At 51.9% G+C, this 57,671-nt stretch carries 53 protein-coding genes and 1 tRNA gene (2 of these 54 cut by a window edge); 36 read left to right on the top strand and 18 right to left on the bottom strand.

Annotated elements, in window-relative coordinates; all coding sequences use genetic code 11:
- Positions 1-372 carry the 3' end of a potassium channel family protein gene (locus ACFQ1T_RS03090; RefSeq protein ID WP_379073897.1) on the top strand. Its footprint begins 1,320 nt before the window's first position, so 372 of the gene's 1,692 nt are visible here — the last part of the coding sequence; its start codon lies beyond the left edge, outside the window; its stop codon occupies positions 370-372.
- Positions 373-412: 40 nt separating this feature from the next.
- On the opposite strand, the gene ACFQ1T_RS03085 is transcribed toward ACFQ1T_RS03090, so the two are convergent.
- From ACFQ1T_RS03085 to argS, 3 genes are all read right to left on the bottom strand, one after another.
- Entirely contained in the window at positions 413-1,057 is a 645-nt protein-coding gene (locus tag ACFQ1T_RS03085) for a thiol:disulfide interchange protein DsbA/DsbL (protein WP_194749682.1), read from the bottom strand.
- A gap of 66 nt (positions 1,058-1,123) precedes the next feature.
- Entirely contained in the window at positions 1,124-1,717 is a 594-nt protein-coding gene (locus tag ACFQ1T_RS03080; RefSeq protein ID WP_275357522.1) for an SPOR domain-containing protein, read from the bottom strand.
- Between the two features lie 40 nt (positions 1,718-1,757).
- Positions 1,758-3,416 (bottom strand): arginine--tRNA ligase, encoded by a 1,659-nt coding sequence (argS, locus tag ACFQ1T_RS03075; protein WP_379073894.1) that lies wholly within the window; start codon positions 3,414-3,416, stop codon positions 1,758-1,760.
- Between the two features lie 59 nt (positions 3,417-3,475).
- On the opposite strand from argS, the gene ACFQ1T_RS03070 reads away from it, so the two are divergent.
- The 12 genes from ACFQ1T_RS03070 (at position 3,476) to ACFQ1T_RS03015 (ending at position 18,248) form a co-directional block, all read left to right on the top strand.
- A complete protein-coding gene (locus ACFQ1T_RS03070) occupies positions 3,476-5,743 on the top strand; it encodes a primosomal protein N' (protein ID WP_379073892.1) in 2,268 nt (755 codons plus the stop codon).
- 138 nt (positions 5,744-5,881) lie between these two features.
- A complete protein-coding gene (locus ACFQ1T_RS03065) occupies positions 5,882-7,591 on the top strand; it encodes a ShlB/FhaC/HecB family hemolysin secretion/activation protein (RefSeq protein WP_379073890.1) in 1,710 nt (569 codons plus the stop codon).
- Positions 7,592-7,791: 200 nt separating this feature from the next.
- On the top strand, positions 7,792-10,845 hold the full coding sequence (locus ACFQ1T_RS03060; RefSeq protein WP_379073888.1) for a two-partner secretion domain-containing protein: 3,054 nt from the start codon (positions 7,792-7,794) through the stop codon (positions 10,843-10,845).
- 104 nt (positions 10,846-10,949) lie between these two features.
- Positions 10,950-11,023: transfer RNA gene (locus ACFQ1T_RS03055), tRNA-Gly, on the top strand.
- Positions 11,024-11,034: 11 nt separating this feature from the next.
- On the top strand, positions 11,035-11,892 hold the full coding sequence (thiD, locus tag ACFQ1T_RS03050) for a bifunctional hydroxymethylpyrimidine kinase/phosphomethylpyrimidine kinase (protein WP_313984730.1): 858 nt from the start codon (positions 11,035-11,037) through the stop codon (positions 11,890-11,892).
- The gene (thiE, locus tag ACFQ1T_RS03045; protein ID WP_379073886.1) at positions 11,876-12,502 is read left to right on the top strand and encodes a thiamine phosphate synthase; all 627 of its coding nucleotides are present in this window, start codon (positions 11,876-11,878) and stop codon (positions 12,500-12,502) included. Before thiD ends, thiE begins: the two co-directional genes overlap by 17 nt.
- A 70-nt stretch (positions 12,503-12,572) precedes the next feature.
- On the top strand, positions 12,573-13,943 hold the full coding sequence (gene mpl / locus ACFQ1T_RS03040) for a UDP-N-acetylmuramate:L-alanyl-gamma-D-glutamyl-meso-diaminopimelate ligase (RefSeq protein WP_379073884.1): 1,371 nt from the start codon (positions 12,573-12,575) through the stop codon (positions 13,941-13,943).
- A 15-nt stretch (positions 13,944-13,958) separates the two neighbouring features.
- Complete coding sequence (locus ACFQ1T_RS03035; RefSeq protein ID WP_275357535.1) at positions 13,959-14,912, top strand: energy transducer TonB; 954 nt, start codon at positions 13,959-13,961, stop codon at positions 14,910-14,912.
- A 31-nt stretch (positions 14,913-14,943) separates the two neighbouring features.
- Positions 14,944-15,258 carry a (2Fe-2S) ferredoxin domain-containing protein gene (locus ACFQ1T_RS03030; protein WP_194749691.1) on the top strand — a complete coding sequence of 105 codons (315 nt, stop codon included), beginning with the start codon at positions 14,944-14,946 and terminating at the stop codon, positions 15,256-15,258.
- Positions 15,259-15,270: 12 nt separating this feature from the next.
- Positions 15,271-16,557 carry a biosynthetic peptidoglycan transglycosylase gene (locus ACFQ1T_RS03025; RefSeq protein ID WP_379073881.1) on the top strand — a complete coding sequence of 429 codons (1,287 nt, stop codon included), beginning with the start codon at positions 15,271-15,273 and terminating at the stop codon, positions 16,555-16,557.
- A 44-nt stretch (positions 16,558-16,601) separates the two neighbouring features.
- A complete protein-coding gene (locus tag ACFQ1T_RS03020; protein WP_379073879.1) occupies positions 16,602-17,687 on the top strand; it encodes a pseudouridine synthase in 1,086 nt (361 codons plus the stop codon).
- Between the two features lie 171 nt (positions 17,688-17,858).
- Positions 17,859-18,248: a YidB family protein gene (locus ACFQ1T_RS03015; RefSeq protein ID WP_379073877.1), complete on the top strand. Its 390-nt coding sequence runs from the start codon at positions 17,859-17,861 to the stop codon at positions 18,246-18,248.
- A gap of 42 nt (positions 18,249-18,290) precedes the next feature.
- Here the strand turns inward: ACFQ1T_RS03015 and pyrE are convergent, their stop codons facing one another.
- Positions 18,291-18,938, bottom strand: a complete 648-nt coding sequence (gene pyrE / locus ACFQ1T_RS03010) for an orotate phosphoribosyltransferase (RefSeq protein WP_379073875.1) — start codon at positions 18,936-18,938, stop codon at positions 18,291-18,293.
- A 27-nt stretch (positions 18,939-18,965) separates the two neighbouring features.
- On the opposite strand from pyrE, the gene ACFQ1T_RS03005 reads away from it, so the two are divergent.
- A complete protein-coding gene (locus tag ACFQ1T_RS03005) occupies positions 18,966-19,739 on the top strand; it encodes an exodeoxyribonuclease III (RefSeq protein WP_379073873.1) in 774 nt (257 codons plus the stop codon).
- A gap of 851 nt (positions 19,740-20,590) precedes the next feature.
- On the opposite strand, the gene ACFQ1T_RS03000 is transcribed toward ACFQ1T_RS03005, so the two are convergent.
- From ACFQ1T_RS03000 to ACFQ1T_RS02990, 3 genes are all read right to left on the bottom strand, one after another.
- A complete protein-coding gene (locus ACFQ1T_RS03000; RefSeq protein ID WP_338655868.1) occupies positions 20,591-21,835 on the bottom strand; it encodes an AmpG family muropeptide MFS transporter in 1,245 nt (414 codons plus the stop codon).
- A 172-nt stretch (positions 21,836-22,007) separates the two neighbouring features.
- Positions 22,008-22,328: a c-type cytochrome gene (locus ACFQ1T_RS02995; RefSeq protein WP_194749612.1), complete on the bottom strand. Its 321-nt coding sequence runs from the start codon at positions 22,326-22,328 to the stop codon at positions 22,008-22,010.
- Positions 22,329-22,341: 13 nt separating this feature from the next.
- Positions 22,342-24,210 carry a methanol/ethanol family PQQ-dependent dehydrogenase gene (locus tag ACFQ1T_RS02990; RefSeq protein WP_194749611.1) on the bottom strand — a complete coding sequence of 623 codons (1,869 nt, stop codon included), beginning with the start codon at positions 24,208-24,210 and terminating at the stop codon, positions 22,342-22,344.
- Between the two features lie 270 nt (positions 24,211-24,480).
- On the opposite strand from ACFQ1T_RS02990, the gene ACFQ1T_RS02985 reads away from it, so the two are divergent.
- Positions 24,481-26,394: a sigma-54-dependent Fis family transcriptional regulator gene (locus tag ACFQ1T_RS02985; protein WP_379076841.1), complete on the top strand. Its 1,914-nt coding sequence runs from the start codon at positions 24,481-24,483 to the stop codon at positions 26,392-26,394.
- A 19-nt stretch (positions 26,395-26,413) separates the two neighbouring features.
- Here ACFQ1T_RS02985 and metW read toward each other — a convergent pair whose 3' ends face one another.
- The 8 genes from metW to hemA are packed head-to-tail and all read right to left on the bottom strand — an operon-like array spanning position 26,414 to position 33,601.
- Positions 26,414-27,019, bottom strand: a complete 606-nt coding sequence (gene metW, locus ACFQ1T_RS02980) for a methionine biosynthesis protein MetW (protein ID WP_194749610.1) — start codon at positions 27,017-27,019, stop codon at positions 26,414-26,416.
- The gene (gene metX / locus ACFQ1T_RS02975) at positions 27,016-28,143 is read right to left on the bottom strand and encodes a homoserine O-succinyltransferase MetX (RefSeq protein WP_313984758.1); all 1,128 of its coding nucleotides are present in this window, start codon (positions 28,141-28,143) and stop codon (positions 27,016-27,018) included. The genes metW and metX overlap by 4 nt, the downstream gene beginning before the upstream one ends.
- 52 nt (positions 28,144-28,195) lie before the next feature.
- Positions 28,196-28,999 carry a TIGR01458 family HAD-type hydrolase gene (locus ACFQ1T_RS02970; protein ID WP_194749608.1) on the bottom strand — a complete coding sequence of 268 codons (804 nt, stop codon included), beginning with the start codon at positions 28,997-28,999 and terminating at the stop codon, positions 28,196-28,198.
- Positions 29,000-29,042: 43 nt separating this feature from the next.
- Positions 29,043-29,915, bottom strand: coding sequence for a peptide chain release factor N(5)-glutamine methyltransferase (prmC, locus tag ACFQ1T_RS02965; RefSeq protein ID WP_379073869.1), 873 nt, complete (start codon positions 29,913-29,915; stop codon positions 29,043-29,045).
- Positions 29,916-30,764 carry a DNA alkylation repair protein gene (locus tag ACFQ1T_RS02960; RefSeq protein ID WP_275357556.1) on the bottom strand — a complete coding sequence of 283 codons (849 nt, stop codon included), beginning with the start codon at positions 30,762-30,764 and terminating at the stop codon, positions 29,916-29,918.
- Positions 30,765-30,781: 17 nt separating this feature from the next.
- A complete protein-coding gene (locus ACFQ1T_RS02955) occupies positions 30,782-31,198 on the bottom strand; it encodes a GFA family protein (protein WP_313984763.1) in 417 nt (138 codons plus the stop codon).
- A gap of 9 nt (positions 31,199-31,207) precedes the next feature.
- The gene (gene prfA / locus ACFQ1T_RS02950; RefSeq protein WP_194749604.1) at positions 31,208-32,290 is read right to left on the bottom strand and encodes a peptide chain release factor 1; all 1,083 of its coding nucleotides are present in this window, start codon (positions 32,288-32,290) and stop codon (positions 31,208-31,210) included.
- A 51-nt stretch (positions 32,291-32,341) separates the two neighbouring features.
- Complete coding sequence (gene hemA, locus ACFQ1T_RS02945; RefSeq protein ID WP_275357559.1) at positions 32,342-33,601, bottom strand: glutamyl-tRNA reductase; 1,260 nt, start codon at positions 33,599-33,601, stop codon at positions 32,342-32,344.
- 215 nt (positions 33,602-33,816) lie between these two features.
- On the opposite strand from hemA, the gene rpe reads away from it, so the two are divergent.
- The 9 genes from rpe to ACFQ1T_RS02900 all read left to right on the top strand — a co-directional run bounded on the left by rpe (position 33,817) and on the right by ACFQ1T_RS02900 (position 41,314).
- Positions 33,817-34,524, top strand: coding sequence for a ribulose-phosphate 3-epimerase (rpe, locus tag ACFQ1T_RS02940; protein ID WP_379073866.1), 708 nt, complete (start codon positions 33,817-33,819; stop codon positions 34,522-34,524).
- A gap of 19 nt (positions 34,525-34,543) precedes the next feature.
- Positions 34,544-35,236: a phosphoglycolate phosphatase gene (locus tag ACFQ1T_RS02935; RefSeq protein WP_338655848.1), complete on the top strand. Its 693-nt coding sequence runs from the start codon at positions 34,544-34,546 to the stop codon at positions 35,234-35,236.
- A gap of 178 nt (positions 35,237-35,414) precedes the next feature.
- Entirely contained in the window at positions 35,415-36,932 is a 1,518-nt protein-coding gene (trpE, locus tag ACFQ1T_RS02930; RefSeq protein WP_379073864.1) for an anthranilate synthase component I, read from the top strand.
- Position 36,933: 1 nt separating this feature from the next.
- Entirely contained in the window at positions 36,934-37,500 is a 567-nt protein-coding gene (locus ACFQ1T_RS02925; RefSeq protein ID WP_026295541.1) for an aminodeoxychorismate/anthranilate synthase component II, read from the top strand.
- A complete protein-coding gene (trpD, locus tag ACFQ1T_RS02920) occupies positions 37,500-38,525 on the top strand; it encodes an anthranilate phosphoribosyltransferase (RefSeq protein WP_338655842.1) in 1,026 nt (341 codons plus the stop codon). The genes ACFQ1T_RS02925 and trpD overlap by 1 nt, the downstream gene beginning before the upstream one ends.
- On the top strand, positions 38,522-39,010 hold the full coding sequence (locus ACFQ1T_RS02915) for a DUF3465 domain-containing protein (protein WP_379073861.1): 489 nt from the start codon (positions 38,522-38,524) through the stop codon (positions 39,008-39,010). The genes trpD and ACFQ1T_RS02915 overlap by 4 nt, the downstream gene beginning before the upstream one ends.
- Before the next feature lie 16 nt (positions 39,011-39,026).
- Positions 39,027-39,815, top strand: coding sequence for an indole-3-glycerol phosphate synthase TrpC (gene trpC, locus ACFQ1T_RS02910; RefSeq protein ID WP_313984784.1), 789 nt, complete (start codon positions 39,027-39,029; stop codon positions 39,813-39,815).
- Positions 39,816-39,934: 119 nt separating this feature from the next.
- Positions 39,935-40,930, top strand: a complete 996-nt coding sequence (hemB, locus tag ACFQ1T_RS02905) for a porphobilinogen synthase (protein ID WP_194749595.1) — start codon at positions 39,935-39,937, stop codon at positions 40,928-40,930.
- A 177-nt stretch (positions 40,931-41,107) separates the two neighbouring features.
- Entirely contained in the window at positions 41,108-41,314 is a 207-nt protein-coding gene (locus ACFQ1T_RS02900) for a hypothetical protein (RefSeq protein WP_194749594.1), read from the top strand.
- A 113-nt stretch (positions 41,315-41,427) separates the two neighbouring features.
- On the opposite strand, the gene ACFQ1T_RS02895 is transcribed toward ACFQ1T_RS02900, so the two are convergent.
- Complete coding sequence (locus ACFQ1T_RS02895) at positions 41,428-42,438, bottom strand: CDP-6-deoxy-delta-3,4-glucoseen reductase (RefSeq protein ID WP_379073858.1); 1,011 nt, start codon at positions 42,436-42,438, stop codon at positions 41,428-41,430.
- A 20-nt stretch (positions 42,439-42,458) separates the two neighbouring features.
- A complete protein-coding gene (locus ACFQ1T_RS02890) occupies positions 42,459-42,914 on the bottom strand; it encodes an FxsA family protein (protein ID WP_379073856.1) in 456 nt (151 codons plus the stop codon).
- A gap of 30 nt (positions 42,915-42,944) precedes the next feature.
- Between ACFQ1T_RS02890 and cutA the strand changes: the two genes are divergently transcribed.
- The 8 genes from cutA (at position 42,945) to ACFQ1T_RS02850 (ending at position 49,941) form a co-directional block, all read left to right on the top strand.
- Positions 42,945-43,280: a divalent-cation tolerance protein CutA gene (gene cutA / locus ACFQ1T_RS02885; RefSeq protein ID WP_379073854.1), complete on the top strand. Its 336-nt coding sequence runs from the start codon at positions 42,945-42,947 to the stop codon at positions 43,278-43,280.
- A 4-nt stretch (positions 43,281-43,284) separates the two neighbouring features.
- Positions 43,285-45,096, top strand: a complete 1,812-nt coding sequence (gene dsbD / locus ACFQ1T_RS02880; RefSeq protein ID WP_449288982.1) for a protein-disulfide reductase DsbD — start codon at positions 43,285-43,287, stop codon at positions 45,094-45,096.
- Positions 45,089-45,625, top strand: coding sequence for a TlpA family protein disulfide reductase (locus ACFQ1T_RS02875; protein ID WP_379073852.1), 537 nt, complete (start codon positions 45,089-45,091; stop codon positions 45,623-45,625). The genes dsbD and ACFQ1T_RS02875 overlap by 8 nt, the downstream gene beginning before the upstream one ends.
- Before the next feature lie 190 nt (positions 45,626-45,815).
- Complete coding sequence (aroQ, locus tag ACFQ1T_RS02870) at positions 45,816-46,253, top strand: type II 3-dehydroquinate dehydratase (protein WP_275357328.1); 438 nt, start codon at positions 45,816-45,818, stop codon at positions 46,251-46,253.
- 32 nt (positions 46,254-46,285) lie between these two features.
- Positions 46,286-46,738, top strand: a complete 453-nt coding sequence (gene accB / locus ACFQ1T_RS02865; protein ID WP_379073850.1) for an acetyl-CoA carboxylase biotin carboxyl carrier protein — start codon at positions 46,286-46,288, stop codon at positions 46,736-46,738.
- Positions 46,739-46,850: 112 nt separating this feature from the next.
- A complete protein-coding gene (accC, locus tag ACFQ1T_RS02860; protein ID WP_194749586.1) occupies positions 46,851-48,200 on the top strand; it encodes an acetyl-CoA carboxylase biotin carboxylase subunit in 1,350 nt (449 codons plus the stop codon).
- 2 nt (positions 48,201-48,202) lie between these two features.
- The gene (prmA, locus tag ACFQ1T_RS02855; RefSeq protein WP_194749585.1) at positions 48,203-49,105 is read left to right on the top strand and encodes a 50S ribosomal protein L11 methyltransferase; all 903 of its coding nucleotides are present in this window, start codon (positions 48,203-48,205) and stop codon (positions 49,103-49,105) included.
- Entirely contained in the window at positions 49,096-49,941 is an 846-nt protein-coding gene (locus ACFQ1T_RS02850; RefSeq protein WP_194749584.1) for a DUF3426 domain-containing protein, read from the top strand. Before prmA ends, ACFQ1T_RS02850 begins: the two co-directional genes overlap by 10 nt.
- Positions 49,942-49,952: 11 nt before the next feature.
- On the opposite strand, the gene ACFQ1T_RS02845 is transcribed toward ACFQ1T_RS02850, so the two are convergent.
- Complete coding sequence (locus ACFQ1T_RS02845) at positions 49,953-50,858, bottom strand: hydrogen peroxide-inducible genes activator (RefSeq protein WP_379073847.1); 906 nt, start codon at positions 50,856-50,858, stop codon at positions 49,953-49,955.
- A gap of 321 nt (positions 50,859-51,179) precedes the next feature.
- On the opposite strand from ACFQ1T_RS02845, the gene katG reads away from it, so the two are divergent.
- From katG to mutY, 4 genes are all read left to right on the top strand, one after another.
- Entirely contained in the window at positions 51,180-53,360 is a 2,181-nt protein-coding gene (gene katG / locus ACFQ1T_RS02840) for a catalase/peroxidase HPI (protein WP_313984416.1), read from the top strand.
- A gap of 208 nt (positions 53,361-53,568) precedes the next feature.
- The gene (locus ACFQ1T_RS02835) at positions 53,569-54,372 is read left to right on the top strand and encodes an undecaprenyl-diphosphate phosphatase (protein ID WP_194749581.1); all 804 of its coding nucleotides are present in this window, start codon (positions 53,569-53,571) and stop codon (positions 54,370-54,372) included.
- A gap of 19 nt (positions 54,373-54,391) precedes the next feature.
- Positions 54,392-57,079 (top strand): AsmA family protein, encoded by a 2,688-nt coding sequence (locus ACFQ1T_RS02830; RefSeq protein ID WP_379073844.1) that lies wholly within the window; start codon positions 54,392-54,394, stop codon positions 57,077-57,079.
- A gap of 23 nt (positions 57,080-57,102) precedes the next feature.
- Positions 57,103-57,671, top strand: the 5' portion of a protein-coding gene (gene mutY, locus ACFQ1T_RS02825; protein ID WP_379073842.1) for an A/G-specific adenine glycosylase. Its footprint extends 475 nt past the window's final position; 569 of the gene's 1,044 nt are visible here — the first part of the coding sequence; the start codon lies at positions 57,103-57,105; its stop codon lies off the right edge, out of view.

Genomic DNA, 57,671 nt, shown 5'->3' with positions numbered 1-57,671 from the left:
CTGGTTTCCAAGCTCGGTGAGCAAGTGCCAGATACCTGGGATATTACGATTGCGGATGACATGGCCGTGGCGGTGTGTGGCCTCATGCAGCAAGGCATGCGGCCAGCGCTCAAGCATTTACTCATGAATCCTGCCGGTCAACAGCGGCATGAAATGCCGGTGGTGCCGTTAATGTTGCTGCGCGCGGGTGAAAAAATGTTATTACCGGACCTGGCGACGCCGCTGGAGATGGGCGATAAAATTTTATTCTGTGGTTTGGATCAGGCCAAATCGATCCAGCGCTATCTGCTGCACGACCTGAAAACCTTGCATTATCTGGTGACAGGGAATGAGATGCCTGAAACCTGGATTGGCCGCTGGCTGAAACAATAAAAAACCCTGCCTAAGCAGGGTTTTTTATTGTCATTGGTGCTTATTTTTTACCCGCTGCGCGGTCCTTGCGCACGTTCTGGATAATAAAGTCCGCTGTTTGCAAGGCAGCTTCATTGCCTCCGGCCATGGAGCTGCCGGTGATGTATTTGCCATCAACAATCAAGGCAGGTACGCCTGTAGCGCCGGAAGCGCGGAACACCTGCATGGCTTTGTTCATTTGCATGTTCAGCGCAAACGACTTAAAAGCTTTTTCAACTTTAATCTTGTCCAGGCCACCTTGTTTGGTCACCCAGTCAATGGCTGCAGCTTCGTCCGCCGGGTTCAAGCTTTTTGTTTTATGAATGGCGTCAAACAATGGGGTATGCAGTTTATCCAGTACGCCCAGTTCTTGCATGGCAAAATAGGTTTTGGCCATGGGCGCCCAGCTGGCATTGGGTAAGGCTGGCATGCGTTTGAAATACACATCCGCAGGTAATTTTTTCACCCAGGCTTCCAGCGGATGCTCCATGTGATAGCAGTGCGGACAGCCGTACCAGAATAACTCCATCACTTCGATTTTGGCAGGTTGATCGGTCGTTATTTGCTGTGCAACCTGATCAAATTGCTCACCCATTTGCGGCTCAGCCAAGGCAGCAGTGGCGGTGAAGCCTGCCCAGAGCATCAAACTTAACAACATTTTTTTCATGATATTCGTTTCCTTATGTGTGGAAAGTAATGGTTTAACGTGACAGTTGGCGATACGATGACAGCATTAATGCGATGCTGAAGATTCGATATTGACCTTGATCAGATTAGGCTGAAAGCCATTGGTTTCCAGGTCATGGCTGATTTTTGTAATTTTTGCCAGATCGTTGAGCGGTCCAATGCGTACACGGTGCATGGTGCCCTTGTTCGGAATTTCTGCCGTTTGTACAACGGCCTCAAAGCCTACCAGTGCCAGTCGGGTTTTGAGATTGTTGGCATCATCCTCTTTGGCAAACGCGCCCACCTGAATAAAGTAGCTTTCTTGTTTGATAGTCGGGTTCTTTTTCACTTGCTCTTCACTGATTTTGCTCTCGGTATCCGGCAAAATGGTGTAGAAGTCAAATTTGTTAGGGTCCTCAATCGAGGTGCTCCCAGGTTTGACTTCTTCTTCGGTGACGGTGCTTTTGATCGGCAGCTCTTGCGAGCCGCTGTCATTCTTGAAGGCGCTGGAGAACGGGCTGTGGTCACCTTTGATATAAATGATGAGCGCGACCGTCAAGGCGACGCCCAAAAACAAGCCGACCAGCAGGCCGTTAAAGAAGGTGCTGCCGCTGCTCTTGCTTTTTGCTTTGGCTTGTGAGGGTTTGTAGTCGCGACTCATAGATAATTTGAACCAATCAATTCGGGCACTTTTCAGGTGCTTACATTTTATCCGGGGCGCTTACCCCCAGCAAAGACAAGCCATTGCGAAGGACGACGCGGGTTGCGGTAATCAGCGACAGGCGTGCCAGTTTGACTTGTGCATCATCCACCAAAAATTTGGTGTCATTGTAATAACTATGCAGGGCACTGGCTAGCTCCTTGAGATAGTTGGCCACCATGTGCGGTGCCAGTGCCTGGCAGGCGCTGCTGACCACTTCAGGGTATTGCCCCAAGGCTTGCATCAGGGTTGTTTCTGCTGCGCTGTTGAGTGGTGACAGGTCGGTGGTGGTGAGGCTGCCAACATCGCCGCCCCATTGAGTCAATACGCTGCAAATGCGCGCATGCGCGTATTGGATATAGTAAACCGGGTTGTCATTGGTTTGCGCACGTGCCAGATCGATGTCGAACACCAATTGCGAATCCGGGCTACGCGCCGCCAAAAAGTAACGCGTGGCATCACAGCCAACTTCTTCAATCAGGTCGCGCAAAGTCACATAGCTCCCTGCACGTTTGGAGAGCTTGACCTCTTCACCGCCGCGCATCACCGTGACCATTTGGTGCAGCACGTATTCGGGCCAGCCTTGCGGAATGCCAACATTGAGGGCTTGTAGCCCGGCGCGCACGCGCGTAATGGTGCTGTGGTGGTCTGCGCCCTGCTCGTTGATCACACGTTTGAAACCGCGCTGCCACTTTTCACGATGGTAAGCGACATCCGGCACAAAATAGGTGTAGCCACCTTCTTTTTTGCGCATGACGCGGTCTTTGTCATCACCAAAATCCGTTGTGCGCAGCCATAAGGCGTCGTCTTGTTCATAGGTGTGACCACTGGCGATCAGCGATTGCACGGTGTTGTCTACCTTGCCTTCGGTGTATAGCGCGCTTTCGAGTGAGAACACATCAAATTTGATCTGGAATGCCTGCAAGTCGAGATCTTGCTCATGGCGCAAATAAGCCACCGCAAACTTGCGTATGGATTCCGTATCATTGACATCACCGCTGGCAGTCACCTGCATGTCGTCAGCAGTCACCGTCGCTTTGGCTAAAAAGGCCTCTGCAATTTCGAGGATATAGTCCCCACGGTAACCATCTTCAGGGAAGCTTGCATCGTCTGGCGTTATCCCTTGCGCGCGCGCCAGCACCGATTTGGTCAGGTTATCGATTTGTGCGCCTGCATCATTGTAATAAAACTCACGCGTCACCTCCCAGCCATTGGCGGCCAGTAATCGGCATAAACAGTCGCCGACTGCAGCACCGCGGCCATGGCCCACATGTAACGGGCCAGTGGGGTTGGCAGAGACAAACTCCACCTGGACTTTTTCGCCTTGCCCTGCCGGGTTGCGGCCAAACTGGTCGGTTTGTTTCAAAATATCGTGCACGATGGCCTGTTTGCTATCTGCCGACAAAAAGAAATTGATAAAGCCTGCACCCGCAATCTCCACCTTGCTGATCACCTGGTTGGCGGGCAAGCCGTCGATAATCTGCTGGGCAATCATGCGCGGATTTTGCTTGAGCGGTTTAGCCAGTTGCATGGCGATATTGGTCGCGAAATCCCCATGCTCGGCAGATTTTGGCCGCTCAAGGATGATATGGAGACTGGAGGTGTCTGCCACCAGCGGCGTCACCGCTTGCAGAATCAGTTCTGTGATCGTTTGTTTCAAGGTTAAAATGATGCGTTATCGTCAAACCGCCATTTTAACCTAATTAAGCCTTTTCACCCATGTGTTCAACATCCGCCGCTCCTCAGGTCACCACGTCCGCCAGCATTGTGCGCGTCGTGCTTGATGTGCCGCTGGACCGTGAGTTTGATTACCTGAATCCTGGCCTGGTGATCAAAGTGGGTAACCGCGTGGTGGTGCCATTTGCCGGACGGCAACTGGTGGGGATCGTGATGGCTCTGGTCAATGAGACCGATATCCCCTTGCCCAAGCTCAAAGCGGTATTGCAAGTGTTTGACGACGTGCCGCTGGATGCTGCCAGCTTCAAATTGTTGCGCTTTTGTGCAGACTATTATCACTATCCGTTTGGGCAAACCGTATTATCCAGCCTGCCATTGCGCTTGCGGCAAATCAAGCCGGCGGTGTCGCGCAAAATGTGGCTTTATCATCTGGCACAAGCGGTGCCAGATGCGTTGATCGGCAAGCGGCAACAAGTCTTAGCGAGGTTGCTGGCCTTGCTGCAGCAGCACGCGGAATGCAGTGAGGCCATGCTCGCCGCGGTTTCTGCCACCTGGCGCAAAGCGTTACAGCCCTTGCTGGATGGTGGTTATGTGAGCAGGCGAGAGGTCATCGCGACCCGGCCCTCCATGCCTGCTTCCGCGCAGGTCCCCGAACTCAATGACGAGCAGGCCGCGGCCGTTGAGGCGATTCTGGGCCGCCTGCATGGTTTTCAGCCCTGGCTACTATTTGGGATCACGGGCTCGGGTAAAACCGAGGTGTATATTCGCTTGCTGGAAAAAGTGTTGGCTGATCCACAGTCGCAAGTGCTGATTATGGTGCCCGAAATCAACCTGACACCGCAGCTGGAAAGCCGTTTTCGTAGCCGGCTCAGTGAGTACGCATTGGTTACCTTGCATAGCCATTTGAGTGAGAGTGAGCGCTTGCAAAACTGGCAAGCGGCACAGTCTGGCGCCGCACGCATTGTGATCGGGACGCGCTTGAGTGTGTTTACGCCGATGCCGCACCTCAAGCTGATGATTCTGGACGAAGAGCATGACAGCTCTTACAAGCAACAAGATGGCATGCGTTATCATGCGCGCGATGTTGCGCTGGTACGTGCGAAGCAGCATGGTGTGCCCGTGGTGCTTGGCAGTGCCACGCCTTCGCTGGAAAGCTGGTACAACGCAACGGGCGATCAGGAGCACGCAGGCGGCAGAAAGCCGATTTATCGTTTGCTCACATTAAACAAGCGGGCGGTGGCGCAAGCCACATTGCCACGTATTTTTTGTATAGATACTGCGCATCCGCCGCCAGAAGCAGGATTGACGCCCTTGTTAAAGCAGGCGATAGAGCAGCGTTTGCAGCGTGGCGAACAAAGCTTGTTGTTTATTAATCGCCGTGGCTATGCCCCGGTGCTGCATTGCTCGGCCTGCCAGTGGCTGGCCGATTGCCGCCGGTGCTCTGCCAAAGCGGTGCTGCACTTGCGGCAGCGTGTGCTACGTTGTCACCACTGTGGCGATGAGCAGCCTATTCCGCTGCAATGCCCAAGTTGCGGCAATCCGGATTTGCGCCCGGTTGGTCAGGCGACGCAACGCATCGAGGAAACGCTGCAGCAGGTGTTTCCGCAGGCGCGTGTGGCGCGCGTGGACAGAGATACCATTCAGGCCAAAGATGCTTTAACCACCTTGCTTTCCGAGGTGCATGCCGGTGAAATCGATATTTTGGTGGGCACCCAAATGCTGGCCAAAGGCCATGATTTTGCTAATCTGACCTTGGTGGGTGTGCTCGATACCGACAGTGCATTGTATAGCCCGGATTACCGCGCCAGCGAGCGCTTGTTTGCCCAATTAATGCAGGTGGCCGGTCGTGCAGGCCGTGGTGAAAAACCGGGTGAGGTATTAATACAAACGGCCTTCCCGCAGCACCCATTATTTACCGCCTTGCGCGAGCAGAATTACGCCGAGTTTGCACAGGCTTTGTTGCAAGAGCGAATGGCGATGCAGTTCCCGCCTGCTACCTATATTGCCGTGATGAAAGCAGAAGCCACTGAGTATGCCCTGGTAAACCAGTTTCTGACGGAGTTTAGTTTGGCCGCCAGAGCCTATGTCGATCAGCATGCTGCAACTTTGCCTGATCAGCCGCTAATTTATGATCCTGTCAGACCAGGGCTTGCACGCCTGAACCGTATGGAGCGCGGTTATGTGATGATGCAATCTGCACATCGCAACGCCTTGCAGCAGCTACTGCAAGTCGCCGTCGCCTGGGTAAGAGCACATCCATTACAGGCGAAAATTCGCTGGGTATTGGATGTCGATGCCCTGGAATACTAGCAAATTTGCAAAAGTGGTCTTCAATGACAGGGTGTTTTGTAAAAAAGGGTTAGTGTTTGATTGTTTTTTAAGGTAAATTTAAGGGTTGCGATATTATTTGTAGCATATTGATTTTAATAAAAGTTTTGGGGAGTCATCTTGAAAAAACACACGACAGGTATGCGCCTGATTCCTTGGCTGGTCATGGGATATTGCTCGCAGGTTTTGGCAGGGGGCGTTTCGTTCCCTGAGCCCTTGCAGCCCAATATCCCTAGACCGATTATTCCAGAGCCACGGCCCATTATTCAGGTGCCACAAGAAACGCCACAGCCAGAAAAAAAACAAAAGAAATCCAGTCTGAAGATTGTGGTAAAGGCGTTCAAATTTTCTGGCAACAAACAGTTTTCAGATGAGGTTCTTGCAGCACAAGTCGCCTCGCTGACTGGCCATGAAGTGGGTATGCGCGAGCTGAATGAAGCGGTGGGTACCATTCGGAACTATTACCGCCAACGTGGCTACTTGCTGACACAAGTCTATTTGCCTACGCAAGATTTGCAAAAAACTACTGAAGCAGAAGCTGTGGTTGAGTTGGCGATTCTGGAAGGTACTTTGGGCGAGGTGAAAGCCGAAACCGGTGAAGGGCTGGATCAGTCGTATTTCCAGTCTGTTTCCGAGTACGGCTTGAACAAGGGGGATGTGCTTAATGAGCGCAACCTTGTGCGCAATATCATGGTGATGAACGGCTTGCCGGGCATTCAGGTCACCTCTCAGCTCAACCCCGGTGAGGCTGTGGGCAGTTCAGATGTGGCTGTGTCTGTTGAACCCAGAGCGCGTTACAGTGGGTATGTTGCGGCAAACACTTACGGCAACCGTTACACCGGTCGAGAAACATTAGGTTTTGGCGGTGCCGTCAACAACCTGAACGGTCGTGGAGATCAATTGGCGGTGGTGGGTAAAGTTTCCAGAGATGAAGGTCAGCGCTCATTGAGTGGATTGTATCTGACCCCTGTTGGCAGTGCAGGTAATATTTTAAATCTGGCTTACAGCTATGTAGATTATGAGCTTGGTCGCGATTTCAAACAGTTTGATGCGTCGGGCGATGCACATTATTTTTATGCGTCTTTAGAACATCCCTGGTTACGTGAAACCAAAAAAAGCATTTCATTCAAAGTGGGTAGCAACTACAAAATTCTGGATGACGATGTGAAGGCATTTTCTATTAACAACCGCCGTAACATTAGCAGCCTTGAGCTCGGCGTGTTAGGTGATTGGATCAATGAGACCGGTGACGTTGCTTATCAATGGAGTTTGGTGCTCACGCAAGGGAATGTTTCATTCAAGGATGCCTCAGCAAAGGATACGGATAGGTCTCAACTTGATACCCAGGGCAGTTTTACCAAATGGAACTGGACTTCCAGCCGTACGCAGGTATTCGACAATGGCGTTAACTGGATTGTGCGGGCAGATTACCAAGGCACAAATAGTAACCTTGATATCGCAGAGCGCTTTGGTATTGGGGCCATTAACCGCTGGCGTCAATTCTCTGATATCCCCAGCCAGGCAGACCAAGGCTGGATGGCTGGGACAGATTTGCGCCGTACTTTTGCGACCACGGGCGCTGACGTGACTCCCTACATCCAAGCTGTGACGCCGTTTGTTTTTTACGATGCGGGTCGTGGCAAGTTAAATCATGACCCGATTGGCAGCACTAACTATGTCCGCTCCCAACATGTGGGTATCGGTACTGATATCCAGATTCCAGGGCAGTGGGTATTAACGACCACCTACTCCCAGCAAAAGCGTGATCTGGATGGTTCGGGTAGTAATACTGAATACCAGTTGTGGGGGCAGCTAAGAAAGAGTTTCTAGTATTTCTAGCAGTCAATAAACAGGCTTTGAACCTGACATAAATCATAAGTAGCCCAGATGAATAGCGTTAGTCATACTGGGCTACATACAAAAAAAAATTCCTGAATCAAAATTACATCCATATCAGGAATATGAGAGAAGTGATGGTAACCCACTGGTCATGAGATCAGTGGCGTTTATTATTAACAAGGAGAAGTGTCATGAAAGCAGCATCCTTAAACCACGTCTACAGATTGGTGTGGAGTCATGTGCAAAATGCATGGGCTGTAGTTGCAGAGACAGCGCGTAGCAAAGGCAAAAAATCGTTGTCCGTAAGTAGCAGAATACAGAGTCAAAGCCTTACTTTTAGTGCTCGATTAAGTAAGTCAGCTAAGCTTGGATTAAGAGTGAGTTTAGGAGTCGCCGCGCTCACAGCCTCAGGCGTTTCTTATGCGCTCCCTTCTGATGCAAAGCTGGACATTGGGCATGCAACTTTTGATGTGAGTAACAATGGCACCACGCTTGACATCAATCAGACAACCTCCGCTCTCAAGGCTTCTTGGCATAGCTTTAATATTGGGTCAAACGAAACAGTTAACTTGAATCAGCATGCTGGCGACCGAGCAATGTTTATGATTACCGGGCCTGATGCTTCGCAAATTGAAGGCAAGTTTAATGTTAGCAATATGCTTTTATTTGTGAATCCCAACGGCATTTATTTTGCCAAAGGTTCTGAAGTTAATGTTGGAAATATTATCCTCTCCACATTAAAAATTACCGATGATGATTTTCTGGCCGGACGTTATAAATTTACAGGCACTGACAATATGGGGTCTATTGTCAATCATGGTGTTATTAAAGCTAAAAATGAAGGTTATATCGTTCTGCTTGGTAAATCAGTAGAAAATACCGGTACGTTGGTCGCAAATAATGGCAGTGTTGTGCTCGGATCGGCACAAGAGGCAACACTGGATTTCTTCGGTAATGGTCTTATAAAGGCGAAGCTCTCGGGGGATGCTCTCGAGGCCAATATCAAAAACAGCGGCGCTATCTATGCCGATGGCGGCTTTGTACAAATGGCTACCAATGCCCGTGCTTCTGCAATCAATATCTCCGGGATTGTTGAGGCTAATCAATTGGTCGAACGTAATGGCGTCATCCGTCTGGAGGGTGGAGATAATGCCAAGGTTGAAGTGTCTGGTCGCCTGATTGCGAAAGGTCTGAACACTACTGGCGGCAGCATTGAGGTCACAGGTGAGCAAGTGGCTTTGATGAACGGCGCTGTGCTGGATGCTTCTGGTGATAAAGGCGGCGGCAAAGTATTGGTAGGGGGTGATTACCAAGGTAAAAATGACGCGGTTTACAACGCAAGAACCACTTATGTCGCCAGCGGTGCAACGATCAAAGCGGATGCCATTGAAGAAGGTAATGGCGGCAAAGTGGTGGTCTGGGCAGATGATTTGACCCGTTACTATGGGGATATTTTTGCACAAGGTGGTGCGTCAAAAGGTAACGGTGGGTTTGTTGAGGTTTCTGGCAAGCAGTATCTCGCCATGCTTGGGGATGTCAATGTTGGTGCAGCCAATGGTATTGGCGGCTCGGTTTTATTTGATCCCACGAATATCGTTTTAGGTAGTAACTCGACTAAGGTGCCAGCAGATGTAGCAGGGCCTGACGTTGCGTTTGCTGATAATACTGGGGGTGTTGATACTTTTATAGACGTTAAAGATGTAATCGGCTTTAGCGAACTATTTTTGCAGGCAACTAATGATATTACTGTTAGTAGCGCTTTGAATATGACTCAAGCAACTGGCAGTGTTCGAATGGAAGCAAATAACAATATTAATGTAAATGCAAATGCAAATATTCAATCAGGGCCAATTGGCTCGATTAGTTTGACAGCAGATAAAGATGGTCAAAATGGCGGCGATATCAATATCAACGCAAATATCACGAGCGGGAGTGGAGGGGTATTTCTTTCCGCAGCGAACATAGCCGTAAACCAGCCCGGTGTGAATATCAACACGACAGGCAATATATTCAATGGTATTGCTGGGAGTGTAAAAATGGAGGCTACAGGGGATATAAACCTTGGCAATGCCAATATTAATGCTGCTGGTGCAGGAGTTGGTCCTGGTACTGGTGCCAATGGTGGCAATGTTGAGATTAAGGCCAACAGTCTGACCATGACGGGTAATATCAATACAAGTGGTTCAGTTTCTAATCAAACATTAGGCAGCGGTGGACAAGGTGGAGTGGTTACTATCAATACAGTAAATAATATTACTGTTGGCAGTATTACTACCAGTGCTGGAGATGCTGGCTCAACATCGGCGAGTTCAACGCTATCTGGAGATGTAACCCTGGCTAGCTCAGCAGGCAACATAACTACGGGCAATGTTAACGCCAATGGTGGAATTAATAATATCGGTGCTAAAGTCACCATGAATGCAGCAGGAGAAATTAAAACGGGTGATATCAATACCAGTGCTGGTGCTGGGAGAAGTGATACTGATGGTAAGAGCGCGGGGGGTATAAATATTACCGCGGGCACTAACCTCACAGTTGGAAAGATCACTGCATCTGGTGCAGACGGGAATGGTACGAATAAGTCTGGTGGCGTTGCGGGTGCCGTTAATTTAGTAGCAACCACTGGCGATGTCACTTTTGGTGGGATCACTAATAATGCGGGTGCTAAAACTGGTACTGGTGTGAATGGAAACTCTGCAAATATTTTTGTCCGTGCTGGTCAAGATGTGATTCAAAATGGGGATATCAACACAACAAGTACCTCTACTAATGCAGTAACACAGGTCGCTGGCCGTGATTACAGAAATAGCAGTAACTCTGATATTTCAACAGGCACTAATGGTCGGTGGTTGATCTATTCAACCTCGCCAGATAGGAGTCAACCTGGTTCTAATGTGTTGGCTAAAGTTAACTTTCAACAGTTTGGTACAAGTTATGATGCAGTTAAAAATAACATTCAACAACTAAACTCTTCTGGGAATGGCTTGATATATACGGCGCTACCAGTTACTCCTCCAACCACGCTGTTGAATATCTCTCCCCGTGACAACGCTGGTTTAGGTGGCCTGGTCGGAACTAACCCTGCTTTGAATACGATGACCATCGTTTCTCTGAACCCTGCTGCGGGTGATGACGATGATCCTGATGCAGTGGCTTGTCCAGTGAATGAAGATCACCTGGGTAGTACCCCTATCCTGAGTTCTGGGGTTAAATTGCCGGATGGCGTGAACTCAAATTGTATTTAATCACTTGAGTGCGAATAAAGCCGGACAGTTGTCCGGCTTTATTTTTATGCTGAATAATGTTTTGTATTCATGCTAACACCAAGTAAAATAGAGCCCGTTCATCTGCGGCTGTAGTTCAATGGTAGAACGCCAGCTTCCCAAGCTTGATACGCGGGTTCGATTCCCGTCAGCCGCTCCAAAGGATTTTTCATGGCAAATACCCCTCCCACCGTTTTAACGTTTGCGGCCACAGATCCCAGCAGTGGTGCAGGTGTGCAGGCCGATATTCTGGCGCTCTCCAGCATCGGGTGCTACCCCTTGTCAGTGATTACTGGCATTACCGCGCAAGACACAGTGGGGGTAGAGAGCGTGATGCCACTGGATGCAGACCTGATCAATGATCAGGCACGCACCATTCTGGAAGATGTCTCCGTCAGCGCGTTTAAATTGGGTTTGCTGGGGAGCGTTGAAAATGTGGCAGTGATTGCCGAGATTGTGGCTGATTACCCGGATGTGCCGCTCATCATCGATCCGATTCTCGCGTCTGGCCGCGGCGACGAGTTGTCGAATGAAGAAATGCAGGCCGCGATGTGCGAGCTCTTGTTCCCGCAAGCCACTCTGATTACGCCTAATAGCCTGGAGGCGCGTCGCCTGGCCTATTACGATGAAAGCGACGAGGTGAAGCATAGCTCGCTTGAAGAATGTGCGCTACGCCTGCTGGGCATGGGGGCTGAATATGTGATGATCACGGGCACGCACGAGCGTTCAAATGACGTCGTGAACAGTTTGTATGGTTTACAAAATGGCGTGCCTGGCCTGATCAAGGATTATCACTGGGAACGTTTGCCTGGCAGTTATCATGGCTCTGGCTGCACGCTCACCAGTGCCATCACCGCATGTTTGGCACATGGCTTGAGTATGGAAGAAGCCGTGCACGAAGCACAGGAATTTACCTGGCAAACCCTGCGTCACGCCTTTAGGCCGGGCATGGGGCAGTTTATTCCCGACCGTTTCTTCTGGGCACGTGAGTCCGAGGTACAGGAAAAGGCGAGTGAGCTTCAGCATTAAAGGTTTGTATCTGGTCACGCCAGATTGTGATGACACTGCACTGTTGTGCGAACAGGTGACGCAGGCCTTGCGTGGAGGCGTTGCCATTGTGCAATACCGTCATAAAACGGCCACCGAGGCCTTGCGTCTGGAGCAAGCGGCAGCCTTGTTGGCATTATGCCGTGGCGCTCAGATTCCCTTTTTGATTAATGACCATGTTGATCTGGCCGCTCATCTGGATGCAGATGGCGTGCATGTGGGTCAGCATGACCGTGCCATCACGCAGGCACGCGCCCTGCTCGGTAAACAAAAAATCATTGGCGCTTCTTGCTATAACCAGTTTTCGCTGGCGGAACACGCGCAAACTGCGGGGGCGGATTACGTGGCTTTTGGCGCCTGTTATCCTTCTTCTACCAAGCCGAATGCGCCGCGTGCCGAGACTGCGTTGTTTGCGCAAGCCAGGCAACAGTTGTCTGTGCCGGTGGTTGGCATTGGGGGGATAACGTTGGAGAATGCCCGTCCATTGATCACGGCTGGCGCGGATGCACTGGCCGTGATCAGCGATATTTTCCAGGCGCAAGATATCACTGCCCACTGCCGGGCATATCAGTCTTTATTTGCGTCAAATTGAATCACATCACTACCGTTTTGCCAGACGTTGTTTGGTAAAATGCATGCGTTAATCTGTTCTGGTAAATTCTATGCATATTCACATCCTTGGCATTTGTGGCACGTTTATGGGCGGCATCGCCGTGCTGGCCAAGGCGGCCGGGCATCGGGTCACTGGCTGTGATGCCAATGTGTACCCGCCTATGAGCACCCAACTCGAGGCTCAGGGCATTGAGTTGATCCAAGGCTTTGATCCTTCGCAAACCGGCTTGCAGCCTGACATTTACGTGATTGGCAACGTGGTGACGCGCGGCAATCCTTTAATGGAGGAAATCCTCAATCAGGGATTGCCTTATATTTCTGGACCACAGTGGCTGGCAGAGAATGTGCTGCAAGGTAAATGGGTACTGGCCGTGGCCGGGACACACGGCAAAACCACCACGTCTTCGATGCTGACCTGGGTGCTGGAGTACGCCGGGTTGGCGCCGGGCTTTTTGATTGGCGGCGTGCCTGAAAACTTTGGTGTTTCTGCGCGGTTGCCACAAACACCCAGGCAAGATCCGCAATCGGTCTCCCCTTTCTTTGTGATTGAGGCCGATGAATATGACACCGCTTTCTTCGACAAGCGCTCAAAGTTCGTGCATTACCGTCCGCGTACAGCCGTACTGAATAATCTGGAATTCGATCATGCAGATATCTTTGACGACCTTGCCGCCATTGAAAAGCAGTTCCATCACCTGGTGCGCACCGTGCCTCAGCAAGGTCTTGTGGTTGCGAACCAACAAGAAAGCCTGGACCGGGTACTTGCACGCGGGTGTTGGAGTGCTGTGGAGCGCATAGACAGCGCGAGTGGCTGGCAAGTGCAACATGTGGACGCCCAAGGTCGTTTTGATGTGTTTTTTAACGGTGAGCGCCAGGGCAATGTGAGCTGGAATCTGCTCGGCGAACATAACCGTAATAATGCGCTGGCTGTGATTGCTGCCGCCCGCCATGTCGGTGTTGCACCTTGCATAGCGATTGAGGCCTTGAGCGAATTCAAAAACGTCAAACGCCGCATGGAAGTCAAAGGCGTGGTTAACGATATCACGGTGTATGACGATTTTGCCCACCATCCTACCGCGATTGCCACCACGGTTGCAGGCTTGCGTGCCAAAGTGGGCGCAGCTCGCATTCTGGCCGTCCTCGAGCCGCGCTCTAACACCATGAAACTAGGTGTAATGAAAGAGGCCCTGCCCGAGAGCCTGCGTGATGCCGATGCCGTATTTTGTTACGCCAGCAACCTGGGCTGGGATGCTGCAGCGGCGCTGGCGCCGATTCAGCACAAAGCCCAAACCTTTGATGACCTGACACAGTTAGTGGCCGCTATCAGCGCCATGGCCAAACCTGGCGACCATGTGCTGGTGATGAGCAATGGCGGGTTCGGCGGCGTGCACCAGAAATTATTGCAGGCTTTGCAGGGATAAACAGGCAGACGCCGCATGGGCCTCGTGAAAGGTTTCAGCAAACAGTCACCACTGGTATGGGCCTTGTGGGCTTCTTTACTGGTGCACGCCGTATTGCTAACTCTCCATTTTCAGCCCGAACTCAAGGCGTTTAAAGACCAGATTCCCTCTTTGCAGGTGATGCTGGTCAACAGCAAAACCCGCAGTGCGCCAGAAAAAGCGGATGCGCTGGCACAAGCCAACCTTGATCGCGGCGGCAATACCGATGAAAAGCGGCAGATGAAAAGTCCGCTGCCCAGCGTGCAGCAATTACAAGCAGCCTTGCCCGCTACGCCACAGGCAAACACCGCCTCAGCAACGCCTGCCGCGGCCCCGCAAGAGTCTGAGCTGGTTCGAGAAAAACAGCGGGTGACCCAACTGGAGCAAGAAGCACAGGCACTACTGACGCAACTAAAAGCCAGTACATCGGTCACTAGTCTGCAGGCGCCGTCCACATTGCCGCATCCATCCAGCAAAGAGCAACCGCCGGCAAAATTGCTGCCAGAGCAATCACAGCCGCAATTGGCTGCCATGCAAGAAATGGCCAAGCTGGAAGCATTGATTGCCAAGCAGCAGGAGGCCTATGAAAATCGCCCCAAGCGACAATTTATCGGTGCCCGCACGCGTGAATATCGCTTTGCGAATTATGTGGAGCAATGGCGGCAAAAAATTGAGCGTGTGGGAAACCTGAATTATCCGCAGGCGGCCCGAACACAAAAGTTATATGGTCAATTGCAGATGACGGTGTCGATCAAGGCTGATGGGTCGATAGAAGATATTCGTATTCATCGCAGCTCCGGGCACAGGTTGCTCGATGAGTCCGCACGGCGCATTGTGCAATTGGCCGCGCCGTTTCCGGTATTCACTGAAGACATACGTCAGGATACCGATGTGCTGAGTATTACCCGTACCTGGAACTTTACCAGGGATGACCAACTTTCGACTGAGTAATGTGCAGTCCCTATTTACTGAGGCAATTTAGATGACTCCAAGCCACTTTCAATACCATGTCTTTTTCTGCCTGAACCAGCGTGAAAACGGTGAAGACTGTTGTATGAACAAAGGTGCCGAAGCGGCTTTTGATTACATGAAAAAGCAGGTCAAACAGCAAGGCTTGGCTGGGGCTGGCAAAGTGCGGATTAACCGTGCCGGTTGCCTGGACCGTTGTGGCGTTGGCCCGGTCATGGTCGTCTATCCAGATGCGGTCTGGTATACCTTTGTCGATGAAAGCGATATTGACGACATCATCGAAAGTCATCTGCAGCAAGGCAAGGTTGTGGAGCGCCTGGTGGTCTAAGCATTGCTCAACATGGTCAGACTCTGGTGCAAACGCCTGTTACTCACGCTCTTGGCAGCTTTCCTGCTGACAACGCTCGCCGTCACCGCCTGGATTTGGCAGCCCTATGATAAAACTGCCTGGCGAATAAAGCTGCCGATAGGCAGTGGCGTTCAGGTCCGTGTGTTGCCGCTGTTCATGCTGGCGACCTCGCCGGTTGGCCGCTGGTGGCTGGACCACAAGGCATTTAGCCTGCACCATGGCCAGATCCGCTTGTATGATGCAGACGGCTTGCGTGTCCACTGCCAGCAATGCTGGTTAATCGCTAAATCGGTGAGTGATAAGCCTCTGATGCTGGAAAGTGTCGAGTTATGGCTCAAGCTGAATGGCCAGCAACTTCACGGACACCTAGTTGCGCAGTCCTCAGCGCTCCCCAATACCCCTTCCGCAATGCCCCCCACGCCCGCCTTCAAAATCAACTTTGAAGGCAAAGTCACCATGCACGCCTTAAAGCTTAACTGGACGCTGCCTGCTACCCCCTTAGCACGCTTGCTGGCGCCTTTGGCCAGTCATTCCTCCAGCATCGCGCAGGCGCATGTCTCAGGCATTCTTAGCGCCAGCGGCACCCTGCGCTGGCCCAAGCAGAGCTGGAGTGCACAACCTCAGCTTGAACAGCTGCAAGTGACAGGGCTTGATCTCAGCAAGGTCACAGCGTCGACGGTGCAGTATGATTGCCCCTTGCTTGATGAGCAAAAACATCCTGAAAAAGTCCACTGGCTCAGTTATGAAAACATGGGACATTGGCTGCCGATGGCGGTGATCATTGCCGAGGATGCCGAGTTCAGGCACCATCCCGGCTATGTGCTCACGCAAATGCGTCAGCTATTAGGTAAGGAAAGCACGGATAAAGCGGTAGGCGGCAGCACCATCACCCAGCAGGTCGTGAAATACATGTTCACCAATGGTGAACGGACCTGGAGGCGTAAAATCGAAGAATTGCTCTACGCGGTGCAGCTCGAACATACTTTAAACAAAACACAGATTCTTAATTTGTATCTGAATACGGTGGATTGGGGCCCTGGGCTGTGTGGTGCACACGCAGCGGCCAACTATTATTTTGGCCTGGAGCCTGCCAAGATGAATCCGATTCAGGCTGCCTGGCTGGCGGGCATCATCCGCAACCCGCACCGTGCCTGGAAACAACAGTTTATTGCCCGAAACCCCGTATTGTCGCGTGCTGAAAGTATTTTGCACTACATGCCAGAAAGTGCCCGCAAACAGCCTGGCACCCTGAATTTTCGTCCGCTGCCAGTCAAATAAATTACAATAGCGTCTTATTCATTTTCTATGGTGAGACGACTACTTTGTCTACGCTCAAACTCAATAAATCTCCCGCGGCCACAGAACAAAAACGAGAAAAGCCGGTGCGGCCACTTTCACCCGAGCTGCGTGACCGCAGCAAAGCGCCCCCTGTCAAAAAAGAACGGGCTGCAGCCGAGCCGCAAGCGCCCGACGCACAAGCGCTACCCGCACGCAAAGAAAAAGCCGTGCGTGATAAAAAGCCACGTGCATTTGATGGTAAACACGAACAAAAAGAGAGACGCTCACCCACCGCTAACGATGGCCGTCGACAATACAACCGCGACCAGCCGCGTCCACGCATGGCAAAAACCGATGACCGCCCTCCTCGCCCGTCAGCCCCTGCGCCCGCTGCCATTGACCAGCAGCCCCGCTTGTCCAAAGTCATGGCCGACCGCGGCTTGTGCTCACGTCGCGAAGCCGATGACTGGATCGTGAACGGTTGGGTCAAGGTCAATGGTGAAATCATTGAAACCTTGGGCACCCGCATTGACCCAGCGGCCGAGATTATTATCAGTGCCTATGCCAAAGAGCATCAGGCCGAAACCGTCACCATTCTGCTACACAAACCCGTGGGTTACGTCAGCGGCCAGGCTGAAGATGGCTATGAACCAGCAGTGGTATTGGTCAATCCAGACAATCAATGGCCTGAAGATAGCAGCGGTATCGACTTCAAGCGAGGCCATTTGCGTGGCTTGGCCCCCGCCGGGCGGCTGGATATTGATTCAACCGGACTGCTCGTACTCACACAAGATGGCCGCGTTGCGCGCAAGCTGATCGGGGATGACTCCAGCGTTGAAAAAGAATACTTGGTGCGGGTTGAAGGTCAGCTCAGTGCCAATGGCCTGGCTTTGTTGAATCATGGCCTGAGTCTGGATGGGGTGCAGTTAAAACCTGCCAAAGTTTCCTGGCAAAATGAAGATCAACTGCGATTTGTGTTACGTGAGGGGCGTAAGCGCCAGATTCGACGCATGTGTGAACTGGTGGGATTGCACGTCGTCGGCTTAAAACGGATTCGCATAGGCAGTATCAACTTGGGTAAGTTACCGCCGGGACAATGGCGTTATTTGGGCGAGCATGAGCGTTTTTGATTGGTCTTTTCTTAATCGGTAAACAATCTACTTCTAAGATAGTTATTAAAGCAGATTGATTGGCTCTTGGGATCTGTCATTCCGGCCTAGGGCGGATCCAGGCCGGGGTAATCGTTGCCTGGGCGCAATAAAAGAAGAACTATTTGGACAATAAACTAGGAGCAGCCCAGAATGGGATTATTCGATAGCATGGCTGGGGCCATGATGAACAAGGTCATGGGTGATAAAGGTCCATTGGCAAAACTGGCGATGGAGCTATTTCAACAATACGGTGGCTTGCCTGGCATTTTGCAAACGCTGAAAAACGGCGGCTTGAGCGAGCAGGTTGATTCGTGGGTAGGTACAGGGGCGAATTTGAATGTGAGTGCTCAGCAAGTCGGCGTTGCCTTGGGGACTGCAGTTTTGAGCGGGATCGCCGGTAAATTGAATATGACGACCGATGAGCTGAGCAGCAAAATTGCCGAACATTTACCCGATGTGGTGAATCAATTAACGCCGAATGGTGTGGTGGAGAATAATCCGGCACTTATCATGTCGCGCTTGATGGGCATGCTGAAATAAAAAAAGCGAGCCGATGCTCGCTTTTTGGTGGGATCCGCCGGCTTAGCGTACGCAATATTGTGCGCGGTACGCTTCGATGGCCGGGAAATACTGCGCCAGTTTTTCGTTGCCTTGCAAATAGGCAAACAGGTCAGCCAGTTTGGCAATACTGACCACCGGCATCTGGTTGGTTTGTTCAACCTCCTGCACGGCAGACAACTCCCCTAGCCCCTTTTCCTGGCGATCCAGGGCGATGCTGACCGCGCAAGGCGTGGCTCCCGCTTTGCGGATGAGTTCAACAGACTCCCGGATAGAAGTGCCCGCAGAAATCACGTCATCAATAATCAGCACACGGCCGTTCAATGCAGCCCCGACCAACGTCCCGCCTTCGCCATGGTCCTTGGCTTCTTTGCGGTTATACGCATACGGATAATTATGGCCCAGACGTGCAAATGCAATGCTGATCGCGGTCACCAGCGGAATGCCTTTATAAGCTGGCCCAAACAGCATGTCGAATTGCAAGCCAGACTGTAGAATGCTGTTTGCATAAAACTCACCCAGTTTGAGCATGCTGTCACCATCATCAAACAGGCCAGCATTAAAAAAATATGGGCTCAAGCGGCCGGCTTTGGTTTTAAATTCACCAAAGCGCAATACCTGTTTGTGGATGGAAAAAGCAATAAAATCGGCACTGAGTGTGTTGGCAGTCATTTTAAAAAAGCAGAAAGTATTTAAACAATGCGTATTATAACCTTGAACCTCAATGGCATACGGTCAGCCTGCAACAAAGGCTTTTTGCCTTGGCTGGCGAATAGTGGCGGCGAGATTGTGTGTTTACAGGAGCTCAAAGCCCAGGCAGGTGACATGCAGCCTGACATGCTGCAGCCGCCTGGTTACCACGGCTATTTTCATTATGCTGAGAAAAAAGGTTACAGCGGTGTGGGGATTTACAGCAAGCAGCCTGCAGATAAGGTGATTATTGGCTTGGGCCATGCCGAAATAGACGCTGAAGGGCGCTATCTGGAATGTCAGTACGGCAATCTAAGCGTGGTGTCTTTATACCTGCCGAGCGGCTCTAGCGGCGAAGAGCGGCAGCAATTCAAATTTGCTGTGATGGCGAAATTTCTGCCACATCTGGAGCAGCTGATTGCTGGGGGGCGTGACGTCGTGATTTGTGGTGACTGGAATATTGCCCATCAGGAAATCGACCTCAAAAACTGGAAAGGCAATAAAAAGAATTCCGGCTTTTTGCCAGAAGAGCGTGCCTGGATGGGTGATGTGCTGCAACGTGTCGGCTGGGTTGACACTTATCGGACGCTGTATCCGGACACCACCGATGCGTGCTACACCTGGTGGAGTAACCGTGGGCAGGCTTGGGCCAAGAATGTGGGGTGGCGGATTGATTATCAGCTAGCAACGCCAGCATTGGGTGCAAAAGTGACTGCGGCGAGTGTGTATAAGGCAGAGCGGTTTAGCGACCATGCGCCGTTGATTGTGGATTATGCGGATTGAGTAAGCAAGGTTGTTCTTTTTAGCTTGCTGGGATAGTGCGTTCTGTCATTCTGACGTAGGTCGGAATCCAAGTGCTCTAGTGAGTACTTTGTTAATATGATGCCGAATGCATGAAGAGTTTGTTTCGCCTCTAGGCGAGTTACTTTCTGTTGCTTGCCCCACAGAAAGTAACCAAAGAAGAGGGCACCCAGCCATCACGGCCTTTGGCTTCCTTGCGTTGTTGGCTACGGCCGCTACGCTTAACATTGCTGCGCAAGTTAGCCTACGCCGTAACAGACTGCTTCGCAGTCTTAGTTATCAACAAAGTAAGCGGTCACGAAACTCGCCCTGACAGCTCACACAAAACGTGAGCTGTTGCGGAACTCAAACAGCCGATGGCCGACATCCCCCACTTCGCCTCCGCTACTCAGCGTGATGGAATGGGATTCATCTTGCCAAACTCACACTATTGAAATTTGGACCGTTCAAAAACTCTAATTCTTCCTTTAATGCACTACGTGTGGCGCTCAGTGGTTTTTGGGCCCCTATCTGCCGCGCCGAGTAGCGCAGCCAAAACAAGGGAGAAGGGAGCGACTGTTCGAGTCCCGCAGCAGCTCACGTATTTTGTGAGCTGCCAGGTCGAGTTTCGTGACCGCTTGTTTTGGCGAGCAACGCAGGAATGAAGCGGAAGCTAGGGTGTCTTGTTCTTTGCCTTCTTTCTTATGGACAAGCATAAGAAAGAATGGTCGCCTAAAGGCGAAATAGACCCTTCCAAAATCCCAAAGCGCACTCAAAAGTAAATCACAGCCTGTGCAAGCAAAGAAAAGTAACTCGTCAAGAGTCGAAAAGAAACATATTTGTCTGCGAGAAACCTATTTTTCCCGCCAAGGAGCTACCTTAAACAACAGCAACATCCCCGGGATTGCCAGCAAAGTGCACACATAAAAAAACTGCTGCCATCCCAGTGCCTCCACCATGCCACCAGTCAGAGCATTAAAAACCGAGCGCGGTACGGCGGATAGGCTGGTAAACAAGGCGAGCTGGGTTGCGGTATAGGCGGGGTTGGTTTCGCGTGCCATGTAGGCCACATAAGCCGCTGTGCCCAAGCCAACGCCAAAGGCTTCAAAGCCGATCACAATCGCAAGCATGCTGCGTTCCGGGGCACCGATCTCGGTAAAGGGGCCGCTGCCCGCGAGCCAGGCGAACCCCAGGATGGAGAGTGCCTGCACGACTCCAAAGATCCATAAACCGCGGTTAATACCCAATTTCAGCATCCAGATGCCGCCAACGAAGGCACCGGCGATTTGCATGACCAGGCCGCTGCCTTTGGCAATGGCGCCGATATCGGTTTTGCTGAAGCCCATGTCAATATAAAACGGCGTAGCGAGTGCGGTGGCCATGCTGTCGCCCAGCTTGTAGAGCAAGATAAACAGCAGCACCCACAGTGCATGCTGCCAGCCGCTGCGATTAATAAATTCCTTGAAAGGTTCGATCACGGAGGCGAGCAAGGTTTTGGGCGCGCTGGCCATCACGGGTTCTTGCGCCCACAGTGTAAATCCGATACCAGGCAGCATAAACAGGCCAACGACCAAAAATACCTGCGACCAGGCCAGATGGTCTGCCAGAATCAGGGCCAGCGAGCCAGGGACCAAGCCAGCAATCCGATAGGCGTTGACATACAAGCTGTTGCCCAACCCCAGCTCTTCATCGCTCAGTGTTTCGCGGCGGTAGGCATCAATGACGATATCCTGACTGGCCGAAAATAGCGCTACCAGTGTGGCAAGCAGGGCGACCATGCTGATTTCTTGCTGCGGATGGAACATGCCCAGGCCCACAATACTGGCCAGCAGCGCCAATTGAGTGCCCAGTATCCAGCTGCGGCGGCGGCCCAGCGCTTGTAACAAGCTGTAGCGGTCCATCAAGGGCGACCACAAAAACTTCCAGGTATAGGGCAGTTGCATAAAGGCAAAGGCGGCGATGGTTTTGAGATTGAGGCCTTCGCTACGTAACCAGGCAGGCAACAGTTGCAGCAAAAGATACAGGGGGAGGCCAGAACTGAAGCCTAGGGCGACACACATCAGCATGCGGCGTGTAAACAGGGTTTGCGAGATCGTCATGCCCGCATTGTAAACGCTTTTAAGGCTTGGCTAATTTTGGGGCAAAAAAAAGCCAACCCTTGCGGGTTGGCACACTCGGAGATCAATGGTAAAACGGTTGGAAACAGGACGTCAGTGGGCAAGTGAATCATCCATATTGCACAGGCCACCGACGCCTTATTTCGCAGGGGAACTACAAACTCAACACCCACTGGACGATGGTCTTGATATCTTCGTCCTTCACTTGTGGGCTGTTCGGTGGCATAGGCATTTCACCCCATACCCCGCTGCCACCGGCTTTCACCTTCTGGATCAGCTTGGCTTCAGCGGTTTTATCACCTTTGTATTTGGCGGCGACTTCTTTGTAAGCCGGGCCAACGACTTTTTTGTCGATGCCATGGCAAAGCAAGCAGCCGCTTTTTTGAGCCAAGGCCTCGGCGCCACTCCCTGCAATGGCAGAGGCTGTGGCAGCCAGCAAGGCCGTGGCGAGCAAGGTTTGGTTAAACAATTGCATGCGACTTCCTCTCTTATAAGCTGAATACATTCATGGCGCCACCACCAGGTGCGGCGTTGTATTTAGTCAGTTCCTTGTAACCACCGGCAGCACCCAAGCCATCGGTATCATTGGTCAAGCCCAGGTTCATCGCCACGGCCGCCCAACCACCAATGCCAGACAGTACGCCGACGTATTGTTTGCCTTTGTGACCGTAGGTGATCATGTTGCCGACCACGCCGGAACCTACTTGGAATTTCCACAGTTCTTTACCGGTTTTGGCATCCAGTGCTTTCACCCAACGGTCCAGCGTACCGTAGAAGACCAGATCAGACGCGGTGACCAGTGCGCCACCCCAAGCAGAGAATTTCTCCTTGTTGTACCACTGAGCTTTGCCTTTGAGGCCATCCCAAGCCATAAAGCCACCCATCACGCCGTCTGGACCGGCAAACATGGTCAATGTCGCCCCTACCCAAGGTTGACCGGCCACATATTTCGATTCAACTGGCTCATAGGTCATGCACACGTGGTTAAGCGGGACATAGAACGTTTTGGTTTTCGGTGAAAACGCGGACGGTTGTTCGTCTTTAACACCCAGTGCAGAAGGGCAAACGCCTTTTGCGTTGTAATCCTGGTGCGTAGAGTATTTTGGATCCTTGACCGGAATACCGGTTTTCAGATCAATCTTGGTTGCCCAGTTGACGAACGGGTGCATTTTTTCAGCGACCAGCAGCGTGCCGTTGGTACGGTCAAAGGTATAGCCAAAACCGTTACGGTCAAAGTGGGTGGCCAATTGCTTGCCGTTTGCTTCCCACAACACGATTTCGTTCATGCCGTCATAATCCCACTCGTCGTGTGGCGTCATCTGGTAGCCCCAGCGTGCCAAGCCGGTATCAAGGTCACGGGCAAAAATCGTCATCGACCATTTGTTGTCGCCTGGACGTACGTCTGGGTTCCAGGTACCTGGGTTACCGCTGCCGTAGTACATCAGGTTCAATTTTGGATCATAAGAATACCAACCCCATGTTGGGCCGCCGCCATTTTGCCAGCCATCTTTCTGCTGTTGTGGTTTGAGCCAGGTGCGTACACCCAGGTTGGCTTCTGGAAATTTCAGTTGTGCTTTGTCCAGATTCTTGAAGGAACCACCCATTTTGTTACCGCCATTCACGTCTTCGTAGAGAGACAGTGCGCTGTAGTGTGGGTTTTCCTTGTTGAAGTCTGGTCCAATCATCACTTCGCTGTCTGGACCGGTGCTGTAGGCTTTCCAGATCAGGCTGCCATCTTTGATGTTGTAAGCACTGATATGGCAACGTACACCGAATTCACCGCCTGAACAGCCAGTGATTACTTTATCTTTAAACACGTGTGGAGCGTTGGTGTTGGCCGCGCCTGTTCTTGGGTCGTTGACAGTTACTTCCCAAACCTTGGCCCCTGTTTTTGCATCCAGCGCGACCAGTACGCCATTATTCTGTTGCAGCAGAATCTTGCCGTCACCGTAGCCCAAGCCTTTGTTCACGTTGTCGCAACACATGACGGATTGCACATCCGGGCTTTGTTTAGGGAAATAAGACCACAGAATTTTCTGGTCATCGTTCAGGTCCAGCGCATACACGTTGTTAGGGAATGCGGTGTGGATAAACATGGTATTGCCGATGACCAGCGGTGCACCTTCGTGACCGCGGTTCACACCAGTGGCAAACGACCAGGCCATTTTCAATTGTTTGACATTACCTTTGTTGATTTGTGACAAGCGGCTATAGCCCTGATTTGCGTAGTCTTTACGCTGCATGGCCCACTGATTGTCATCTTTCATTAAAGTGTCCAGTTCAGCATCTGCCCATACGCTGGTGCTGATGCTGCCTAACAGTAATGCGCTGATGGCAAGCTTGATACGTTGTTGCATAAATAACCTCCAAAATGGTTGCTTTGAAGCTGGATGAGTTGTGTTGACACGCCGTTAACAAATGCTTCTTTTGTGACGGCTTGATCACTCATTGCAATGCGTGTGCCAACCGCAATCATGTTTTGGAAATTTTTAAAAAATATATTAAAATCAGTAGGTTATAAAAGTATGATCAATGCTCGAGATTCTGTGCAAGATAGCCTGTACTGTTCACAACTGTGTCATACTGGTACAGTTGTTCAATCCGATGTGACAGGTGTTCAGTTTTCCATGCCCAACAAGTATTCCCCCTCCTCCACTCCCTTGCCGCAAGTTGGCTTGCGTGATGATCAGCGCGCGATTGCCGAAGCGATTGCCCGCTCGTGGCGGCGGTGTATGGTCAAAGGCGTGGATGAGCAAGCCCCGGCAGAAGACCAGATTATCACTGCCCAGGAATTGGCGCAGCGGCTGGAGAAAAACCGCCTGTTATTGGCGCAAGCCGAACCGGAAATGATCACTTTGAGTGAGCAAATTGCCCATACGCGTAGCCTGGTGATTTTGACCGATAACGAAGGGGTGATTTTGCGCACCATGGGTGAAGGTGTGGATGAAAATCAGATCCGCGCCTCATTATTGCCTGGCGCGTCGTGGAGCGAAGAGCACCGGGGCACCAACGCCATTGGCACCGCGCTGGTAGAGCGCCTGGCCATCAGTGTGCAGGGGGCTGAGCACTTCATGGCCTATCATCATTCACTCAGTTGTTCCGCCGTGCCGATCTTTGCTGCCAATAACCATTTGGTTGCGACGCTGGACGTATCCAACGACCTTAATGCGCCGCAGCAGCACACGCTGGCCCTGGTCAAAATGGCGGCACAAATGGTCGAAAACCGGCTGTTTCATGCCACCGCAGAGGGTGAAATCGCCGTGCATTTTCATGTGCGGCCAGAATTTATTGGTACCTTGTGGGAAGGGGTGGCTTTGTTTGATGCGGCTGGCCAGCTACAGACGATCAACCGTAGTGGTCAGTTTCAGTTTGGTTTGCCGCTGGATCAGGATAGCCTGTCTGCGCGGCGCATTGCATTTGAAGATATTTTTGACGAGTCGTGGATCGCGTTCAAGCAACGCGGTTTAAATGCCGATGTCCTGTTTCCACTGCATCTGCGTAATGGCGCACGGTTATATGCCCGCGCCTCGGCGAGCCAGGCGCCTTCCGCTCCGAAAAAAATGCCGCCGCTGGCGCCGCGAGAGTCTGCCGCCAGTCTGGAGTTGCTGGACAGTGGCGACCCGCAATTCAAGCTGGCCATCACTCAGGTCAAGCAGGTGCTGGATAAGGACATTCCTGTACTGATCCTCGGCGAGACCGGGGCCGGTAAAGAATTATTTTCACGCGCGATTCACGATGCCAGTGCGCGCCGCCACAAGCCGTTTATTGCCGTCAACTGTGCGGCCTTGCCAGAAGGGCTGATTGAAGCCGAACTGTTTGGCTACGAAGAAGGCGCCTATACAGGGGCCAAGCGTAAAGGCAATCTTGGCAAAATTCAGCAAGCGGATGGCGGCACCTTGTTTCTGGATGAGATTGGCGATATGCCATTGTCACTGCAAGCGCGCTTGTTGCGCGTCTTGCAAGAGCGCAGTGTGGCGCCGTTGGGCGGCAGCAAGTCTATCCCGGTCAACTTTATGCTGCTCAGCGCGACGAATCAGAAGTTGAAAGATAAAGTGGCTGCAGGCGAGTTCCGCAGTGATTTGTATTACCGCATCAATGGCCTCAGTGTGCAATTGCCTGCGCTGCGGGAGCGGCTGGATATGGCAAGGTTGATTCAGGTCATTCTGCAAATTGAACAGGCGCCGCAAGCCACCTTGAGTGAAGAGGTGGTGGCGCTGTTTAATGACCACCCTTGGCCGGGCAATGTACGCCAGTTGCATAATGTACTGCGCACGGCCGTGGCATTGGCGGATGGCGGCGTGATTGGTCGCCAGCATTTGATGCAGGATTTTCTGGATGAAATGCATGCCAAAAAAGCAGATGCTGAACCGTCTGCGGTTGGCATGACCGCGTTGCCAGCGGCCAGTCTGAAAGTGCAAAATGATGAAGCGATCCGGCAAGCCATGTTGCAACATGGCGGCAATATTTCAGCGGTGTCCCGTCAGCTGGGGTTAAGCAGAAATACGCTTTACCGGCGCTTAAAAGCGCTCAATCTTTCTTGAAATAGCTGGCTTGATGTTGTCAGGCAGCGCGTTTTAGGCGGTACATGGCCAGGTTGCCCAGCAGATTGGGCAAGACGTGGATATCCTGGCCGTCGGTAATTACCTTGCGCTCAATCACTTGAATGTCGTGCTGGCGGCAAAAGTGGTCAAAATCGTGGATGGTGCATAGGTGCACGTTGGGTGTGTCGTACCATTGATAGGGCAGGCTTTTGGAGACCGGCATGTTGCCCAGCGTGATTTGCAGGCGGTTGCGCCAATAGCCAAAATTGGGGAAGGTGACGATGATTTCGCGCCCTACCCGCAGCATTTCATGCACGATGCTTTCAGTATTGTGCATGGCCTGCAAGGTTTGCGACAAAATGACTGTATCAAACGACTGGTCTTCAAAGCCGGACAGGCCTTCTTCGAGGTTCATTTGAATCACATCCACGCCATTTTTTAATGCCGCCAGCCAATTGGCATCGTCTTTTTCAATACCGTAGCCTGTAATGCCTAGTGTTTGATGCAAGTGCGTGAGCAGCGTGCCATCTGCGCAACCCAAATCCAGCACTTTGGCTTTCATTTGCACCCATTTTGTAATTAATGCAAAGTCTGGGCGAACATTGGTAATATTTACATTCGTCATACTTTGATTTGCTCCAGATAGGCGCGCATGATGGCATGGTAATGCGGATCAGGCATCAAGAAGGCATCATGCCCATGGGCCGAGGTGACCTCGGCATACTTCACGGGCAAGGCGTTATCCAGCAAGGCCTGGACGATCTCGCGCGAACGTGCAGGCGAAAAACGCCAGTCGGTGGTAAACGAGATGACGACAAACTTGGCTTTGGCGCGGCTGAGCGCTTTGCTCAAATTGCCTTCAAAATCCAGCGCCGGATCAAAATAATCCAGCGCGCGTGTCATGCGTAAATAGGTGTTGGCATCAAATTCGCCGGCAAACTTGTCGCCTTGATAGCGCAAGTAAGACTCCATTTCAAACTCGACATCAAAGCTGTACTTCACATCGCCATGACGCAGTTTGCGGCCAAATTTTTCACCCATGGCATCGTCTGACAGATAGGTGATATGACCCAGCATGCGGGCAATGCGCAAGCCACGGCGAGGCACGGTGCCATGGTTGTAATAATCGCCGTCAAAAAACTCGGGGTCAGTGATAATCGCCTGGCGTGCCACTTCGTTAAACGCCATGTTCTGTGCGGTCAGGTTGGGTGCAGAGGCGATCACAAAAGCATGCCGCACACGCTCGGGATATACAATGTTCCAGTGCAGCGCTTGCATGCCCCCCAGACTGCCGCCAATCACCGCCGCCAGTTGGTCAATGCCCAGGTAATCTAACAGTCGCGCTTGTGACTCTACCCAGTCTTCTACGGTCACGACCGGAAAAGTAGCGCTATAAGGCTTGTCTGTCAGCGGATCCACGCTGGATGGGCCGCTACTGCCATGACAGCCGCCCAGGTTATTCAACCCGATCACAAAAAACTTGTTGGTATCCAGCGGTTTGCCTGGGCCCACCAGGTTATCCCACCAGCCAGGATATTTATCTTCTGGCGTATAACGGCCAGCCACATGATGGTTGCCAGACAGGGCGTGGCAAATCAACACGGCATTGCTTTTGGCCGCGTTAAGTTCACCATAGGTTTCATAAGCAAGATGGTATTGTGGCAACACGGCGCCGCTTTTAAGCGTGAGCGGCCGGGTGAAATGCGCAACTTGCGCTTTAACGATACCAACAGAATTCGATTCAAACATGCCGCAATTATACTATGCGGCATGCCGAAACGGCGAGACCGGGCTGACCCGGTCAGGAGGAATGGGCGGAGGCAGAAAAACAGCCTAGCAATGCCGGTAAATCTGCCACTGAAGCAATCATCGCATCCGGCTCCACGGCGGATAAGCGCGTATAGGTTTCGCGATATTTTCCAGTTTTGACCAGAATGCCATGCAAGCCCGCATCTTGCGCACCGCCAATATCTGCATCAATATCATCGCCTATCATCAGCACTTCCGAAGGTTTTAGCCGTAAAGCATCGATGGCCATATGAAAGAAATGCTGCGAAGGCTTGCCCATTAGCATGGCTTTGGTATTGCTGGCGTACTCCAGCCCGGTGACAAACGCGCCAATATCCATTTGCAAGCCGGTCTCGGTTTGCCAGAAGCGGTTTTTATGGATGGCAATTAACTGCGCGCCATTCACCAGGCAGGTAAACACTTCATTGAGTAGTTGGTAAGACCAGCGGTCGCCTATATCGCCGATCACCACATAATTGGCCGCGGTTTCCGATTGATCAAAACAGGCAAAATCTTTTTTCACATCGTCTGCCAGCAACAATTTACAGACCGGGTTCGGCTGCTTTTTGAGGTACTGGATGGTCGCTTGTGGTGCACTCATGATTTCTTCGGGCACTACATTGAAGCCCAACGCATTCAGCTTGGATTGCAAGGACGCTAAAGATAGCGTGCTAGTGTTGGTGACAAAGCGGACCGCAATGCCCGCTTCGCGCAGTTGTTTCACGGCCGCGATCGCGCCATTGATGACTTGATTGCCGATATACAACACGCCATCCAGGTCAAATAGCACGGCTTTAATATTAGGGATAGGCTGCATCACAACTCCTTAGATAAAGGTTTTGTTTTCAATCTAGCAAAAATCATACTGGTTTTGCTAGTGGCCATTTTCCTGACGTGACTCGGGGCTGATTACCCAGATCATGCATCGTTGCAATCTCTGCAAACCCTTGTGCTTTTAAGAGTGATTGCACGGCGTCCGCCTGGTTGTAACCGTGCTCCAGCATGAGCCATCCATTTTCAGTCAAATAGCTAGGCGCCTGGGCAATAATCTGCCGGATCGCTTGCAAACCGTCTGCCCCTGAAGCCAGCGCCGATAAGGGTTCAAAACGCAAATCGCCTTGTTGTAGATGCGGGTCGTCCGCTTCGATATAGGGCGGATTGCTCACAATCACATGGTAAGGTTTGGGAGCCAGCGTTGAAAACCAGTCGCTTAACACAAACTGCGTATTCTCAATGCCCAGCGCATAAGCGTTGTCTTTCGCGACGGCCAAGGCCGCTTCAGAGGCATCCACCGCAGTCACCTGGCAGTCTGGTCCATGTTTGGCCAGCGCGAGTGCGATAGCCCCGGTTCCTGTGCCCAGGTCCAACACTTCAAGCGGTTTGCCGCGCGCATGCTGGTTGATTTTTTCCAAGGCCGCTTCTACCAGTGTTTCAGTATCTGGTCGAGGGATCAAGGTGTCAGGCGTCACTCTGAGCGCGAGCCCGAAAAATTCCCGATAGCCCAAAATATGGGCGATGGGCTCCCCTTTTAGGCGGCGGTCAATTAAGACCTTAAAGTCCGCTTGTTTTTGTGTGTCCAGCAAATCCAATGCATGACCGAGTAGCCAGGCATGGTTCACCTTGAGCACCTCCATTAATAACATGCGGGCTTCTATGCTGGCTTCGTCAGCCGGGATGGTTTGCATCAATTGGATTTTTGCAGCATCCAGGCAGGCGCGGATGGTCGGTAGCATTTATTTTCCTCCCGCAGCCAGCCGGATAGCACGAGCTTGCGCGTTGCCTTGCTTGGCAGGATGGCGCACCGCATGGCGGATCACCCATTTCAAGTCTTTATCCGCATTAGTCAGCCAGCGCTCACATACCTCAAATGCCAATGCTGGATGGTCTTTTGCGATATCGCCTAGATGATTGGCAACACTGCGGCGTACATACAGGCTGGGGTCATTTTTCAGCGCTTCCAGAATAGGCAGTGTCGGTCTGGGGTCTTTAATCAACTGGGGAATGCGCGCACCCCAAGGCAAGCGGGGACGACAGCCTTCAGAGCATAAGCGGCGCACATGCGGATCTGCGTCGTTTAGCCACAAGGTCAGTTGATTCAAGGTGCGCTCAAAATCATGCATCAGGAACGGACGGATCGAAAATTCGGCGGTAAAGCGGCGCGTCAATTCATATTGGGCACGCATGGCCGTGTCAAAAGGATCTTCGCCCGCGTTGTGTTGCGGATCACGCCCGTAGTCGGCAATGAAGCGTGTATGCGGCAAGTAAAAAAACACACTCAAGCCGAGACGTTCGGTGTGTACATTCGGCGGCGTTAGCGTGCTGAGCAGAATGTCCGTGGCTTCGGAAAACTTTGCGGGTAAGGTCGCTTTTAATGCCGCCGCAATATGCGCTGAGCGATCCATAATCCCCAGCGCTGCAATGTTGGTGAGCGCCAAGCTTTTGAATGAGTGTCCATCAAAAGCCGAATGCACTAATCCGATATTATGTGCCAAGCAGTCGACGGCTTCAGTATCCAGTAAAAACTTGATTGGGTTATCTTTCTGGATACTACGCGGCGCAACAGGGATGCGAAATGGGGTCATGTGCGGGGACGATTCAGTCACGGGCGCTCAACATATTGTGGCGCATCATCGTGAATCTCATGCCAGTCTGCTTTTGAGCCAACAAAGATATGGGCTGATACCTGAGTGGGGAGCGGCGTATCTAGGGTCCCGATTCGAAGTCGCAAGATATCGGGTGCACTCTCGCGGTAAGCCATGATGGGCGAGCCACAATGACTGCAAAATACACGACAAACCCCTGCTTCACTGCGGTAAGTTTTAAGTGCCGTCTCGCCCTGCGTGATTGTGAAGTTGGCCTTGGGCACAGGGGCAACTGCAATAAAGGCAGAGCCGGTGGCTTTGCGGCAACGCTGGCAGTGGCAATATACCAGTTCTCCCAGTGCGCCTCTGACTTCATAGTGCACCGTTTCACATAGGCAACTGCCTCGATGGTGGAGATGAGTTGCTGTCACCATATTTTTCGATTAGGCGTCTTCGCCCAAACTCGCCAACAAATCCGCCTGATATTCAGTCGCCAGCGCATTAATCAACTCATCCATATCGCCCTCGGTAATCGCGTCAATTTTATACAATGTCAGGTTGATACGGTGGTCGGTAATGCGGCCTTGCGGGTAGTTGTAAGTGCGAATACGTTCTGAGCGGTCACCCGAACCAATCAGGTTGCGGCGCTCGGAGGCGATTTTGCTTTGTTGTTCATCGACTTGCTTGGCTTTGATGCGTGCGGCCAACACCTGCATGGCTTGCGCCTTGTTGGCGTGCTGGCTACGGCCATCCTGACATTCCACTACGATACCGGTGGGGGCGTGGGTGATCCGCACCGCAGAGTCGGTTTTGTTGATGTGCTGACCACCTGCACCTGAGGCGCGGAAGGTGTCGATACGGATATCGGCGGGATTGATTTCAACATCACCCACCTCTTCGACTTCTGGCAGAATCGCGACTGTACAGGCTGAAGTGTGAATCCGGCCTTGTGTTTCGGTATCCGGCACGCGCTGTACGCGGTGGCCGCCGGACTCGAATTTGAGTTTTGAATATGCCCCGTAGCCGATAATTTTGGCAATAATTTCTTTGTAGCCGCCGACCTCGCCTTCGTTGGCAGAGACCACTTCTACCTTCCAGCCCTGGCGGTCGGCATAGCGCGAATACATGCGGAACAGGTCACCGGCGAATAGGCCGGATTCATCGCCACCGGTGCCGGCACGGATTTCGAGGAAAATATTTTTGTCGTCGTTGGGGTCTTTAGGCAGCAGCAGTTTTTGCAGGGTGAGCGCCACTTCTTCGAGGCGCTTTTTGCCAGTCTCGATTTCTTCCTGGGCAAACTCTTTCATCTCTGGGTCAGAAAGCATGGCATGCGCCTCTTTGATATCAGACTCGGTTTGCGCATACACGTGATACTGCTCGACAATCGGGGTAATCTCCGTATGCTCCTGCATGATTTTACGGTAGTTATCCATATTATCAGTCACGCCTTCGCTACTGAGCAGGCGGTTAAGTTCTTCAAGGCGCTCGCTTAAGTTGGCGAGCTTTTGCAACATGCTTGGTTTCATTGTGGGACCCTAAAATTCAAAGCGTCAGCGGAGGCCTAAGTCTTGAAAAAATTATTCTTTTAACTGAAAAAGTTGTTTGACCAGATGCTCCATGTGCGCATGGGCATCGCCTTCGGTGTTGTTGAGCGCGTGGCTGGGGCCATGCAAAAACTTGTTGGTCAGTGCATTGCTGAGATGTTCGAGTACTTTTTCGGGCGGCTCGCCTTTTTGCAGCAATTTGAGCGATTTTTCCACCTCAGCCTTGCGTAGGCTGTCTACCTGATCACGCAGGGCTTTGATGGTGGGCACCGCTTCGCGCTGCTTGAGCCACTGCATAAAATGTTCAACGCGCGCGTTGACGATCATTTCTGCATCTATCGCGGCTTCTTTGCGATTGCCCAGGCCTTCGGAAACCACTTGCGCCAAATCGTCTACGGTGTACAAAAATACGTCATCCAGTGCCGAAACTTCAGGTTCGATATCCCGCGGCACGGCCAGGTCTACCATAAACATCGGTCTGTGTTTACGGGCTTTAATGGCGCGCTCTACCATGCCAAGGCCGACAATCGGCAGCTGACTGGCGGTGCTGGTGATGACGATGTCGAATTCCTGAAAACGCTCTGGCAGGTCGTTGAGTAAAATGGCCTGCACATTGAGGCCCTGGCCGCGAATCTTGTCTGCCAGTTGTTCGCCGCGCTCCAGTGTACGGTTTGCCACAGTGATTTTTTTCGGTTTTTGCGCGGCAAAATGGTCAGCACAGAGCTCTATCATTTCACCTGCGCCAATAAACAGCACCCGTTGCCCACTCAAATCACCAAAAATACGTTGTGCCAGTTTTACCGCTGCGGCGGCCATCGAAATCGAGCTGCCACCGATATCGGTATTGGTGCGCACTTCTTTGGCCACTTCAAACGTGCGTTGAAACAGTTTGTGCAAGAGAGTGCCCAAGGTGCCTGCGTCCTGGGCAATTTTTACCGATTGCTTGAATTGGCCCAGAATCTGTGCCTCGCCCAACACCATACTATCCAGCCCGCTGGCCACGCGGAACGCATGTTTGACGGCTTCGTGGCTACTCAGTGTGTAGGTGTAAGGCAGTAACTTGTCTGCTTCGAGGCGGTGATAGGCCGCTAACCAATCAATCACGACTTCCGGCCGGATCGATTGCACGTAAATTTCGGTGCGGTTGCAGGTGGATAAGATCGCCACCTCTGCCACATTGTGTCGTGCCAGATCAGCCAGTGCTTGCGGCAAGGTTTCGTTGTTAAACGCAACGTTCTCGCGGATGGCAATGGGGGCGGTGGTGTGGTTGACACCAATGGTATACAGTTGCATGGCGCTATTTTACCTGCGGGACAGGGTCAAAAGTGAAACACGTGGGCGCTTGCAGGTGGTTCATGGCGAATTGGAGAGGCATCCATGTCAAAAGTGCCGACATTTTCTTATATTCGGCGGCGGCAAGCAAGAATCCTGTCAATTTGTCACAAAATGGCGTTAAAATATTGGTTTTGCTAACTTTTTATTAGATTCATTTACGGAACATCAAGCGCATGGACAAAACTTTCCGCATTGCCCCCAGTATTCTGTCTGCCAACTTTGCCAAGTTGGGCCAGGAAATCGAAAACGTGATCAAATCCGGCACCGATATCGTGCACTTTGACGTGATGGACAACCATTACGTGCCTAACCTGACCATTGGTCCATTGGTATGTGACGCGATTCGTGACCTGTCACACAATGTTGGCGCGCTCATCGACGTGCACCTGATGGTGAAACCTGTTGACCGTATCATCCCAGACTTTGCCAAAGCGGGTGCGGACATCATCACTTTCCACCCTGAAGCGTCTGACCATATTGACCGCAGTCTGGCCTTGATCCGTGATAGCGGCTGTAAGTCTGGCTTGGTATTTAACCCAGCGACACCATTGCATTACCTGGATTACGTGATGGATAAAGTGGACATGATTTTGCTGATGTCGGTGAACCCAGGCTTTGGTGGTCAAAAATTCATTCCTGCCACGCTGGACAAACTGAAACAAGCGCGTGCACGCATTGATGCCTACTACGAAAAAACCGGCCGTCAAATCTGGCTGGAAGTGGACGGTGGTGTGAACGCCAACAACATCGCAGACATCGCAAAAGCCGGTGCGGATACCTTTGTTGCAGGCAGCGCGATTTTTGGCTCACCTAAAGACACCGATCCTAACCGTTATGACACGGTTGTTGCGGCGATGCGTGCTTCTTTAGCCACTGTTTAATTTAAAAAAGCCTGTTGTGATGCGGTTTCAAGTGAAGTTGGTGATGTTCGACCTGGACGGCACCCTGCTGGATACCGCACCGCAAATTGCCGAAGCTGCCAACCGTATGTTGGTGGCTTTGGGCAAACCCATGTTGCCACAAGCACAAATCGCTACTTACATTGGCGAAGGTGTGCAAAACCTGATCAAGCGCTGCCTCACAGGGAGCGTGCAGGTGGAGCCGGAGGCCGATTTGTTTGCGCAGGCGCAGCCGCTGTATCATGATTTTTATACGGCCAACGCCACCCAAAGCCAGCCATTCGCAGGGGTTGTCCCTGCTTTGCAGCAGCTGAAGAAACAAGGCTACCGCCTGGCTTGTGTGACCAATAAACCCGAAAAATTCACCTTACCTTTGCTGCAACAAGCAGGGTTGGCTGATTTTTTTGAGGTCATTATTTCTGGCGACAGCTTGCCCAAAAAGAAACCTGACCCCTTGCCTTTGTTGCATATTTGCCAAAAGCTAGGTGTGCTGCCTGCTGAAGCGGTGCTGGTAGGGGACTCGGAGACGGATATTCAGGCCGCGCATGCTGCCGGATGCTTTGTCGTCACCGTGCCTTATGGGTATAATCAAGGCCGCGAAATTGATGTCGCGACGGTGGATGCTACCGTGCAGCAACTCACCGAGGTGGTGAACTTGCTGGAGTTACCTGCTCTCTTAAAGCAGGGATCATAAAAAACAGACCTTAATTACCATGATGTTTTGTGCTCATCATTCTTCCAGTTGGCCAGTATTAAGCTGGCGTCGTTCGTGGCGGGGCTAGTCCTGCCCCACGCGCAGGTGCGCGCCATTTGCACCGACCTGCTGTGATTGTTTGCACGGCACTCTACGAATCAACCTGGAAAAAAGCATCATGTTAAGCACATTAAGCAAGACCGAATTCGACGCGCTGGCGGCGCAAGGTTACAACCGTATCCCGCTGGTGCTAGAAACTTTTGCCGATCTGGATACGCCCTTATCACTGTATCTCAAACTGGCCAATCAACCTTATTCCTACCTGCTAGAAAGCGTACAAGGCGGCGAGCGCTTTGGCCGTTATTCGATTATAGGCCTTCCTGCCACCACCCGCATCGTCGTGCGTGACCAGCAGTTGCAGGTGATTCAGGATCATCAAGTCATTGAATCGCATAGCGATCAAAATCCGCTGGATTTTATCAAGGCTTACCAGGCGCGCTTTAAAACGCCGCCTTATGATGGTTTGCCGCGCTTTACCGGTGGCCTGGCGGGTTATTTTGGCTACGAGACCATTCAATACATTGAAAAACGCCTGGGTAAGCAGAAAAAACCAGATGTGATTGGTACGCCAGATATATTGTTGATGGTTTCAGAAGAAATTGCCGTGGTGGATAACCTCTCCGGTAAACTCTATTTCATCGTGTATGCTGACCCGGCTAAAGCCAATGCCTATGAAACTGCATGCGCACGCATGCACACCTTGGTCGGGAAGTTACGGTGTAGTGTAGAGATTCCTGCTGCATTGCCGAGCGCTAAAACAGCGGCTATTTCTGAGTTTGGTGAAGACAACTTCAAAGCGGCAGTTAAAAAAGCACAGCAATATATTTTAGAAGGCGACATCATGCAGGTGGTATTGAGCCAGCGGATGTCGCAAGACTTTGATGCATCGCCATTAAGCTTGTACCGCGCTTTGCGTAGCCTCAACCCTTCCCCATATATGTTCTATTACGATATGGATGACCATCATGTGGTTGGCGCTTCACCAGAAATCCTGGTGCGTCTGGAAGAGACCACCGTGACATCACGGCCGATTGCCGGGACACGCCCACGCGGTAAAAACCGTGACCATGACCTGGCGCTGGAGGCCGAATTACTGGCTGACCCGAAAGAGCGTGCCGAGCATGTGCAATTGATGGACCTTGGCCGCAACGATGTGGGCCGCGTCGCGCTCACGGGCACTGTGAAAGTCACTGACAATATGACGATAGAGCGCTACTCGCACGTCATGCACATTGTCAGTAACGTCGAAGGCCAGCTCAAGCCCGGCCTGGATGCTATTGATGTGCTCAAGGCCACCTTCCCTGCCGGAACCGTATCCGGTGCGCCTAAAGTGCGCGCCATGGAAATCATTGAAGAACTGGAGCCTTCCAAACGTGGCATTTATGCTGGCGCCGTCGGCTATTTAGGCTTTAATGGCGATATGGATGTGGCAATTGCGATTCGTACGGCCGTGATCAAAAACAAAAAACTCTACGTACAAGCGGGCGCTGGCATTGTGGCCGACTCGGTGCCGCAAAGCGAATGGGAAGAAACCCAAAACAAGGCCAAAGCCGTGATCCGCGCCGCTGAGCTGGTGCAGGCAGGACTGGATAGCCAGGCCGTCAATGTCCAAACCCATGCAGGAAAAGGAGCCTGATATGTTGTTGATGATTGATAACTACGACTCTTTTACCTACAACCTCGTGCAGTATTTCGGCGAGCTGGGGCAAGATGTTCATGTGCACCGCAATGACGAAATCACGCTTGAACAGATCAAAGCGATGGCGCCGGAAAAAATCGTGATTTCTCCCGGACCGTGCACACCAAACGAAGCCGGGATTTCCGTGCCTCTGATTCACGAGTTTGCTGGCAAAATTCCTTTGCTGGGCGTGTGCCTGGGTCACCAGAGCATAGGCCAGGCGTTTGGCGGGAACATCATTAAAGCCAAAACGCTGATGCATGGTAAAACCTCATTGATTCACCATACCAATACCGGCGTCTTCAGAAACCTGCCTAACCCTTATACCGCGACGCGTTATCACTCTCTGGTCATCGAGCGTGAAACGATCCCCGATTGCCTGGAGATCACCGCCTGGACTGAGGATGGCGAGATCATGGGCGTCAAGCATAAAACACTGGCCGTGGAAGGCGTACAGTTTCACCCCGAGTCTATCTTGACTGAATATGGGCATGAGCTGCTGGATAACTTCCTGAAAGGCTATTGATGGCCATCACACCTAAAATCGCCTTACAGCGCCTGATTGACCATACAGATTTCACGCATGAAGAAATGCTGGAAATCATGCAGCAGATCATGAGCGGTGAGTTTACCCAAATCCAGATTGCCGGCTTTTTGTCGGCCCTGCGCGTCAAGGGTGAAACCGTCACCGAAATTGCCGCTGCTGCACAGGTGATGCGCGACCTGTCCAGCAAGGTAGAAATTACCGATTCTACGCATTTAATTGACACCTGCGGCACCGGCGGCGCGCCCAACAAAGCCTTTAATGTGTCTACCGCATCCGCGTTTGTGGCGGCCGGGGCCGGCGCCAAAATCGCCAAGCATGGTGGCCGGGCCGCTTCGTCCAAGAGCGGTTCTGCCGATGTGCTGGAAGCCCTGGGCGTCAACATTGGCTTAACAGCTGAGCAAGTGGCGCGCTGCGTGAACGAGGCCGGAATCGGCTTTATGTTTGCGCCTAACCACCACGCGGCCATGAAATACGCCGCACCGGTGCGCCGTGAGCTTGGCGTGCGTACCATGTTCAACCTGTTAGGCCCCATGACCAATCCGGCCGGCGCCAAGCGTCAGGTGATGGGGGTTTTTCACCGTGACCTGGTGCCTTTGCTGGCGCAAACCTTGCAAAAGCTCGGCAGCGAGCATGTCATGGTGGTGCACAGTGCGGATGAAATGGATGAAATTTCTTTTTCAGCAGACACTTATGTGGCCGAGCTCAAGCATGGCCAGGTGAGTCAATACACTTTAAATCCTACCCAGTTTGGCATGCCCGTGCATGATGTAAACAGTATCCATGTGGAAAGTGCGCAGCATTCGAGTGAAATTATCTTAGGCCTGCTCTCAGGCGAAACAGGTCCTGCCCGCGATATCGTCTTGCTCAATGCCGGGGCGGCGATTTATGTGTCTGGCCTGGCAAGCGACTTGCCATCAGGCATTGCGCAAGCCGCGCAATCGATTGATTCAGGCGCAGCGTTGCGTAAACTGCAACAATTGAAGGCCTTGAGTCAGGCAGCATGAAACAAGGGGCGCTGACTGCAATATTCTGCTTGCTGGCCGCCTGCCAGCAAGCAGAGCAATCCAGTCCGCTGAATCAGCCACAGTCTGCGCTAGAGGTAAAATCGCAGGTGCAGTCTGTACACCTGCAACCGCTCTCGGCAGGACTCGTCACTGAAGAGAATGCGGCGCTTAAGCAGGCATTTGCCCAAAAGCAAAGTCATGTCTGGCTCGAAGGCAGCGGCACGGTGAAGAAGCTGTTGCCCGATGACACTCAAGGTGCCAGGCACCAGCGGTTTCTGGTGAGCGTGTCGCCAGGACAAACATTATTATTTGCGCATAATATTGACCTCGCGCCCAGGGTAGAAAGCCTGAACATAGGGGATCAGATCAGTTTTAAAGGCGAATATATTTATAACCCCAAAGGCGGCATTATGCACTGGACGCATCATGACCCGCAGGGCCACCAGCATGGCTGGATCAAACATCAAAATCACACTTACGAATAAGGCATGCGAGCAGATTATGTCCGATATTTTAAATAAAATTTTAGCGACCAAACGTGAAGAAATCAGCAAAGCGCAAGCCAGCAAGTCATTGGATGCGATACGTGAGGAAGCGCTAAGTCAGCCGGATTGCCGTGACTTTATCGGCAATATTGTTAAAAAGGTGGATGCAGATAAACCTGCCGTGATTGCTGAAATTAAAAAAGCCAGCCCGTCCAAAGGCATCATCCGTGCTGACTTTAATCCGGCCGCCATTGCTAAAAGCTATGAAAAAGGCGGCGCGGCCTGTTTATCGGTACTGACTGACGAGCAATATTTTCAGGGATCTGCTGCCTACCTTCAGCAAGCGCGCGCGGCCTGCAAATTGCCCGTGTTGCGCAAGGATTTCATGATAGATCCTTATCAGATTTACGAAGCCCGAGCCATGGGCGCTGACTGCGTGTTGCTGATCGTGGCTGCTCTCGAACTGTCACAAATGCAGGAACTGGAGCTGACGGCCCACAATCTGGGCATGGCGGTACTCGTCGAAGTCCATGACGCGGATGAGCTTGAACTCGCGCTGCAACTGGAAACGCCGCTACTGGGAATCAACAACCGCAATTTGCGCACGTTCGATGTCACCTTGCAAACCACGCTCGACCTGCTCGAGAACATGCCGGAAGACCGTTTCGTCGTCACAGAGTCTGGCATTTTCACACCAGAGGATGTGGCTTTGATGCGCAGCCATCATGTGAATGGCTTTTTGGTCGGCGAAGCATTTATGCGGCAAGAGGATCCAGGTGCAGAACTCGCCAGGGTCTTTGGTTAGGAGAAGTTTTAAATAGCGTGAGTGCAAAGGTATGCCCTGCATGAGCGTATCCAAATCAGGCGCAATGATTGAAAGCGCAAGCAATTTGACCAGATGCTGTGGTCAAAAAAGGAATCGATATGAGTAATCAATTTTTAGCCATCCGTCCACGCCGTATGCGCAAAGACGAATTTTCACGTCGCTTGATGCGTGAAAACGTTCTCACCACCAATGACTTGATTTACCCGGTGTTTGTGCTTGAGGGTGAAGGCGCGATTGAAGAAGTCAAATCGATGCCTGGCGTACAGCGTCAAAGCCTGGATGTGCTGCTCAAGACCGCTGAAGAGTGCGTAAAACTAGGTATTCCAGCGCTGGCTTTATTTCCGGTGGTGCCACAACAATACAAAAGCCTGGATGCCAAAGAGGCCTATAACCCTGAAGGCTTGGTGCCACGGACTGTGCGTGCACTGAAAAAGGCTTTCCCGGACTTGGGCGTGATCACTGACGTGGCTTTAGACCCGTACACCACTCACGGCCAGGATGGCCTGATCGACGATACCGGCTATGTCCTGAATGACGAAACTGTTGAAGTGCTGGTGAAGCAGGCGTTATGTCACGCAGAAGCGGGCGCCGATGTAGTTGCGCCCTCTGACATGATGGATGGCCGGATTGGCGCCATTCGTGATGCGCTTGAAGAGCAAGGCTACATCTACACGCGAATTCTTGCTTACTCTGCCAAATACGCCTCAGCGTTTTACGGACCTTTCCGCGATGCGGTGGGTTCAGCGGCCAATCTGGGCAAAAGCAACAAATACAACTACCAGATGGACCCAGCCAATTCTGATGAAGCATTAAAAGAAGTCGCACTGGATTTGGAAGAGGGCGCGGATATGGTCATGGTTAAACCAGGCATGCCCTATCTGGATATTGTGCGCCGTGTCAAAGACGAGTTTGGCGTACCGACTTATGCATATCATGTTAGCGGTGAATACGCCATGCTCAAAGCCGCTGCACAAAATGGCTGGCTGGATGAAAAAGCCTGTGTGCTGGAAGCGATGCTTGGTTTTAAACGCGCCGGAGCGGACGGCGTACTGACTTATTATGCGATGGATATCGCAAGATGGTTAAAAGCATAACGATGAGTGCGATTTTTGCTCAAATTCTGGATTACTAAGAAAAAAGAGCGAGAAGCTGAGTGGCGTAAAGAAAAACTAGCTTATTACAAAGCATTTGTGGATAGTTTGATTGGGGTGGTTAATGGCGAGCATACACATTAAAACCAGAAAAAGTTTTCGAAGGCGGTGAATAATTTAATGTTATTTGCTCCTCAATTGGTGCTTAATGAACTCTATAAATTTGTTGAAGCCATTACATTAAGTAAGGACTTACCGTTAGATGAACATGATAAATTGCTAAGTGATTTGCTTTATCAAGTCCGAAAAAATGTGGGAATTTACCCGCCAGATGATGTGGAAACATTTATCGTACATTTGCGATCTTCCGGCAACCATCAGCAGTAGGTTTCGCTTACCGGCGAAATAAACCTTACATAATTGATGCAAGTATTCTTCTCGATGAAGTGCGCTTTACTAATCGCCGTTGCCGCAAACGAATAAAAAACTATAGAGATTGCTTATTTAGGCGCAAACGTAAACGCATCACTATAAAACTCTTCCTCTGGTAACCCTTGCTTTACAAAAGTTTCTTTCGCAATATCCACCATGCCAGGTGCGCCGCAAGCGTAGACTTCGAATCCACTTAAGTCTGCGTGATCTTCCAATACGGCTTGATGCACCAGGCCACGGCGGCCTTGCCAGCCATCGTCGTCGTGACCGTCAGAAATGACGGGGATATACTGAATGTTAGGCATAAACTGTGTCCAGCGCTGGCAGAGGTCATCCATATATAAGTCGCCGGTTCGTCTCGCGCCGCGGTAGAGGTAAACGGGGCGCTGGATCTGATTGAAAATCATGTGTTCTATCATGCCTTTGACCGGTGCAAACCCCGTACCACCGGCCACCATGATGATGGGTTTTTGGTTTTGCTCTCGCAGGAAAAAACTGCCGAGAGGCGCTTCCATACGCAATATGGTTTTAAGCGGCATGTCATTGAACACTTGCTCGGTAAAATACCCGCCAGCAATTTTACGGATATGCAATTCAATAAACCCTTTTTCATGTGGCGCATTGGCGATGGAGAAAGCCCGGCGGCGGCAATCCTTGAGTAAAAATTCGATGTATTGTCCAGCCATAAAGGTCAGTTGTTCAGTGGCAGGCAATTGCAGGTGCAAGACCATTACATCGTCGCCGAACTGCTGTTTGTGTTGAATGCGTACCGGCAAAATGCGCGGTTTGATGCCTTGCACCATATCGATCTGACGACATTCAATGACCAGGTCTTCTAGGGGTCTGGCACAGCAAAACAAAGCCATGCCAGCTGCAAGCTCGGCATCGGTCAAGGCGTTGCCTTGGTAATCATCATGCATGACTTTGCCGGTCAGTACCTTGCCTTTGCAGGCGCCGCAAGCGCCATTACGGCAGCCATAGGGTAAGTTGATACCCGCTTCTATGGCGGCTTCGAGCACGGTTTGGCTGGGGCGGACATCAAAGGTATGGCCACTGTTTTCAATCAGGACACGGTTCATAATACGATATTTTCCAAGCGTTAATCTTTGCGGGGGAGATGCACGACATTATCTACCGGTTTGCTGTCAGGGACTTCGGTAAATTCCCCCTCAATCACCTCGTCATTCGCGCTATGACGGTAGCGTGCATGGGGTTGTTGATGCTGCCCGCTGACGGTTGGGTTGTTGGTTGGAATCAGTAACAGAATCACGGCAATGACATCGCTAATGACGCCAGGAATCAGGAGTAATACTCCTGCCAGCAAGTTTCTGGCGGTGGAAAAGATGGCGGCTACCGGGTTGCCACCGGCCGTCATTTGCTGAAACAAGCGTGACGCGATCAGGTCTTTTTCACCACGAATCAGCTTGAGGCCAAGGTAGCCGATCATGATCAGGTAGACCAAGACCCACCAGCCATAGCGCTGACTGAGTTCGATCAGGACCGCTATCTCCAGAAACGGAAAAGCCAGTAGAATAGCAAGGATGAGAAAACGCATGTCAGAATCCTGTCTGTGAGTCAGCGCGCGATGACGCCAAAAGAGGAAATTATAATCGTGTTTACGCATGTGCCGAACAAGGCATGTGCCGAGCATATCGCGCAGACCTTAATTACAGACAAGTTGGCGGCATGCGTCAATATTTCAAGTCCGGTCACCTCTATTTATCGCTGGCAAGGGCAGATTGAGCAAGCGGAAGAAATTGCCCTGAGCATTAAAACCACGCGGCAGGGGTATGCCGCCTGTGCGGCCAGGCTTAGAATGCTGCATCCTTATGAACTTCCAGAGATTGTAGGCATCCATGTGAGCGAGGGTTTGCCGGAATATTTGGCATGGGTGGCGGCCGAGACAGGGATGCAGGAGTGAAACGTTGATCAAAAGTGGGTTTAAAGCAGCATGGGTGCTGGTCATGTTATGCGTGATGGTGTTGCCTGTGCACGCGGCGTCACAATTCTCAAAACTATTCACTGAAGATAGCAGCGAAGATTTTTTGCCTGTCGATCAGGCATTCAAGGTCGATGCGGCATTGACGGATGCCACGCATGCCCAGATCCGGTTTACTGTAGCACCAGGCCACTATTTATATAGAGACCGCATACAACTCTTACCGGCCAGCGGCACGACACAGCTCAGCTTGCCAGCCGGTGAAACCAAGCATGATCCCAATTTTGGCGAACAGCAGGTGTTTCACCACGACACCGTGGCCGAGGTCACGTTTGCAGGGGCCACCCCTCAGGTGTTGCAGGTACGCTATCAAGGCTGTAGTGAAAAAGGCCTGTGTTATCCGCCACAAACCAAATCACTTGCATTGGACGCGGTTGCCTCGGCGGATAATATTCGCAGTGCACAGCCCGTCAACGCGGAGAGTGAGGACGAGTTTTCTGGCAAGCTTTTGGCCTCTGGCCACTGGTGGCAGATTGTGGCTGGCTTTTTTGGTGCAGGCCTGTTGCTGGCATTCACCCCTTGCGTGTTCCCGATGATTCCTATTTTGTCTGGGATTATTGTGGGCAAAAATGCCCATGTGTCGCGTGGCAAGGCGTTTACCTTGTCATTGGCATACACGCTGGGCATGTGCCTCACTTATACCCTGGCTGGCGTCGCCGCCGGGCTCTCTGGGCAGCTCTTGAGCAGCGCGCTGCAAACGCCTGCCGCCCTGATCATCGGTGCCCTGATTTTTGTGGTGCTCTCATTCTCCATGTTCGGCTTTTACGAGCTCAAACTGCCGTCAGCGGTTGAAAATTACTTTTTTAACTGGAGCAGTCGTTTCAAGGGTGGCCATCTGGCCAGCGATTTCTTGATGGGGGCCATATCTGCCTTGATCATCAGCCCTTGTGTCGCCGCGCCGCTGGCGGGTGCGCTGCTTTATATCAGCCAGACGCATGATGTGGTGCTGGGCGCGGTGGCATTATTTTCATTGTCGCTGGGCATGGGTGTACCGTTATTGCTGATTGGCGCATCAGCGGGTACGGTCTTGCCCAAGGCGGGCGAATGGATGAATGTCGTTCGTCGCTTGTTTGGGGTGTTGATGTTGGCTGTCTCGGTCTGGATCGTCAGCCCGTTGCTGCCTGTGTCAGCGCAACTGGTTTTATGGGCGGCCTTGTGTATTGTCCCGGCCATTTATCTGCGCGCAATAGACCCTTTGCCTGCGGATGCGGGGAGCACCGCGCGTCTTTGCAAGGGATTTGCGGTCATGTTGCTGCTTTATGGCGCCGCGCTGCTGGTGGGTGCCTGGTCGGGCGCACGCTCACCGCTACAACCTTTGCAAGGGGTCATGTCTGCTTCGGCGAAGGATGTGCAAGCACTGCCATTCAAACGCGTGCAAAGTGTACAAGCGCTCGAAAATGCGCTTGCGGCCGCGCAGGGCAAACCCGTGATGCTGGATTTTTACGCAGACTGGTGTGTCTCGTGCAAAGAATATGAGCAGTTTGTCTTTAGCCAGCCAGAAGTGCGGGCTGCGCTCAAAGATGTGGTGCTGTTGCAGGCAGATGTGACCGAAAACCGGGCGGAAGATGCCGCATTGCTCAAGCGCTTTGAATTGTTCGGGCCGCCAGGGATCGTGTTTTTTGATGCGCAGGGACGGCCGTTGCAACCTGTGATCAAAGGCTATCAGGACGTCACACAATTTCTTGACCGCTTACGCAAATTGCCTTTAAGCGCCATGGAGAAGTCTGCACATGCATAATATTGCGCGTTTGGTCATGACGATATTACTGATCGTTGTTCTCGGTAGCGGATTCCGTTGGCTTTACCTTCACCGTGATCAATGGATGATGTCTGCCCCTACTCAAACGGCGATGATGGTGCCTGACGCGGTATGGAGCGTCGGTTTGCAGGATGCTGGTGGCAGGACGTATGCGCTTTCAAGCTTTAAAGGCAAGCCTGTCATCATGAATTTTTGGGCGACATGGTGTGAGCCTTGCCGTGAAGAAATGCCCGAAATCTCAGCGCTGGCGGCCGAACACCCCGAAATTGCAGTGTTAGGCCTGGCCATTGACGAGGCAGCCGCTGTGCATGAGTTCGCGGAGAGTACGCCCGTCAGTTATCCTTTGTTAATTGCCGAGAACGAAGGCATGCCTTTGGCCGAGCAACTGGGCAACACCAAAGGCGTATTACCTTACACCGTGGTGATTTCTGCCAACGGCCAAGTGACACACACCTTCTTCGGCAGAGTCAATCGCCAAATGCTGCAAAAAGCACTCAACTTGCCTTAAATGCCTGCCCAGTTCTGTGCGCAAACAGGCCGCTTATGGCTTAGGTTTGTCGCCTGATCTGTACCAGTTGCTGCCGTTTTGGCGACTTTCCATTTGTTCCAAATTGCGAATTTTACTGGACAAAATGCAATAACTTCGGCAAACTTCGACGCCATGAAGGTTGTATTTTTCTCTTTGAGAGGCATCTGAAATGGGCGCCAAATCCATCCTGGTGATACATGGACCCAACTTGAATATGCTGGGGACACGTGAGCCACAGCACTACGGTAGCCAAACGCTTGCAGATATCAACCAGCATCTGCTGGAATTGGCGCGAGCCGATCAGGTACGTCTTGAATCCTTTCAGAGCAACTCTGAGGCGGAGATCATAGAGAAAATTCATGCATTGTCTGTGAACCGGGTGGATTACGTCATTATCAATCCTGCCGCCTTCACACATACTTCTATTGCCATCAGGGATGCCCTTTCGGCAGTGAACATTCCATTCATTGAAGTGCATCTCTCCAATGTGCATGCCCGTGAGTCATTCCGGCATCATTCTTATTTCAGCGATCTGGCGACCGCCGTCATCTGCGGTTTGGGCGCAGAGGGATACTACGCCGCCTATCGCTACATCCAACAACGCTAATAACATTTAAAACATTTACATTCGAGGCTTATATGGATTTACGCAAACTCAAAAAACTGATTGATCTGGTCGAGGAATCGGGGATTTCCGAGCTGGAACTGACTGAGGGTGAAGAGAAGGTACGTATCAGTCGCGCCATGGCACCGGGTGCTGCACCAGTGACTCAATATGTCGCTGCGCCTGTTTCCGCGCCTGCATCGGCACCCGCAGCCGCCGCTGCTCCCGCCGTTGCAGCGGCAGAAGTGCTAGAAGGCACGGTAGTTAAATCACCGATGGTCGGTACGTTCTATCGCGCGTCTTCTCCAGATGCAAAAGCGTTCGTCGATGTTGGTAGCACTGTCAATACAGGGGACACCCTGTGCATTATTGAAGCCATGAAGCTGCTCAACGAAATTGAGAGTGAATATGCGGGCACGATTAAAAAGATTTTCGTTGAAAACGGGCAGCCTGTGGAATACGGCGAGCCTCTGTTCCTGATTGGTTAATCGTGATGGTTGAAAAAGTACTGATTGCCCGTGGCGGCGACCAGCAGCCCTCTGCGGGTTTCGCAGCAACGAAGTTTAATTGTCTAGCGGCTATTGAGACGCGGAGTAAATAATGTTCGAGAAAATCCTGATTGCCAACCGCGGCGAAATTGCCTTGCGCGTGCAACGTGCTTGTCGTGAGTTGGGGATTAAAACGGTAGCTGTGCACTCTGAGGCTGACCGTGATGCCAAATATGTCAAGCTGGCCGATGAGTCTGTCTGTATCGGTCCAGCACCTTCTGCAAAAAGCTACCTGAATATTCCTGCCGTGATCAGTGCGGCTGAAGTGACGGATGCGCAAGCGATTCACCCTGGGTATGGCTTTTTATCCGAGAATGCCGACTTTGCCGAGCGGGTTGAACAAAGCGGTTTTGTCTTTATCGGCCCCCGCGCAGAGACCATTCGCCTGATGGGTGACAAGGTGTCTGCCAAGGACTCCATGAAAGCGGCGGGTGTGCCATGTGTGCCTGGCTCAGATGGTGCGCTGAATGATGATCCGGCTGAAATCATTAAAACGGCCAAACGCGTAGGCTACCCGGTGATTATTAAAGCAGCGGGTGGTGGCGGTGGTCGTGGCATGCGCGTGGTGCATACCGAAGCCGCCTTGCTCAATGCGGTCAATATGACCAAAGCCGAGGCACAGGCTGCCTTTGGCAACCCGATGGTTTACATGGAAAAATTCCTTGAAAACCCGCGCCATATCGAGATCCAGATTCTGGCTGACCAGCATGGCAACGCCGTGTTCTTGGGTGACCGCGATTGCTCCATGCAGCGCCGCCATCAAAAGATTATTGAAGAAGCACCCTCACCCTTGTTGCCAGAAAGGCTGCGCGACAAAATTGGTGAGCGTTGTGCCGAGGCCTGCCGCAAGATTGGTTACCGTGGCGCCGGCACCTTCGAGTTCCTGTATGAAAATGGCGAGTTCTACTTTATTGAGATGAACACCCGCTTGCAGGTGGAGCATACCGTCACTGAAATGATCACGGGTATCGACCTGGTTCAGCAGCAGATCTTCATCGCTGCCGGTGAGAAGCTGCCGTTCCGTCAGCGCGATATCGTGCTCAATGGCCATGCCATCGAATGCCGGATTAACGCCGAGGATCCTTATACCTTTGTGCCTTCACCAGGCTTTATCAATCGCTTTCATATGCCTGGCGGCCCTGGCGTACGCATGGATACGCATGTGTATGGCGGCTATACCGTGCCACCGCATTATGACTCGATGATAGGCAAGCTGATTACACACGGTGCGACACGTGAACAGGCGATTGCCAGAATGCGCGTGGCCTTGTCCGAGATGTATGTCGAAGGCATTAAAACCAATACTGCGCTGCATTCTGATCTGATGGCCGACTTGGCTTTCCAGCAGGGCGGCACCAGCATTCACTATCTGGAGCAGAAGCTGGGTATCAGCTCGAAATAATTTTGCATTGGCTGTTACTTAAAATTCAATCAACCGAGCCGCAGGCCGAGGCACTCAGCGATGTGCTGATGGAGCAGGGTGCGTTGTCCGTCAGCATTGAAGATGCGCACGCTGACACCTTGGCCGAGCAGGCAATTTTTGGCGAGCCGGGGGATCCCCCGCCCGGCATATGGCAGCAAAACATTGTCACGGCCATGCTGGATGCAGAAGCCGATGTCCAAGGTTTACTGGCCCGTGTGCAAGCCGAGCTGCAACTGGACGGTCTTAAATATCAGTTAGAGCAGATCGAGGAGCAGGATTGGGTGCGGGCCACGCAAGCCCAGTTTGACCCTATCCGTGTGACCGATAGATTGTGGATCGTGCCTTCCTGGCATGAGGCCCCGAATGCGGAGGCGATCAATATCGTGCTGGATCCGGGCCTGGCATTTGGCACCGGCAGTCATCCGACCACGCATTTGTGTTTGAGCTGGTTGGCGCAATTACCTGAAACACTGTTGCGCAGTGCCAATGTCCTTGATTACGGATGTGGCTCAGGCATTTTGGCCATTGCCGCCAAAAAACTGGGCGCCAACACCGCCACAGGCGTTGATATTGACCCGCAGGCAGTGATTGCCAGTCGTGATAACGCGCTCAATAACCAGGTCGAGGCCATTTTTTATGACTCTGCCGAATACCTGCATGAGCCGTTTGATCTGGTCGTGGCTAATATTCTCTCCAGCGCCTTGATGGTGCTGGCCCCAGTCATTGCCAAATCTTGCAAAACTGGCGGTAAAGTTGCATTATCCGGCATATTGGAGAGCCAGCAGCAGATGTTGCTGGCGCATTATGCCGAGTGGTTTGAAATGGATGCCCCCATCCAGCAAGATGGATGGGTCTTGCTGACGGGAACCAGAAAATGTCCTTGATTACGGCCTGCCCGGCCTGCCAAACACAATTTGAAGTCACTGACGAGCAATTGCAGGCCTATGCTGGCAAGGTGCGCTGCGGTGAATGTGATCATGTGTTTGATGCGCGCTCGCATTTGCTGTCGTCATCTGCTGCCACTGCTGCAAGCGAGGCGGTATATCCCCAGCCTGCCAGCGATGCCGCGATTTACTTTCAGGTCAGTGCCGAGGCCGCACAGGCGCATCCGGTGCCTGACGAGCCGTTTGAAGCAGTCATGCCGGAGCTGTCTATTCGGCCTGACGAGGCGATTGAGCCTGAAATCCCAGCTTTTCTGCGTGACGTTTCACTCGAGGATGAGCGCCCGCAATCCCGGGTGACGCCCGCCACCCCTTGGGCATATAGCCTGCTTTCTGTCCTGCTGCTGGTGACTTTTTTTCTGCAAACACTGTATTTCTCTCGCACCACGCTTGCCGCCAGTTACCCGCACACCAAACCATGGCTGCAAACGCTATGCAAGCCACTGCATTGTGAAGTGGGTTTGCCTAGGGATATTGCGCAATTGACGATAGATGATGCGGATATTCAAGAGCACAAGACACGCGCCGGCGTGCTGGTGTTTTCCAGTGTGCTCATGAATCACGGTGAGGTGAGACAGGCCTATCCGATGATAGAGCTGACTTTGACCAATACGGCAGATGAACCGGTATTGCGCAAAACGCTCAAGCCGGAAGACTATCTGCCTAAGACTGTCGATGCCAGCAATGGCTTGGCGGCCTTGCAAGAGCAGTCTGCCAAAGTGTTGTTAGGCGTAGACGAAAAACTGGTAACGGGTTTTCGCGTCGCCATCGCCTACTAGTTTTTGTTCATCTAAACCGGGTCAATCTGTTGTTGCGCAGCGCCCACGTCAGCCATCACTTTTCCTAATATTTCAATCGCTTCTTTGCGCACAAAACTTTTGCGCCAGGCCAGCGCAATACGTCGACTAGGGGCAGGGCGGGTAAACGGGATCACGCGAATCAGCGCGTTCTGATAGCGCGCCGCAGTTGCCATGGCTGGCAGCACCGTGATACCCAAGTTCGAAGCCACCATATTTCTGATTGTTTCCAGCGAATTGCGCTGTAACACTTCGCCTTTACGGCTGAGCTCGGGGCAAGCCTGGGTTACCTGATTGCTGAAGCAATGCCCGGTGTTGAGCAATAACACTTTCTCCTGGCTCAATTCATCCGCCTCGACCGATGTGCGCTTGGCCCAGGCGTGACTCACGGGTACGACGACATTAAAGTCCTCGTCATACAGTGGCAAGGTTTCAATGCCCGGCACATCAAACGGTAGGGCGACTACCGCCGCATCGATGAGCCCGTTTTTCAGCTGCTGCTCCAGGGTCGCCGTGATGTTTTCCTCAACCTCCAGCGGCATCTGCGGCGCCACCTGGATGAGTGGCGGAATGATTTCGGGTAACAGATAAGGCCCGACAGAGTGAATCATGCCCAGCTTGAACAGGCCGTTCAGCGGATCGTTACCGTGTTTCGCCATCTCTTTGATCTTGGCTGCTTGCTCCAGCACGATATTGGCTTGTGCAATAATCTGCTCACCAATTCCGGTGGGGGTCACCTCGTTGCGGTTACGTTCAAACAGGGAGACACCCAGCTCTTCTTCCAGTTTTTTGATGCCCAGACTGAGCGCCGGCTGGGTCACAAAACATTTTTCTGCTGCGCGCCTGAAGTTTCTCTCTTGCGCCACCGCCAATACAAACTTTAATTCAATCAAGGTCATTTGCTCGTCTCGCTGTTTTCACCATCACTAGTCTATATTCATTAGTTTTATTAATCAATAATATCAAAACATACAATTATACAAATTAAATGGTGCGCTCTAGAATGCGATGCATGGATGACAACATAAGGAGACAAGATGTGGACCTGGCTTAATCAGGAATCAGCCGTGTGGCAGGAAACTTTAGCCGCTTACGCTGCCAGTTTTTAACTCTGTAGTTTATTTTATATCAAATTATTATCGTAACAATCAAGGCGTAGTATATTTGAGTCTTGATGAATTTTTTGCCGCACTCATCAATTAACAACAAGGAGCTAACACATGCAGAATCAAAACACGGGCGCCAAGTGCCCATTCGCGCATGGCGCAATCACGACAACCGCACAAACCAATACGAATTGGTGGCCGAACGCCCTCAATCTGGATATCTTGCATCAACATGACCGTAAAACCAATCCGCTTGGTGAGTCATTTGACTATAGACAGGAAGTATCCACGCTGGATGTAGATGCGCTTAAAAAGGACATGCATGCCTTGATGACGGACAGCCAGGCATGGTGGCCTGCAGATTGGGGTCATTATGGTGGCTTGATGATTCGCATGGCCTGGCACGCCGCCGGGACTTATCGCGTAGCAGATGGCCGTGGTGGCGCAGGTACAGGTAACCAGCGCTTTGCACCACTCAACAGCTGGCCTGATAACGTCAACCTAGATAAAGCGCGCCGCCTGCTGTGGCCGATCAAGAAAAAATATGGCAACAAGATCTCCTGGGCGGACCTGATTGTACTTGCGGGCACGATTGCTTATGAGTCCATGGGCCTCAAGACTTTCGGATTTGCTTTTGGCCGTGAGGATATCTGGCACCCGGAAAAAGATATCTATTGGGGCAATGAAAAAGAGTGGCTGGCAAAAACCGGTAGCGAAGGTAGCCGCTATTCTGGTCAGCGTGACCTCGAAAACCCGCTGGCTGCCGTGATGATGGGCCTGATTTATGTGAACCCGGAAGGCGTGGATGGCAACCCTGATCCGCTGAAAACCGCGCAGGATATCCGCGTTACCTTTGCCCGCATGGCGATGAATGACGAGGAAACGGTTGCGCTGACGGCAGGCGGCCACACAGTGGGCAAAGCACACGGTAACGGCCAGGCCAGCAACCTTGGTGTCGACCCGGAAGCCGCCGACGTACATGAGCAAGGGATGGGTTGGAACAACCACACCAGACGCGGGGTGGGCCGGGATACGGTGACCAGCGGCATTGAAGGTGCCTGGACCACACACCCGACCCAATGGGATAACGGTTACTTTGCCATGCTGTTTAACCATGACTGGGAACTTAAAAAGAGCCCGGCCGGTGCATGGCAATGGGAGCCCGTGAACATCAAGGAAGAAGACAAGCCAGTCGATGTCGAGGATCCTAGCATCCGTTATAACCCCATCATGACAGATGCGGATATGGCCATGATCAAGGACCCGATTTACCGCAAAATCTCGGAGCGATTCCGTGACGACCAGGCGTATTTCTCTGAAGTGTTTGCCCGTGCCTGGTTCAAGCTGACACACCGTGACATGGGTCCCAAAGCCCGTTACATCGGCCCGGATGTGCCGCAAGAGGATCTGATATGGCAAGATCCGGTGCCTGCAGGTTCAGCCATCAGCGAGACAGACATTGCTGCACTCAAAGCACACATTCTGGCGAGCGGCTTAAGCACCGCAGAACTGGTCGCGACCGCTTGGGATAGCGCACGTACTTTCCGTGCCTCAGACTACCGCGGGGGCGCAAATGGTGCACGTATTCGTCTGGCGCCACAAAAAGACTGGGTAGGCAACGAGCCCGTCAGACTGCAAAAAGTGCTGACCGTGCTCGAAGGCATACAGCAGGGCTTTGGCAAACCTGTCAGCATCGCTGACCTGATTGTCCTCGGTGGTTCTGCTGCCGTTGAGCAAGCCGCCCAAGCCGCCGGAGTGAACATCACAGTACCGTTTGTTGCAGGCCGTGGTGATGCGACGGCAGAGCAGACAGACATTGAGTCTTTTGAGGTGCTGGAACCTGTGCATGATGGTTACCGCAACTGGCTCAAGGCCGACTACGTGCCCTCGGCAGAAGAAATGCTGCTGGACCGTACCCAGCTGATGGGTCTGACTGCACCAGAAATGACCGTCCTTGTGGGTGGGATGCGTGTGCTGGATACCAACCACGGTGGTAGCAAGCACGGTGTATTTACCGATCAGCCCGGTGTGCTCAGCAATGACTTTTTTGTCAACCTGACCGATATGCGCTACACCTGGGTGCCTGCTGGCAACAACCTGTATGAAGTCCGTGAGCGTGACACAGGTGCAGTTAAATGGACGGCTACCCGTGTGGATCTGGTGTTTGGCTCCAACTCCATCCTGCGTTCTTATGCCGAGGTGTATGCACAAGATGATGCCAAGCAGAAGTTTGTGCACGACTTTGTCGCCGCCTGGACCAAGGTCATGCATGCGGATCGTTTTGATCTTAAATAATTAAAAATTTCTGTGACTCTGTCGTCATGCCAAGCGCCTTGAGGGATCAAGGCGCTTTTTTATTAATGGCTTAGTATGTAGGCAGACATTGGTCATGATGCGTATCACGGACATTTGCCAGGCGTAAGCAACGTGCTCCCATGTATTTTCAATCGTGAAATTTCTATGGCCACGGCAAGTCTGCAAAACTGTCTGTTAGAATAACTGCATGGATATCTATTTGATGCTGAAGGCCGTGATCATGGGCCTGGTCGAAGGCGCGACCGAGTTTATTCCTGTGAGTAGTACAGGGCATCTGATCATTACCGGGGAGTGGCTGGACTTTCTCTCTAAAGATAAACGTGATGTGTTTGAGATCATCATTCAGCTGGGCGCGATTCTGGCGGTCTGTGTCGAATACCGGCAACGGCTCTGGCATACCGTACAGCGCATTCAAACGGATACCAACGCCCAGCACTTTGTGCGCAACCTCATCATTGCTTTTTTACCTGCCGCCTTGATTGGCCTGGCATTTCATCACCAAATTAAAGAATATTTATTTTCCTCCTTCACCGTTGGCATCGCACTGGTCGTGGGGGGGGTATTAATTTTGCTGATTGAAAAATTTGTGCCAGCAGGTAATACGCGTGATATTGACCAGATTTCAGCCAAGCAAGCCTTGCAGATTGGCTTTGCGCAATCGCTGGCATTGTTTCCGGGCATGTCACGTTCAGGCGCGACCATTCTGGGCGGCATGTTTTTTGGCCTAAGCCGTCAGACCGCGACTGAGTTTTCATTCTTTTTAGCCTTGCCCATCATGTTCGCAGCCACCGGGCTCGACCTCTATCAAGCCCGTGACTTACTGTCTGTGGACGATGCATTGATCTTTTTGATCGGTTTTGTGGTCTCATTTTTGTCAGCCTTGGTGGTGATTCGCGCCCTGATCCGATTTGTCGCCCAGCATTCGTTTGCCGTGTTTGCCTGGTACCGTATCGTGTTTGGCATTCTGGTGCTGGTTTTCTTTGCACATTAATTTGTTTTAAGGTGTATGCATGAACCGTGCGCTGTTTAAAAAGGTAGCTTATGTGTTTGCCGCCATCCTGGCGGTGTTGCTGTTGCTGGTGGTTTATCTGGCGGCGACGTTTAATCCTAACGATTACAAGTCCACCATCATTCAACTGGTCAAAGACAAGAAACAGCGTACGCTAGACATCAAAGGTGACATCAAGCTGAGTTTCTGGCCAAAAATCGGCGCCGATTTAGGTGAAATCAGCTTGTCCGAGCATCAGTCAGAACAACAGTTTGCGGCGATTAAAAGCGCAAAAGTGGCATTGGCCGTGCTGCCCTTGCTCAAAAAAGAAATTGTCGTCGATACGGTCTATCTGGATGGCGCGCAGGTCAATGTCATCCAGCATGCTGATGGCAGCTTCAACTTTGATGATCTGCTGAGCAAAGAGGAAGAAGAGTCCCAGCAGATCAACTTTGATGTGCAAGGCATTAAAATCACCAATACTGAGGCCAGTTTTACGAATGAGAAAAGCGGTGCCAAGTATTCAGTTGACCAGCTAAACCTCACCACCGGCCAGGTGGCACTGAAAAAGCCGTTTGATATTGCCACCGATTTTCATCTGATGGCAAACCAGCCCGTCGTGGATGCCAAGGCGTTGATTAAAGCCAATGTCATGGCCGATCCGGAAGCCAAGCACTTTGCGATCAAGGGTTTGGATGCGCAGCTCAAAGGCGCCTTGCTAGATGGCCAGGCGGTGACGGTCACGGCGCAAGGGGGCATTGATGTGGATGCCGCTAACACTGCCCTGGATGTTTCTGATCTCAAGCTGGCGATGCAAGGTACTTTTAAAGGTGCCGAGCGCGCAGTCAGCCTGCAGGCGCCTGCGCTTGCCGTCAATCCGCAACTCATCAGCAGTGACAAGGTCACCTTGTCACTCAAGCAAAAAGATGCCAACGGCGATCTCGATCTGGCCGTGGTCTTGGCCGAATTAAAAGGCAACCAGCAAACCGTCGAAAGCAAAGGGTTGACCGCGGATGTTAGTCTGAATGCCGGTGCACGCAAGGTTGAAGGGCATTTTGCTTCGCCTGTGACCGCCAATCTGGCCGACTTGATGTTTGAAGTGCCTGCGCTGGCAGGCAAATTTGATATTAAAGACCCCGCCTTGCCGAATGGAGCCATGCAAGGGCAGTTCAAGTTGGCCCTCAACGCCAACGTAAAGCAAGAGCAAGTTAACTCCACCTTTGATTTGAGCCTGGCGGAAACCAAGCTCAATGGCGATGTGCGCGTGGCAGGGTTTGCGACGCCGCATATCGGTTTTAAAGTGCACGCCGACACCTTGAACCTGAATGCGTTGCTGGGCAAGGCCAAGCCTAAAAAAGAAACCGTTGCCAGCCCCAATGCCAATCGCGCACAAGCAGACAAGCCTGCCGATTTGAGCGCTTTAAAAATCTTATTCCTTGATGGCAGTATCAATATTGGCAAGATTTTATACAGCCCCTATACCCTGACTGGCTTGAACGTGGGCATTAAAGCCGATGGCCAGAAACTGGCCTTGCAGGGCCTGGATGTCAAATTGGACGACAGCCGTATCCAGGGCAATGTTGGCATTAGCCAGTTTAGCAAGCCGCTATATACCTTTGATATCAACATCGACAAGCTGGATTTGAACCGTTATCTGCCTGCTGAAGCCAAGGCGGGCGAAGCGACGGCCAAGTCTGCCGAGAAAACCGCGCAAGCGGAGCAGCCGCTAGATCTGTCTGCCTTGAAGGCGCTCAATGCGCAGGGCAACATCCGCATTGGCTGGTTGAAATATGGCAAAACCGAAGCCAAAAACCTCAATATTGGACTGAAAGCACAGGAGGGCTTGGCTAGCCTGGATCCACTCAATGCCGATGTCTATCAAGGCACGGTGCGCGGTGCCGTCAAGCTGGATGCACGTGCCACGCCTGCAGTCACCATACAGCAAAGCCTGCAAAACATCGCTGTCGGCCCGTTGTTAGTCGATACCATCAACAATGACATGCTATCTGGTAACGGCAATTTGAATGTGAACGTGACTGCGCAAGGAAATTCGGTGACTGCATTAAAAAAGTCACTGGGCGGCTCGGTTGATTTACGCATGGCCGATGGCGCCGTTAAAGGGTTTGATCTGGCCGGGACCATCCGCGAGGCGAAAAGCAAGCTCAACTTGCTCAAGGGTCAATCCAGCGCAGACGCAGATAAAAGTAAAAAAACCGACTTTAGTGAGCTGACCGCCAGTTTTAATATTAAGAACGGCGTAGCTCACAATGATGATCTGGCCATGAAGGCACCGGTTTTTCGTTTGACCAAAGGCGAAAGCAAAGGCGATATTGATATAGGCAAAGAACAGATCAACTATCTCGCCAAGCCTACTTTGGTGAATTCGCTCAAGGGGCAGGGCGGTAAAGAGGCTGAGCAATTAGGCAGTCTCGGAATTCCGGTGAAGGTCACCGGTAGTTTTAGTGCGCCAAAATTCGGTGTTGATATGGCGGCTTTAGGTCAGGCACTGGCCAAATCGGTGGCTATGGACGCCTTGACTGAGAAAATCGGCGGAGACAAGGCCGAAGCCCTTAAAGGATTGCTGAATGGAAAAACGCCGGGGAATAGCGGCAGCGAGGCTGCCAATCCTGAAGGTGGTAATAGCACTGAGCCTGCCAAGCCCGTTGACCAGCTCAAGCAAAAAGCACTCAAAAAGCTGCTGAATTTTTAGGGCCAGCAGATAAGCGTTTAAGTGTGAGTGATTTTGCAGAAAAACTGATCGCCTGGCAGCAGGCGCATGGCCGCCATGATTTGCCATGGCAGCAGACGCGTGACCCTTACGCTATTTGGGTCTCAGAAATCATGTTGCAGCAAACGCAGGTATCGGCGGTCATTGCTTATTATGATCGGTTCATGCAGCGCTTTCCTACCATTGCCAGTCTAGCCGAAGCCGAGCAAGATGAAGTCATGCGGTATTGGAGTGGTTTAGGCTATTATTCGCGCGCGCGCAACTTGCACCATGCCGCCCAAACCATTATGCGTGAGCATTGTGGTATTTTTCCAACAGATTTTGACACCATCCAAACTTTAAAAGGCATCGGGCGCTCAACCGCCGCTGCCATCAGTGTGTTTGCATTTAACCAACGGCAAACCATTCTGGATGGCAATGTGAAGCGTGTGCTGGCACGCTTATATGCCGTTGAAGGCTGGCCAGGGCTACCAGACGTAGAAAAAAAACTCTGGCAAATCGCCGAAAGTGTGTTGCCTAGCCAAGGCTTGCCCGCCTATGTGCAAGGGTTGATGGACTTTGGTGCGACCCTGTG

Source organism: Methylophilus glucosoxydans, assembly GCF_042676145.1.
GTDB classification, from domain to species: domain Bacteria; phylum Pseudomonadota; class Gammaproteobacteria; order Burkholderiales; family Methylophilaceae; genus Methylophilus; species Methylophilus glucosoxydans.
This window is presented reverse-complemented; position numbering and strand designations above follow the sequence as displayed.

What these genes read in the sequence shown, in the direction of transcription:
- ACFQ1T_RS03085 (WP_194749682.1), bottom strand. Translation starts at nt 1,057, where the DNA reads ATGAAAAAAATGTTGTTAAGTTTGATGCTCTGGGCAGGCTTCACCGCC.
- ACFQ1T_RS03080 (WP_275357522.1), bottom strand. Translation starts at nt 1,717, where the DNA reads ATGAGTCGCGACTACAAACCCTCACAAGCCAAAGCAAAAAGCAAGAGC.
- ACFQ1T_RS03070 (WP_379073892.1), top strand. Translation starts at nt 3,476, where the DNA reads ATGTGTTCAACATCCGCCGCTCCTCAGGTCACCACGTCCGCCAGCATT.
- ACFQ1T_RS03060 (WP_379073888.1), top strand. Translation starts at nt 7,792, where the DNA reads ATGAAAGCAGCATCCTTAAACCACGTCTACAGATTGGTGTGGAGTCAT.
- thiD (WP_313984730.1), top strand. Translation starts at nt 11,035, where the DNA reads ATGGCAAATACCCCTCCCACCGTTTTAACGTTTGCGGCCACAGATCCC.
- mpl (WP_379073884.1), top strand. Translation starts at nt 12,573, where the DNA reads ATGCATATTCACATCCTTGGCATTTGTGGCACGTTTATGGGCGGCATC.
- ACFQ1T_RS03035 (WP_275357535.1), top strand. Translation starts at nt 13,959, where the DNA reads ATGGGCCTCGTGAAAGGTTTCAGCAAACAGTCACCACTGGTATGGGCC.
- ACFQ1T_RS03030 (WP_194749691.1), top strand. Translation starts at nt 14,944, where the DNA reads ATGACTCCAAGCCACTTTCAATACCATGTCTTTTTCTGCCTGAACCAG.
- ACFQ1T_RS03025 (WP_379073881.1), top strand. Translation starts at nt 15,271, where the DNA reads ATGGTCAGACTCTGGTGCAAACGCCTGTTACTCACGCTCTTGGCAGCT.
- ACFQ1T_RS03015 (WP_379073877.1), top strand. Translation starts at nt 17,859, where the DNA reads ATGGGATTATTCGATAGCATGGCTGGGGCCATGATGAACAAGGTCATG.
- pyrE (WP_379073875.1), bottom strand. Translation starts at nt 18,938, where the DNA reads ATGACTGCCAACACACTCAGTGCCGATTTTATTGCTTTTTCCATCCAC.
- ACFQ1T_RS03005 (WP_379073873.1), top strand. Translation starts at nt 18,966, where the DNA reads ATGCGTATTATAACCTTGAACCTCAATGGCATACGGTCAGCCTGCAAC.
- ACFQ1T_RS03000 (WP_338655868.1), bottom strand. Translation starts at nt 21,835, where the DNA reads ATGACGATCTCGCAAACCCTGTTTACACGCCGCATGCTGATGTGTGTC.
- ACFQ1T_RS02995 (WP_194749612.1), bottom strand. Translation starts at nt 22,328, where the DNA reads ATGCAATTGTTTAACCAAACCTTGCTCGCCACGGCCTTGCTGGCTGCC.
- ACFQ1T_RS02990 (WP_194749611.1), bottom strand. Translation starts at nt 24,210, where the DNA reads ATGCAACAACGTATCAAGCTTGCCATCAGCGCATTACTGTTAGGCAGC.
- ACFQ1T_RS02985 (WP_379076841.1), top strand. Translation starts at nt 24,481, where the DNA reads ATGCCCAACAAGTATTCCCCCTCCTCCACTCCCTTGCCGCAAGTTGGC.
- metW (WP_194749610.1), bottom strand. Translation starts at nt 27,019, where the DNA reads ATGACGAATGTAAATATTACCAATGTTCGCCCAGACTTTGCATTAATT.
- metX (WP_313984758.1), bottom strand. Translation starts at nt 28,143, where the DNA reads ATGTTTGAATCGAATTCTGTTGGTATCGTTAAAGCGCAAGTTGCGCAT.
- ACFQ1T_RS02970 (WP_194749608.1), bottom strand. Translation starts at nt 28,999, where the DNA reads ATGCAGCCTATCCCTAATATTAAAGCCGTGCTATTTGACCTGGATGGC.
- prmC (WP_379073869.1), bottom strand. Translation starts at nt 29,915, where the DNA reads ATGCTACCGACCATCCGCGCCTGCCTGGATGCTGCAAAAATCCAATTG.
- ACFQ1T_RS02960 (WP_275357556.1), bottom strand. Translation starts at nt 30,764, where the DNA reads ATGACCCCATTTCGCATCCCTGTTGCGCCGCGTAGTATCCAGAAAGAT.
- ACFQ1T_RS02955 (WP_313984763.1), bottom strand. Translation starts at nt 31,198, where the DNA reads ATGGTGACAGCAACTCATCTCCACCATCGAGGCAGTTGCCTATGTGAA.
- prfA (WP_194749604.1), bottom strand. Translation starts at nt 32,290, where the DNA reads ATGAAACCAAGCATGTTGCAAAAGCTCGCCAACTTAAGCGAGCGCCTT.
- hemA (WP_275357559.1), bottom strand. Translation starts at nt 33,601, where the DNA reads ATGCAACTGTATACCATTGGTGTCAACCACACCACCGCCCCCATTGCC.
- rpe (WP_379073866.1), top strand. Translation starts at nt 33,817, where the DNA reads ATGGACAAAACTTTCCGCATTGCCCCCAGTATTCTGTCTGCCAACTTT.
- ACFQ1T_RS02935 (WP_338655848.1), top strand. Translation starts at nt 34,544, where the DNA reads ATGCGGTTTCAAGTGAAGTTGGTGATGTTCGACCTGGACGGCACCCTG.
- trpE (WP_379073864.1), top strand. Translation starts at nt 35,415, where the DNA reads ATGTTAAGCACATTAAGCAAGACCGAATTCGACGCGCTGGCGGCGCAA.
- ACFQ1T_RS02925 (WP_026295541.1), top strand. Translation starts at nt 36,934, where the DNA reads ATGTTGTTGATGATTGATAACTACGACTCTTTTACCTACAACCTCGTG.
- trpD (WP_338655842.1), top strand. Translation starts at nt 37,500, where the DNA reads ATGGCCATCACACCTAAAATCGCCTTACAGCGCCTGATTGACCATACA.
- ACFQ1T_RS02915 (WP_379073861.1), top strand. Translation starts at nt 38,522, where the DNA reads ATGAAACAAGGGGCGCTGACTGCAATATTCTGCTTGCTGGCCGCCTGC.
- trpC (WP_313984784.1), top strand. Translation starts at nt 39,027, where the DNA reads ATGTCCGATATTTTAAATAAAATTTTAGCGACCAAACGTGAAGAAATC.
- hemB (WP_194749595.1), top strand. Translation starts at nt 39,935, where the DNA reads ATGAGTAATCAATTTTTAGCCATCCGTCCACGCCGTATGCGCAAAGAC.
- ACFQ1T_RS02900 (WP_194749594.1), top strand. Translation starts at nt 41,108, where the DNA reads ATGTTATTTGCTCCTCAATTGGTGCTTAATGAACTCTATAAATTTGTT.
- ACFQ1T_RS02895 (WP_379073858.1), bottom strand. Translation starts at nt 42,438, where the DNA reads ATGAACCGTGTCCTGATTGAAAACAGTGGCCATACCTTTGATGTCCGC.
- ACFQ1T_RS02890 (WP_379073856.1), bottom strand. Translation starts at nt 42,914, where the DNA reads ATGCGTTTTCTCATCCTTGCTATTCTACTGGCTTTTCCGTTTCTGGAG.
- cutA (WP_379073854.1), top strand. Translation starts at nt 42,945, where the DNA reads ATGACGCCAAAAGAGGAAATTATAATCGTGTTTACGCATGTGCCGAAC.
- ACFQ1T_RS02875 (WP_379073852.1), top strand. Translation starts at nt 45,089, where the DNA reads ATGCATAATATTGCGCGTTTGGTCATGACGATATTACTGATCGTTGTT.
- aroQ (WP_275357328.1), top strand. Translation starts at nt 45,816, where the DNA reads ATGGGCGCCAAATCCATCCTGGTGATACATGGACCCAACTTGAATATG.
- accB (WP_379073850.1), top strand. Translation starts at nt 46,286, where the DNA reads ATGGATTTACGCAAACTCAAAAAACTGATTGATCTGGTCGAGGAATCG.
- accC (WP_194749586.1), top strand. Translation starts at nt 46,851, where the DNA reads ATGTTCGAGAAAATCCTGATTGCCAACCGCGGCGAAATTGCCTTGCGC.
- ACFQ1T_RS02850 (WP_194749584.1), top strand. Translation starts at nt 49,096, where the DNA reads ATGTCCTTGATTACGGCCTGCCCGGCCTGCCAAACACAATTTGAAGTC.
- ACFQ1T_RS02845 (WP_379073847.1), bottom strand. Translation starts at nt 50,858, where the DNA reads ATGACCTTGATTGAATTAAAGTTTGTATTGGCGGTGGCGCAAGAGAGA.
- katG (WP_313984416.1), top strand. Translation starts at nt 51,180, where the DNA reads ATGCAGAATCAAAACACGGGCGCCAAGTGCCCATTCGCGCATGGCGCA.
- ACFQ1T_RS02835 (WP_194749581.1), top strand. Translation starts at nt 53,569, where the DNA reads ATGGATATCTATTTGATGCTGAAGGCCGTGATCATGGGCCTGGTCGAA.
- ACFQ1T_RS02830 (WP_379073844.1), top strand. Translation starts at nt 54,392, where the DNA reads ATGAACCGTGCGCTGTTTAAAAAGGTAGCTTATGTGTTTGCCGCCATC.